General features: G+C 71.6%; 58 protein-coding genes (1 of these 58 running past the window's edge). 19 read left to right on the top strand and 39 right to left on the bottom strand.

Annotation, left to right across the window (positions count from 1 at the left end; genetic code table 11):
* Positions 1-919: 919 nt before the first annotated feature.
* The 8 genes from ACZ6S4_RS36110 to ruvC all read right to left on the bottom strand — a co-directional run bounded on the left by ACZ6S4_RS36110 (position 920) and on the right by ruvC (position 10193).
* Positions 920-3352 carry a RelA/SpoT family protein gene (locus ACZ6S4_RS36110; protein ID WP_433720047.1) on the bottom strand — a complete coding sequence of 811 codons (2433 nt, stop codon included), beginning with the start codon at positions 3350-3352 and terminating at the stop codon, positions 920-922.
* Between the two features lie 160 nt (positions 3353-3512).
* Positions 3513-4073: an adenine phosphoribosyltransferase gene (locus ACZ6S4_RS36115; protein ID WP_465479213.1), complete on the bottom strand. Its 561-nt coding sequence runs from the start codon at positions 4071-4073 to the stop codon at positions 3513-3515.
* Positions 4074-4142: 69 nt separating this feature from the next.
* Entirely contained in the window at positions 4143-5321 is a 1179-nt protein-coding gene (gene secF, locus ACZ6S4_RS36120; protein WP_465479214.1) for a protein translocase subunit SecF, read from the bottom strand.
* Position 5322: 1 nt separating this feature from the next.
* Entirely contained in the window at positions 5323-7221 is a 1899-nt protein-coding gene (secD, locus tag ACZ6S4_RS36125) for a protein translocase subunit SecD (protein ID WP_465479215.1), read from the bottom strand.
* A 222-nt stretch (positions 7222-7443) separates the two neighbouring features.
* On the bottom strand, positions 7444-7848 hold the full coding sequence (yajC, locus tag ACZ6S4_RS36130; RefSeq protein ID WP_465479216.1) for a preprotein translocase subunit YajC: 405 nt from the start codon (positions 7846-7848) through the stop codon (positions 7444-7446).
* A 142-nt stretch (positions 7849-7990) separates the two neighbouring features.
* Positions 7991-9058: a Holliday junction branch migration DNA helicase RuvB gene (gene ruvB, locus ACZ6S4_RS36135; protein ID WP_465479217.1), complete on the bottom strand. Its 1068-nt coding sequence runs from the start codon at positions 9056-9058 to the stop codon at positions 7991-7993.
* Complete coding sequence (ruvA, locus tag ACZ6S4_RS36140; RefSeq protein WP_465479218.1) at positions 9055-9657, bottom strand: Holliday junction branch migration protein RuvA; 603 nt, start codon at positions 9655-9657, stop codon at positions 9055-9057. The genes ruvB and ruvA overlap by 4 nt, the downstream gene beginning before the upstream one ends.
* Positions 9654-10193 carry a crossover junction endodeoxyribonuclease RuvC gene (gene ruvC / locus ACZ6S4_RS36145; RefSeq protein WP_360819574.1) on the bottom strand — a complete coding sequence of 180 codons (540 nt, stop codon included), beginning with the start codon at positions 10191-10193 and terminating at the stop codon, positions 9654-9656. The genes ruvA and ruvC overlap by 4 nt, the downstream gene beginning before the upstream one ends.
* A 282-nt stretch (positions 10194-10475) precedes the next feature.
* Here ruvC and ACZ6S4_RS36150 point away from each other — a divergent pair, with 282 nt between their 5' ends.
* Positions 10476-11063 (top strand): hypothetical protein, encoded by a 588-nt coding sequence (locus ACZ6S4_RS36150; protein WP_465479219.1) that lies wholly within the window; start codon positions 10476-10478, stop codon positions 11061-11063.
* Positions 11064-11081: 18 nt separating this feature from the next.
* Here the strand turns inward: ACZ6S4_RS36150 and ACZ6S4_RS36155 are convergent, their stop codons facing one another.
* The 10 genes from ACZ6S4_RS36155 to pgsA form a co-directional block, all read right to left on the bottom strand.
* Positions 11082-11498 carry a PIN domain-containing protein gene (locus ACZ6S4_RS36155; RefSeq protein WP_465479220.1) on the bottom strand — a complete coding sequence of 139 codons (417 nt, stop codon included), beginning with the start codon at positions 11496-11498 and terminating at the stop codon, positions 11082-11084.
* Positions 11495-11749: a type II toxin-antitoxin system VapB family antitoxin gene (locus ACZ6S4_RS36160; RefSeq protein WP_465479362.1), complete on the bottom strand. Its 255-nt coding sequence runs from the start codon at positions 11747-11749 to the stop codon at positions 11495-11497. Before ACZ6S4_RS36160 ends, ACZ6S4_RS36155 begins: the two co-directional genes overlap by 4 nt.
* A 38-nt stretch (positions 11750-11787) precedes the next feature.
* Complete coding sequence (locus tag ACZ6S4_RS36165) at positions 11788-12540, bottom strand: YebC/PmpR family DNA-binding transcriptional regulator (RefSeq protein WP_465479221.1); 753 nt, start codon at positions 12538-12540, stop codon at positions 11788-11790.
* Between the two features lie 63 nt (positions 12541-12603).
* Positions 12604-13206 carry a pyridoxal 5'-phosphate synthase glutaminase subunit PdxT gene (gene pdxT, locus ACZ6S4_RS36170; protein ID WP_465479222.1) on the bottom strand — a complete coding sequence of 201 codons (603 nt, stop codon included), beginning with the start codon at positions 13204-13206 and terminating at the stop codon, positions 12604-12606.
* A 160-nt stretch (positions 13207-13366) separates the two neighbouring features.
* A complete protein-coding gene (gene pdxS, locus ACZ6S4_RS36175; RefSeq protein WP_465479223.1) occupies positions 13367-14272 on the bottom strand; it encodes a pyridoxal 5'-phosphate synthase lyase subunit PdxS in 906 nt (301 codons plus the stop codon).
* 720 nt (positions 14273-14992) lie between these two features.
* Positions 14993-15262, bottom strand: coding sequence for a flagellar biosynthesis protein FliQ (gene fliQ / locus ACZ6S4_RS36180; protein ID WP_212990639.1), 270 nt, complete (start codon positions 15260-15262; stop codon positions 14993-14995).
* 85 nt (positions 15263-15347) lie between these two features.
* On the bottom strand, positions 15348-15884 hold the full coding sequence (locus tag ACZ6S4_RS36185; RefSeq protein ID WP_465479224.1) for a hypothetical protein: 537 nt from the start codon (positions 15882-15884) through the stop codon (positions 15348-15350).
* Positions 15885-15909: 25 nt separating this feature from the next.
* Positions 15910-17064 carry a glycosyltransferase family 4 protein gene (locus ACZ6S4_RS36190; RefSeq protein WP_465479225.1) on the bottom strand — a complete coding sequence of 385 codons (1155 nt, stop codon included), beginning with the start codon at positions 17062-17064 and terminating at the stop codon, positions 15910-15912.
* Positions 17065-17077: 13 nt separating this feature from the next.
* On the bottom strand, positions 17078-17983 hold the full coding sequence (locus ACZ6S4_RS36195) for a phosphatidylinositol mannoside acyltransferase (protein WP_465479226.1): 906 nt from the start codon (positions 17981-17983) through the stop codon (positions 17078-17080).
* Positions 17980-18702 (bottom strand): phosphatidylinositol phosphate synthase, encoded by a 723-nt coding sequence (gene pgsA, locus ACZ6S4_RS36200; protein ID WP_465479227.1) that lies wholly within the window; start codon positions 18700-18702, stop codon positions 17980-17982. The genes ACZ6S4_RS36195 and pgsA overlap by 4 nt, the downstream gene beginning before the upstream one ends.
* A 233-nt stretch (positions 18703-18935) precedes the next feature.
* Between pgsA and ACZ6S4_RS36205 the strand changes: the two genes are divergently transcribed.
* Positions 18936-21086: an elongation factor G-like protein EF-G2 gene (locus ACZ6S4_RS36205; RefSeq protein WP_465479228.1), complete on the top strand. Its 2151-nt coding sequence runs from the start codon at positions 18936-18938 to the stop codon at positions 21084-21086.
* A 6-nt stretch (positions 21087-21092) separates the two neighbouring features.
* Here ACZ6S4_RS36205 and ACZ6S4_RS36210 read toward each other — a convergent pair whose 3' ends face one another.
* A complete protein-coding gene (locus ACZ6S4_RS36210) occupies positions 21093-22283 on the bottom strand; it encodes an FAD-dependent monooxygenase (RefSeq protein WP_465479229.1) in 1191 nt (396 codons plus the stop codon).
* Positions 22284-22337: 54 nt separating this feature from the next.
* Here ACZ6S4_RS36210 and ACZ6S4_RS36215 point away from each other — a divergent pair, with 54 nt between their 5' ends.
* Positions 22338-22919, top strand: a complete 582-nt coding sequence (locus tag ACZ6S4_RS36215; protein WP_465479230.1) for a TetR/AcrR family transcriptional regulator — start codon at positions 22338-22340, stop codon at positions 22917-22919.
* On the opposite strand, the gene ACZ6S4_RS36220 is transcribed toward ACZ6S4_RS36215, so the two are convergent.
* Entirely contained in the window at positions 22890-23366 is a 477-nt protein-coding gene (locus ACZ6S4_RS36220; RefSeq protein WP_465479363.1) for an HIT family protein, read from the bottom strand. The two genes, ACZ6S4_RS36215 and ACZ6S4_RS36220, sit on opposite strands and share 30 nt — an antisense overlap.
* 150 nt (positions 23367-23516) lie before the next feature.
* Here ACZ6S4_RS36220 and ACZ6S4_RS36225 point away from each other — a divergent pair, with 150 nt between their 5' ends.
* A complete protein-coding gene (locus ACZ6S4_RS36225; RefSeq protein WP_465479231.1) occupies positions 23517-24494 on the top strand; it encodes a hypothetical protein in 978 nt (325 codons plus the stop codon).
* Positions 24495-24522: 28 nt separating this feature from the next.
* On the opposite strand, the gene thrS is transcribed toward ACZ6S4_RS36225, so the two are convergent.
* The gene (thrS, locus tag ACZ6S4_RS36230; protein WP_465479232.1) at positions 24523-26511 is read right to left on the bottom strand and encodes a threonine--tRNA ligase; all 1989 of its coding nucleotides are present in this window, start codon (positions 26509-26511) and stop codon (positions 24523-24525) included.
* Between the two features lie 57 nt (positions 26512-26568).
* Positions 26569-27492 (bottom strand): ADP-ribosylglycohydrolase family protein, encoded by a 924-nt coding sequence (locus ACZ6S4_RS36235; RefSeq protein ID WP_465479233.1) that lies wholly within the window; start codon positions 27490-27492, stop codon positions 26569-26571.
* Between the two features lie 108 nt (positions 27493-27600).
* Here ACZ6S4_RS36235 and ACZ6S4_RS36240 point away from each other — a divergent pair, with 108 nt between their 5' ends.
* From ACZ6S4_RS36240 to ACZ6S4_RS36255, 4 genes are all read left to right on the top strand, one after another.
* The gene (locus ACZ6S4_RS36240) at positions 27601-28290 is read left to right on the top strand and encodes a response regulator transcription factor (RefSeq protein ID WP_203766725.1); all 690 of its coding nucleotides are present in this window, start codon (positions 27601-27603) and stop codon (positions 28288-28290) included.
* A 104-nt stretch (positions 28291-28394) separates the two neighbouring features.
* Positions 28395-29708, top strand: a complete 1314-nt coding sequence (locus ACZ6S4_RS36245) for a HAMP domain-containing sensor histidine kinase (RefSeq protein ID WP_465479234.1) — start codon at positions 28395-28397, stop codon at positions 29706-29708.
* A 244-nt stretch (positions 29709-29952) separates the two neighbouring features.
* Positions 29953-32175 carry an RICIN domain-containing protein gene (locus ACZ6S4_RS36250; RefSeq protein ID WP_465479235.1) on the top strand — a complete coding sequence of 741 codons (2223 nt, stop codon included), beginning with the start codon at positions 29953-29955 and terminating at the stop codon, positions 32173-32175.
* 23 nt (positions 32176-32198) lie between these two features.
* Positions 32199-32372 (top strand): hypothetical protein, encoded by a 174-nt coding sequence (locus ACZ6S4_RS36255; RefSeq protein WP_465479236.1) that lies wholly within the window; start codon positions 32199-32201, stop codon positions 32370-32372.
* Here the strand turns inward: ACZ6S4_RS36255 and ACZ6S4_RS36260 are convergent.
* Together ACZ6S4_RS36260 and ACZ6S4_RS36265 are read right to left on the bottom strand one after the other, a co-directional pair.
* Positions 32366-33385 carry an adenosine deaminase gene (locus ACZ6S4_RS36260; RefSeq protein ID WP_465479237.1) on the bottom strand — a complete coding sequence of 340 codons (1020 nt, stop codon included), beginning with the start codon at positions 33383-33385 and terminating at the stop codon, positions 32366-32368. The two genes, ACZ6S4_RS36255 and ACZ6S4_RS36260, sit on opposite strands and share 7 nt — an antisense overlap.
* A 9-nt stretch (positions 33386-33394) precedes the next feature.
* Positions 33395-34165 carry a trans-aconitate 2-methyltransferase gene (locus tag ACZ6S4_RS36265; protein WP_465479238.1) on the bottom strand — a complete coding sequence of 257 codons (771 nt, stop codon included), beginning with the start codon at positions 34163-34165 and terminating at the stop codon, positions 33395-33397.
* A gap of 66 nt (positions 34166-34231) precedes the next feature.
* On the opposite strand from ACZ6S4_RS36265, the gene ACZ6S4_RS36270 reads away from it, so the two are divergent.
* Both ACZ6S4_RS36270 and ACZ6S4_RS36275 read left to right on the top strand, forming a co-directional pair.
* Positions 34232-35209, top strand: a complete 978-nt coding sequence (locus tag ACZ6S4_RS36270; protein ID WP_465479239.1) for an aldo/keto reductase — start codon at positions 34232-34234, stop codon at positions 35207-35209.
* Positions 35196-35426: a hypothetical protein gene (locus ACZ6S4_RS36275; protein ID WP_360557206.1), complete on the top strand. Its 231-nt coding sequence runs from the start codon at positions 35196-35198 to the stop codon at positions 35424-35426. The genes ACZ6S4_RS36270 and ACZ6S4_RS36275 overlap by 14 nt, the downstream gene beginning before the upstream one ends.
* Before the next feature lie 837 nt (positions 35427-36263).
* On the opposite strand, the gene ACZ6S4_RS36280 is transcribed toward ACZ6S4_RS36275, so the two are convergent.
* The 7 genes from ACZ6S4_RS36280 to ACZ6S4_RS36310 form a co-directional block, all read right to left on the bottom strand.
* Positions 36264-36467, bottom strand: coding sequence for a cold-shock protein (locus ACZ6S4_RS36280; protein ID WP_007458127.1), 204 nt, complete (start codon positions 36465-36467; stop codon positions 36264-36266).
* Between the two features lie 273 nt (positions 36468-36740).
* On the bottom strand, positions 36741-37013 hold the full coding sequence (locus tag ACZ6S4_RS36285) for a DUF4235 domain-containing protein (protein WP_360821605.1): 273 nt from the start codon (positions 37011-37013) through the stop codon (positions 36741-36743).
* On the bottom strand, positions 37010-37477 hold the full coding sequence (locus ACZ6S4_RS36290; RefSeq protein ID WP_451916198.1) for a DUF3618 domain-containing protein: 468 nt from the start codon (positions 37475-37477) through the stop codon (positions 37010-37012). Before ACZ6S4_RS36290 ends, ACZ6S4_RS36285 begins: the two co-directional genes overlap by 4 nt.
* Positions 37474-37908, bottom strand: a complete 435-nt coding sequence (locus ACZ6S4_RS36295; RefSeq protein ID WP_465479240.1) for a phage holin family protein — start codon at positions 37906-37908, stop codon at positions 37474-37476. The genes ACZ6S4_RS36290 and ACZ6S4_RS36295 overlap by 4 nt, the downstream gene beginning before the upstream one ends.
* A 74-nt stretch (positions 37909-37982) precedes the next feature.
* Positions 37983-39170: a mechanosensitive ion channel family protein gene (locus ACZ6S4_RS36300; RefSeq protein WP_465479241.1), complete on the bottom strand. Its 1188-nt coding sequence runs from the start codon at positions 39168-39170 to the stop codon at positions 37983-37985.
* Positions 39171-39272: 102 nt separating this feature from the next.
* The gene (locus ACZ6S4_RS36305; RefSeq protein ID WP_465479242.1) at positions 39273-40094 is read right to left on the bottom strand and encodes a DUF1206 domain-containing protein; all 822 of its coding nucleotides are present in this window, start codon (positions 40092-40094) and stop codon (positions 39273-39275) included.
* 61 nt (positions 40095-40155) lie between these two features.
* Entirely contained in the window at positions 40156-40479 is a 324-nt protein-coding gene (locus ACZ6S4_RS36310; RefSeq protein WP_465479364.1) for a hypothetical protein, read from the bottom strand.
* Between the two features lie 45 nt (positions 40480-40524).
* Between ACZ6S4_RS36310 and ACZ6S4_RS36315 the strand changes: the two genes are divergently transcribed.
* Positions 40525-40803, top strand: coding sequence for a GNAT family N-acetyltransferase (locus ACZ6S4_RS36315; protein ID WP_465479243.1), 279 nt, complete (start codon positions 40525-40527; stop codon positions 40801-40803).
* Between the two features lie 9 nt (positions 40804-40812).
* Here the strand turns inward: ACZ6S4_RS36315 and ACZ6S4_RS36320 are convergent, their stop codons facing one another.
* The gene (locus ACZ6S4_RS36320; protein ID WP_465479244.1) at positions 40813-42390 is read right to left on the bottom strand and encodes a glycoside hydrolase family 3 protein; all 1578 of its coding nucleotides are present in this window, start codon (positions 42388-42390) and stop codon (positions 40813-40815) included.
* A 188-nt stretch (positions 42391-42578) separates the two neighbouring features.
* On the opposite strand from ACZ6S4_RS36320, the gene ACZ6S4_RS36325 reads away from it, so the two are divergent.
* From ACZ6S4_RS36325 to ACZ6S4_RS36350, 6 genes are all read left to right on the top strand, one after another.
* A complete protein-coding gene (locus ACZ6S4_RS36325; RefSeq protein ID WP_433720108.1) occupies positions 42579-42719 on the top strand; it encodes a hypothetical protein in 141 nt (46 codons plus the stop codon).
* An 18-nt stretch (positions 42720-42737) separates the two neighbouring features.
* Positions 42738-43688, top strand: a complete 951-nt coding sequence (locus ACZ6S4_RS36330; protein ID WP_465479245.1) for a TIGR03557 family F420-dependent LLM class oxidoreductase — start codon at positions 42738-42740, stop codon at positions 43686-43688.
* Between the two features lie 39 nt (positions 43689-43727).
* Positions 43728-45374, top strand: coding sequence for a RecQ family ATP-dependent DNA helicase (locus ACZ6S4_RS36335; protein WP_465479246.1), 1647 nt, complete (start codon positions 43728-43730; stop codon positions 45372-45374).
* Positions 45375-45385: 11 nt separating this feature from the next.
* Positions 45386-45889 (top strand): hypothetical protein, encoded by a 504-nt coding sequence (locus ACZ6S4_RS36340; RefSeq protein WP_465479365.1) that lies wholly within the window; start codon positions 45386-45388, stop codon positions 45887-45889.
* An 81-nt stretch (positions 45890-45970) separates the two neighbouring features.
* Entirely contained in the window at positions 45971-46819 is an 849-nt protein-coding gene (locus ACZ6S4_RS36345; protein WP_465479247.1) for a helix-turn-helix domain-containing protein, read from the top strand.
* Positions 46812-47228 (top strand): VOC family protein, encoded by a 417-nt coding sequence (locus ACZ6S4_RS36350; protein WP_465479248.1) that lies wholly within the window; start codon positions 46812-46814, stop codon positions 47226-47228. The genes ACZ6S4_RS36345 and ACZ6S4_RS36350 overlap by 8 nt, the downstream gene beginning before the upstream one ends.
* On the opposite strand, the gene ACZ6S4_RS36355 is transcribed toward ACZ6S4_RS36350, so the two are convergent.
* The 6 genes from ACZ6S4_RS36355 to ACZ6S4_RS36380 form a co-directional block, all read right to left on the bottom strand.
* Positions 47198-47770, bottom strand: coding sequence for a dihydrofolate reductase family protein (locus ACZ6S4_RS36355; protein WP_465479249.1), 573 nt, complete (start codon positions 47768-47770; stop codon positions 47198-47200). The genes ACZ6S4_RS36350 and ACZ6S4_RS36355 overlap by 31 nt on opposite strands.
* Before the next feature lie 9 nt (positions 47771-47779).
* Complete coding sequence (locus ACZ6S4_RS36360; protein ID WP_465479250.1) at positions 47780-48412, bottom strand: response regulator; 633 nt, start codon at positions 48410-48412, stop codon at positions 47780-47782.
* Positions 48409-49680, bottom strand: a complete 1272-nt coding sequence (locus tag ACZ6S4_RS36365; protein WP_465479251.1) for a sensor histidine kinase — start codon at positions 49678-49680, stop codon at positions 48409-48411. The genes ACZ6S4_RS36360 and ACZ6S4_RS36365 overlap by 4 nt, the downstream gene beginning before the upstream one ends.
* A gap of 5 nt (positions 49681-49685) precedes the next feature.
* Positions 49686-50426, bottom strand: a complete 741-nt coding sequence (locus ACZ6S4_RS36370; protein ID WP_465479252.1) for an ABC transporter permease — start codon at positions 50424-50426, stop codon at positions 49686-49688.
* On the bottom strand, positions 50426-51337 hold the full coding sequence (locus ACZ6S4_RS36375; RefSeq protein WP_465479253.1) for an ABC transporter ATP-binding protein: 912 nt from the start codon (positions 51335-51337) through the stop codon (positions 50426-50428). The genes ACZ6S4_RS36370 and ACZ6S4_RS36375 overlap by 1 nt, the downstream gene beginning before the upstream one ends.
* A gap of 81 nt (positions 51338-51418) precedes the next feature.
* The gene (locus ACZ6S4_RS36380) at positions 51419-52621 is read right to left on the bottom strand and encodes a glycosyltransferase (RefSeq protein ID WP_465479254.1); all 1203 of its coding nucleotides are present in this window, start codon (positions 52619-52621) and stop codon (positions 51419-51421) included.
* A 119-nt stretch (positions 52622-52740) separates the two neighbouring features.
* On the opposite strand from ACZ6S4_RS36380, the gene ACZ6S4_RS36385 reads away from it, so the two are divergent.
* Together ACZ6S4_RS36385 and ACZ6S4_RS36390 are read left to right on the top strand one after the other, a co-directional pair.
* On the top strand, positions 52741-53196 hold the full coding sequence (locus ACZ6S4_RS36385) for an SRPBCC family protein (RefSeq protein ID WP_465479255.1): 456 nt from the start codon (positions 52741-52743) through the stop codon (positions 53194-53196).
* Positions 53193-54197, top strand: coding sequence for an SDR family oxidoreductase (locus ACZ6S4_RS36390; RefSeq protein WP_465479256.1), 1005 nt, complete (start codon positions 53193-53195; stop codon positions 54195-54197). Before ACZ6S4_RS36385 ends, ACZ6S4_RS36390 begins: the two co-directional genes overlap by 4 nt.
* Positions 54198-54200: 3 nt before the next feature.
* Here the strand turns inward: ACZ6S4_RS36390 and ACZ6S4_RS36395 are convergent, their stop codons facing one another.
* Positions 54201-55209 carry the 3' portion of a phytoene desaturase family protein gene (locus ACZ6S4_RS36395; protein ID WP_465479257.1) on the bottom strand. 581 nt of this gene lie beyond the right edge of the window, so only the last 1009 of its 1590 coding nucleotides appear in the window; its start codon lies beyond the right edge, outside the window; its stop codon occupies positions 54201-54203.

The following is a 55209-nucleotide window of genomic DNA, read 5'->3' on the forward strand; positions in this document are numbered from 1 at the left end:
AGCCCAGCGGGCATGACCAGCCCAGCGAGCATGGCTCAGCCCAGCGGGCGGGCATGGCTCAGCCCAGCGGGCGGGCATGGCTCAGCCCAGCGGGCGTGGCCAGCCCAGCGGGCATGACCAGCCCAGCGAGCATGGCTCAGCCCAGCGGGCGGGCATGGCTCAGCCCAGCGGGCGGGCATGGCTCAGCCCAGCGGGCGGCGCCAGGCAACAGCATCGCCTAGCCCAGCGACGCGGCCCAGCCACGACCAAACGGCCCGGCGCGGCCCAGCGGGCAGCGCAAGACAGCGGCTAGCCCAGCGGGCGGGCATGGCTCAGCCCAGCGGGCGGCGCCAGGCAACAGCATGGCCCAGCCCAGCGACGCGGCGCAACCACGACCGAACGGCCCGGCGCCGCCCAGTGGGCGCGCGACGCAGCGGCATGGCCCAGCCCAGCGACGCGGCCCAGCCACGACCAAACAGCCCGGCGCGCGCCAGCGAGCAACGCAAGGCAGCGGCATAGCCCAGCCCAGCGGGGCCCAGCCAGGGAGCATCGCCCAGCCCAGCGGGCGGCGCCAGGCAACAGCATGGCCCAGCCCAGCGACGCGGCCCTGCCACGACCAAACGGCCCGCGCGGCCCAGCGGGCCGCGCGAAGCAGCGGCATGACCCAGCCCAGCGAGCGGGACCGGCCCGGCGGGCGGCGCGAGGCAGCGGCATGGCCCGGGCCAGCGACGCGGCATGGCCCAGAGGGCACCGCGGGGCCACCGACCCCGCACGACCCTGCGGCGCGGCCCAGCGACGCAGCGCGCGGGAGTGCAAAGTTCACAGCGGCCGGGCGGCCAGAGTCCGTCATCGACGCCGCTGGCGGGGGCAGCACCCCTTCCAGCATTCCGCCACCCAGGCGCCCCCACGCCTCATGCTGCGAGGGCGTTCCCCGGGCTGGTTAGGCGCCTGAGGTTACGCGGTAGGCGTCGAAGACGCCGTCTACCTTGCGGACTGCTGCCACCAGGTGGCCCAGGTGCTTCGGGTCGGCCATTTCGAAGGTGAAACGGCTGACCGCCACCCGGTCGCGGGTTGTGGTCACCGTCGCGGACAGGATGTTGACGCGTTCCTCCGACAGCACCCGGGTCACGTCGGCCAGGAGCTTGTGCCGGTCGAGCGCCTCCACCTGGATGGCGACCAGGAACGTCGATGCGGATGTGGGCTTCCAGCTCACCTCGACCACGCGTTCGCTCTGGTCGCGCAGGTCTTCCGCGTTGGCGCAGTCCTCGCGGTGGACGCTGACGCCGCCGGAGCGGGTCACGAAGCCGAACACCGCGTCGCCCGGGACCGGGGTGCAGCAGCGGGCCAGTTTCACCCAGACGTCGCTGACGTCCTTGACGACCACGCCCGGGTCCTGGGCAGTGCTGCGGTTGCGGGGCGGGCGGGTCGCGACGGCCGTTTCGGCGATGTCCTCGACTGCGCCTTCCTCGCCGCCGAAGCCGGCGACCAGCTTCTGCACGACCGACTGGGCGGAGACCGTGTTCTCTCCCACGGCCGCGTACAGCGAGGCGACGTCGGCCAGGTGCAGGTCGCGGGCGATGGTCGTCAGGTTGTCGCTCGTCAGCATGCGCTGCAGGGGCAGGCCCTGCTTGCGCATCGCCTTGACGATCGCTTCCTTGCCGTCCTCGATCGCTTCTTCGCGGCGTTCCTTGTTGAAGTACTGGCGGATCTTGGTGCGGGCGCGCGGGCTCTTGACGAAGCCGAGCCAGTCCTGGGTCGGGCCGGCCGTGGCGGACTTCGAAGTGAATATTTCGATGACGTCGCCGTTGGACAGTGTCGACTCCAGCGGCACGAGCTTGCCGTTCACCCGGGCGCCGATGGTCTTGTGGCCGACCTCGGTGTGCACCGCGTACGCGAAGTCGACCGGGGTCGAACCCGTCGGCAGCGGGATGACGTCGCCCTTGGGGGTGAAGACGTACACCTCCTGGCTGGACAGGTCGAAGCGCAGCGCGTCCAGGAACTCGCTCGGGTCGCTGGCCTCGCGCTGCCAGTCCAGCAGCTGGCGCAGCCACGTCATCTCGTCGATGTGCGCGGGCGGGCCGACGATCGTCGCGCCCTTCTGCTCCTTGTACTTCCAGTGCGCGGCGATGCCGAACTCCGCCGTACGGTGCATGGCGAAGGTCCGGATCTGCATCTCGACCGGCTTGCCGGTCGGGCCGATGACCGTCGTGTGCAACGACTGGTACATGTTGAACTTCGGCATCGCGATGTAGTCCTTGAACCGGCCCGGCACCGGCTGCCAGTTCGCGTGGATGACGCCCAGCGCGGCGTAGCAGTCGCGGACCGTGTCGACCAGGATGCGCACGCCGACCAGGTCGTAGATGTCGTTGAAGTCGCGGCCCCGGACGATCATCTTCTGGTAGATCGAGTACAGGTGCTTGGGCCGGCCGGTGGTCTCCGCCTTGATCTTGGCCGACTTCAGGTCGAGCTGCACCCGCTGGGTGACCTGGCGCAGCAGCGCCTCCCGCTGCGGCTGGTGCTCGCCGATCAGGCGGTTGATCTCCTCGAAGCGCTTGGGGAACAGCGTGCCGAAGGCGAGGTCCTCCAGCTCCCACTTGATCGTGTTCATACCGAGGCGGTGGGCCAGCGGCGCGAGGATCTCCAGCGTCTCCTTGGCCTTCTGCTCCTGCTTGGGACGGGGCAGGAAGGTCAGGGTGCGCATGTTGTGCAGCCGGTCGGCCAGTTTGATCACCAGGACCCGCGGGTCCTTGGCCATCGCGACGACCATCTTGCGGATCGTCTCCGCCTTGGCCGCGTCGCCGAGCTTGACCCGGTCGAGCTTGGTGACGCCGTCGACCAGCAGCGCGACCTCGCCCCCGAAGTCGGCCTTCATCTGCTCCAGGCCGTAGTCGGTGTCCTCGATCGTGTCGTGCAGCAGGGCGGCGACCAGCGTCGTGGTGTCCATCCCGAGGTTGGCCAGGATGGTGGCAACCGCGAGCGGGTGCGTGATGTACGGGTCACCGGACTTGCGGTACTGCCCCGAGTGCCAGCGGGCGGCGACGTCGAAGGCACGCTGCAGCGCCCGCCCGTCCGCCTTGGGGTGGCTGGCCCGGTGGGTCGCGATCAGTGGCTCGAGCACCTCGCTGACCTGGGTGCTCTGCCACGGCGCGTTGAAGCGCGCCAGCCGGGCCCGGACCCGTCGCCCGGTGGGCGCACTGGCCAGCCCGAAGCTGCTGCTCGGCTCGTCGGCCGGGGACAGCGGCTGGGTGGACTCGAGGTCGTGCGTCTCCCCGGTGACCGGGGCCTCGGACTTCGGGGCTTGCTCAGCCTCGGGCGCCTTCGCGCCGGTCGGCTGCACCGTGCCCTCCGTCGGAGGGGCGACGTCGCTGGACACCGGCCTCCTCACACCATCGCCGGGACCACCGGTCGTCCTCGACCGGTCCGGTCCACCACCATTGCTCACCTAGCTGAGAACGTCATCCTACCCGCCCCCACTTCCCGGATGGCCCGGCCCGATCCGCCGAAACCGTGCCACCGCCGGGGGCAGATGCGGATCAAACGGTCAGCAGCGCATGGACCGTACGCGGGGCCAGCCGCTTGCGGCCGTCGAGAAAGCCCAGCTCCATCAGCACCGTGAAGCCGGAGACCGTGCCGCCGGCCCGTTCGACCAGCTCCAGCGCCGCGCCGGCCGTACCTCCGGTGGCCAGTACGTCGTCCACGACCAGCACGCGCTGCCCGGCCACGAAAGCGTCCTCGTGGACCTCGAGAGTCGCCTCGCCGTACTCCAGGGCGTACGAGGCGGAGTGGGTCTTGCGGGGCAGTTTGCCGGCTTTGCGAACCGGCACGACGCCCTTGCCGGTGGCGTAGGCGATGGCCGCGGCGACCACGAAGCCGCGCGCCTCCACGCCCGCCACCACGTCGAACGAGCCGACCCCGTGGTACGCCACGATCCCGTCGATCACCTGGCGGAACACCGGCCCGTCGGCGAACAGGGGCATCAGGTCCTTGAAGACGATGCCGGGCTTGGGGAAGTCCGGTACGTCCAGCACCCGGCTCGCCACCAGCTTTGCAACCTCGGGACCGCTGTCCCCGCGTACCTCGTCAGTCTGGGTCACGCCGGACAGCCTAGACAGGCCGACGGCCCGCCACCGAAGCGGTGGCGGGCCGTTCCTGGAACGTGGTGCTCAGCGGCGCTTCTGGCCACCGCTGGGCCGGTTGCCCGCGCCCCCGCCACGCGGGTTGTTGCGCTTGGCGGCGGGCCGCACGCCAGGCCGCGGCGTGGAAGAGCCGGCCAGGGCCGGAACCTCCTCGGCCGAGGTCGCGCCGGCCGGGCGGTTGCGCTCGCCGCGGGCCACGTCGCCGGAGCGGACCCCGGAACGGCGGGCCAGCACCCGGGCCGTGTGGGCCTTGATCCGCGGCTCCTGGTCCTTGAGGGCGGCCAGCGTCGGCGCCGCGAAGACGATCGAGGACACGACGCCGAGACCCATGCCGACGAACAGCACCAGGCCGAGGTCCTTGAGCGAACCCGCGCCCAGCAGACCGGCCCCGATGAACAGCAGACCGCCGACCGGCAGCAGCGCCACCAGACCGGTGTTGATCGAACGCATCAGGGTCTGGTTGACCGCGAGGTTGGTCGCCTCGCTGTACGTCTGGGTGCTGCCCGCGGTGATGCCGCGGGTGTTCTCCTGCACCTTGTCGAACACCACGACCACGTCGTAGAGCGAGAAACCGAGGATGGTCAGGAAGCCGATCACCGTGGACGGCGTGACCTCGAAGCCGACCAGCGAATAGACACCCGCCGTCAGCACCAGGTCGAGCAGCAGCGAGGCGACGGCCGCGACCGCCATCCGCCACTCGAACCGCACGATCAGATAACCGAGCACCAGCACCAGGAAGATGGCCAGACCGAGCAGCGCCTGCTGGGTCACCTGGGTGCCCCAGGCCGCGGAGACCCGGTTGTCGCTGATGTCCTCCGCCGGCACCTTGAGGTCGGCCACCAGCGCGTTCTTGACGGCGGTCGACTCCTCCTGGGTCAGCGCCTCGGTCCGGACCGTGTAGGTCGCGTCCGGGCCGTTGCCGACCTTCTGCGCGGTGCCGATGTCGGCCGCCTCGGCCACGCCGGCGGTCTCGACCGCGCGGGCCACGGCACTCTGCGCCTCGGGCTGGGTGCCGACGCTGGCCGGGATGACGAACTGGGTGCCGCCGGCGAACTCGATGCCGAGGTGGAAGCCCCGGATCAGGAAGCTGCCCAGGGCGATGAGCACCAGCGCGCCGGCGATCGCGAACCACATCTTGCGGCGACCGACGATGTTCAGGTTCGCCTCGCCACGGTAGAGGCGGTCGGCAAAACCCTTGCTGGCCATGTCAGGCCTCCTTGACGTCGGTCGGGGCGCGCTTGAGGGCGCGGCCGAGGCCGCTGACCCGCGGCGACATGAACGCCTTCGTGTTGGCGAACATCGTCATGATCGGGTGCCGGAAGAGGAACACCACGACCAGGTCGAGGATCGTGGACAGGCCCAGCGCGAAGGCGAAGCCCTTCACCGCGCCGATCGACACGATGTAGAGCACCACCGCGGCCATGATCGTGATGGTGTTCGCGGAGATGATGGTACGCCGCGCGCGGGCCCAGGCCCGGGGGACGGCGCTGCGCGCGCTGCGCCCCTCGTGGATCTCGTCCTTGAGTCTCTCGAAGTAGATGACGAACGAGTCCGCCGCCACACCGAGCGAGACGATGAAACCGGCTATGCCGGCCAGGGTGAGCGTGAAGCCCGTGGCCCGGCCCAGCACGACCAGCGCGCCGAAGGTGAGCAGACCCGACAGGATCAGGCTCAGGAAGATGACGGTGCCCAGCAACCGGTAGTAGAAGAACGAGTAGATCGCGACCAGGCCCATACCGATGGCGGCGGCCAGCAGACCGGCTTCGAGCTGCTGCTTGCCCAGCGTCGCGGAGACCGACTGGGTGGCGGCCGGCTCAAAGGTGACCGGCAGCGCGCCGTACTTGATCTGGTCGGCGAGCTCCTTGGCCGAGGCGGCGTCGAACTGGCCGGTGATCTGCGACTGGCCGGTCAGCACGCCCTGGATCTCGGGGGCGGAGATGACCGTCTTGTCGAGCACCACGGCGACGAGGCAGTGCGTCGCGCCGGTGGACAGCGCCTGCGCGGCGGCCACGCAGGTGTCGTTCGCGGCCGGCTGGAACGCCTCACGGGTGAGCGCGGTCCACTTGGCCTGGCCCGGGCCGGTGAAGTCCAGGGAGACGACCCACTGACCCTGCTGCTGGTCGAGCTGCGGGGTGGCGGTGTCGATGTCCGTGCCGATGACCTTGGCAACGTCGAGGTACATCTTCGCGCCGCTCTGGCAGGCGACGACCTTGGACTCGATCGCGTCGATCGCGCCGTTGGGCCGCTTGTCGAGCTGGTTCTCACAGCCGATCGTCGGGACGTTGAACTGCATCTCCGGGCTCAGCGCGTTGACTTCCTGGCCGGTGAGCGTGCCGAACGCCTTGAACTGCACGCCGGCCGTCGGGTCGGTGGACAGGTCCACCGGGTCGGTCAGCTTCTCGGCCGCGGCCCACGCCTTCGCGCCGACCTTCTTCTCGATGGCCGCGCGCTGGGTCTTGATGTCGGCCGACACCGGAGCCGGGGCCGCCGCCGAGGCGGACGGGGCCGGCGCGGGGGCCGAGGCGGACGGCGCCGGGGCACTCGGGCTCGGAGCCCGCTCGCCGCCGCCCTGACCGCCGGTGGACGCCGACGGCGCGGTGCTGCCGGTGACCTTCGGAGCCGTGCCGGCGCTCGCGCTGGGCGCGGCCCCGCTGGGCGCGGCGCTCGCGGACGGCGGGTTGGCCGCCACAGCCGCGTTGTCGCCGGTCGCCTTGAGCACCTTGCGGAAGCGCATCTGCGCGGCCTGGCCGACGTTCTTCAGCTGGTCGTCGGCCTCGCCGGCGACGGAGACCACGATGTTGCGGTTGCCCTCGACGACGACCTCGGCCTCGGCCACGCCGAGCGCGTTGACCCGCTGGTCGATGATCTTGCGGGCTTCCTCCATGCTGGTCTGCGGCGGCGGCTGCCCGTTGGACTGCAGCGACGCGACGTAGGTCGCCTGGGTGCCGCCGACGAGGTCGAGGCCGAGCTTGGGCTCGAGCCGCTCGCGCCAGTCACCCTTGGCGCCCGCGCCGAAGAAGACGAGGGCATAGAGGATGACGAAGAGGAGACCGAGCACGGCGAGCTGCCGCCCGGGATGACTCTGTCCCTGTGGTGGTCGTGCCACGACTGTCGATCTCCTCGTGCTTTTCGGCCGCGGCGGGAGCGCGCGGCGCTGGGGATGAATCGGGGGGCAGGCGGACGCCGGGCCGGTGGCCCGCCGCGCGGGCGGGTTTCCGGCCGATTTGCCCGGCGCCGATTATTCACAACAACGAGCCGTCCGGCTGCCCCGCCTCACGGCCTGTCGTACTTTTCCGGTGCGGCCCGCGGTGGGAACGGGCCGCAGCCGTCAGTCCTTGGTCTTGCGGGTCTCGACGACCGGGCTCTCGATCGGCGTCGTCGCGCCGGGCTCGGTGACCGGGTCGTCGGCGACCGGCTCGTCGGCGGGGACGACCTCGTCGACCGGCGTCTGCTTGACGACCTTGGCGATCGCCGGACGGGCGAAGCGGGCGTTCACCCCGGGCGAGATCTCCACGGTCACGACGTCGTCGGCCACGTCCACCACGGTCGCGTGCAGGCCGCCGATGGTCACGATCTCGTCGCCGGGACCGAGCGCGGACTGCATCTGCTGAGCCTCACGGCGCCGCTTCTGCTGCGGGCGGATCATCATGAAATACATGACGCCGAAGAGCAGGACGATCAGAAGCAATGGCGTGAAACTGCCACCGCCCTGCGCTTGAGCTGCGATAGACACGAAGACGACCTTCCAGACTGGCCCAGGGGCCCGCGGCGCGGCGTGGGGCACACGACGGGGCGATATACACATCCCGTTCGAACGGCGGCGAGTCTAATCCCTCTACCTGGGAAGTAAGTAAGCGGCACACGTCACGTTCACATTACGGAGAGCTTTCGGCGTCCCGGGCGAACAGGTCAGGTTGCTGCGGCATGGTGCCGCGCCCCTCCGGCGGCCGCTTGCCGAGGTGCTGCCAGCCCGCGTCGGTGGCGACCCGGCCCCGCGGCGTACGCGCGAGCAGCCCCGCCCGCACCAGGAACGGCTCGCACACCTCCTCGACGGTGTCGGACTGCTCCCCCACCGCCACGGCGAGGGTGGAGAGCCCGACCGGCCCACCCCGGAACGACTCGATGAGCGCGCGCAGCACAGCCCGGTCGAGCCGGTCCAGTCCGAGCTGGTCGACGTCGTACACGGTCAGCGCGGCCTTGGCGGTCGCTTCGTCGACGATGCCGTCGCCGCGCACCTCGGCGTAGTCGCGGACCCGGCGCAGCAGCCGGTTGGCGATGCGCGGGGTGCCGCGGGACCGTCCGGCGATCTCGGCCGCGCCCTCCGGGGTGATCGGCACGCCGAGGATGCGCGCAGACCGGTGCAGCAGCGCGTCGAGGTCGGCGGGTGAGTAGAAGTCCAGGTGGGCGACGAATCCGAACCGGTCGCGCATCGGCCCGGAGAGCAGCCCGGCCCGGGTGGTGGCGCCGACCAGCGTGAACGGCTCCACGTCGAGCGGGATGGCAGTGGCCCCGGGACCCTTGCCCACGACCACGTCGACCCGGAAGTCCTCCATGGCGCTGTAGAGCAGTTCCTCGGCGGGTTTGGCGATGCGGTGGATCTCGTCGATGAACAGCACGTCACCCTCGGCGAGTCCGGTGAGGATGGCCGCGAGGTCGCCGGAGCGTTCGATGACCGGGCCGCTGGTCGTCCGGATGCCGGTGCCCAGCTCGGCGGCCACGATGTTGGCCAGGGTGGTCTTGCCCAGGCCGGGCGGCCCGCTGAGCAGGATGTGATCGGGCGGGGTGCCGCGGCCCATCGCACCCTTGAGCAGCAGTTCGAGCTGGTCGCGGACGCGGTGCTGGGCGATGAAGTCGGCCAGCCGGCGCGGGCGGACGCTGGCCTCGGCGTCGAGCTCCTCGTCCTCGGCGAACGGCGAGACGAGGTCGCCGGGATCGTCGGTCATCGGGTGCGGCCCAGCAGCCGGATCGCCTGGCGCAGCAGCACCGGCACGGCCGGCACCTCACCGTCGATCGACTCGGCGACCGCCACGACGGCCTGGTCGGCCTGCTGCGCCGACCAGCCGAGCGCGATCACACCCTGGCGCACCTGCTCCTGCCAGCCGCCGCTGAGCGAGCCGGCCACCCCGTCGGGCCCGGTCGACACCGCGCCGATGCGGTCGCGCAGCTCCAGGACCAGGCGTTCGGCGCCTTTCTTGCCGATCCCCGGCACCCGGGTCAGGGTGGCGATGTCCCCACTGGACACCGCGCGGCGGACGACCTCGGGCTGGTGCACGGCGAGCACCGCCTGGGCCAGCCGCGGGCCGACCCCGCTGGCGGTCTGGAGCAGCTCGAACAGGTGCTTCTCGTCGTCGTCGGCGAAGCCGTACAGGGTGAGTGAGTCCTCCCGCACGACCATGCTGGTCGACAGCCGGGCCTCGGCGCCGGACTTGAGCCCGGCCAGGGTGGCGGGCGCGCACTGCACCTGCAGGCCGACACCGCCCACCTCGATCACGGCACTGTCGGTGGCGATCGCGGCCACCACGCCACGCACGCTGGCGATCATCGTCGGGGTCCTCCCCTGCGAGCGGAGGCGGCGGCCACGGCCGCGGCCTGGATGCGGGCGCGGGTGCCACCGCGCCAGATGTGACAGATCGCGAGGGCCAGGGCGTCGGCGGCGTCGGCCGGGCGCGGCGGGGCGTCCAGCCCGAGCAGCCGGGTGACCATGCTGGTGACCTGGGCCTTGCCGGCGGTGCCGGAGCCGGTGACGGCCGCCTTGACCTCGCTGGGCGTGTAGGTCTGGACGGGAAGCCCGGCCCGCGACCCGGCCAGGATGGCGACGGCGCTGGCCTGGGCGGTCCCCATCACGGTACGGACGTTGTGCTGGCTGAAGACCCGCTCGACGGCGACACTGTCGGGCTTGTGCTCGGCGACGAGCTCCCCGAGCGACTTGTCCAGATGCAGCAGCCGCAGCGCGATGTCCTCGTCGGGCTCGGAGTAGACGACGTAGTAGCCGATGAGCTTGCCCGGCCGGCCGGGCACACCCTCGACCACGCCGACGCCGCATCGGGTCAACCCCGGGTCGATGCCGAGCACCCGCACCAGAACTCCCCTCGGACGTGTGTTCGACACCCTATGGGATGGGCCGCGTCCGGCTGCGAGCGACACACACATCTCGATCAAGATCAGAGTCAAGGACATGTCGTGCCTGGTTGCCTGGCCCTGGCCGTCGCTCCCGCCGAGGTCGGGCGAGGGCGGCCAATCGCCTGGCGGCTCATGAACGGCCACCCTCGCCCTGCCGTCTGATTGCATGGCCAAGGTGGTCTTGGTGGTCGTCTTGCGCCGGCTCGGCGGTGCGCCGACCATGGGGGTCGGGAGGTCACCATGGCTTACCTGATCCCGCCGATGGAGGACGAGACACCGCCGGAGTTCATCGCCTTCGTGGCCGCGCGGCGCGACATGCTGCTGGACGAGGCGGCCCGGCTGGTCGGCGGCGACCGCTCGGCGCCGGAGCTGTGCATGCAGGTGCTGACCGACCTGGCCGGCCGGTGGCGCTGGCTGACCTGGATCAGCCGCCTCACCCACCGCGACGCCGCAGCCCAACACCTGGACCGCCGCCTGACAGCCCGCACGAAGCAGTGGCGCGAGGACCAGATCTACCCGGTCGAGGTGAACGTCCTCCGCGAGAACGCCCTGCCGGAGAGGGCCCTGGAGCCGGTCGGCGCCCCGGCGACAACCGCCCTGTATCAACGCCCGCCGAAGCCACCGGACGAGTCACTGGCCCAGCAACTGGCCTACTTCCTCCCGTCGACAGTCCGCGCCGGCTCGGAGGTGGTGGCGGACGCGGAAATCGCCTGGGTGCACGCCTACCGCCGCTACCTGTGGCACCGCTACCTCCGAATGGGCGGCGGCATGGTCCTGCTGGTCGGCGGCATGGTCCAGTTCATGTCCCAGTTCTCCGCCACCACCTGAGCACCCGCGCAGGCGCCGCTACCACGCCGCTTCGGGGCCGAGACTGATCCGGCGTTGGCGAAGCTGGGGCACGAACCGCCCGACCGTCTCGTAGTCGGCGTCCTCGTGCAGCACAGTCAACTTCAACTTGATCGCCGTGGCCGCCACGACGAGGTCCGCCACGGAGAGTCCTCGATGCGCACTACGCGGTGCGAGCTCGTGGCGGAGGGCAGCAGAGAGGTCCCACACGCCATCCGGGATGGTGACCGCGACGTAAGTGTCGGTCAGGGTGGTTTCGGTTTCGGCGTATTCCTTCGTGTCCGCGATTTGCAGCGTCTCGGCGAGCACCGGCTCACAGAGAGAAAGCAGGCCGCGCTGCACCAGCTCGTGCCAGACCGGATCCACCTGCCGTCGGATGATGCGCGTCAATGCACTGGAGTCGACGAGGTATCTCATTCTTCAGCAGCGTCCAGCTGGCTGTAGTCGAAGAGACCTTCGTCGTGCATCCGCTGGAGCCGCTCCAGCGCAGCGCGACGTTTTCCTCGCTCCTCTTCGACCAGGCGGCGGAGCGCCTCGTTGATCGCCGCATTCAGCGACGGCGCGGAGATCTGCCGTTGCGCCTCGGTGAGAAGCTCGGCGTCGATCTCTTCCTCGGTGATGGGGCTGGTCGCCAGGTCGGTCAAAGCGCCCTCCTGTGGATCGGTCACTTCCAACCCCCTCACCCTACTGGTCGCATGACTACCCGTCACGCGTCAATGGCTGCCATCACTTCGTCGCTCACGTCGAGGTTCGCGTAGATGTTCTGGACGTCGTCGCAGTCCTCGAGGACGTCGATGAGTTTGAAGCACTTGCGGGCCGCTTCCTCGTCCACCGGGACCGTCATGGTCGGGACCAGGGAGGATTCCGCCGAGTCGTACTCGATGCCGGCTTCCTGCAGTGCCGTGCGGACGGCCACCAGGTCGGTCGGCTCGCTGACCACCTCGAACGAGTCGCCCAGGTCGTTGATCTCCTCGGCGCCCGCGTCCAGGACCGCCAGCATGAGGTCGTCCTCGGACAGGCCGGCCTTCGGGACGATGATCACGCCCTTGCGGTTGAACAGGTACGACACGCTGCCGGCGTCGGCGAAGGTGCCGCCGTTGCGGGTCAGGGCCGTACGGACCTCGGTCGCCGCGCGGTTGCGGTTGTCGGTCAGGCACTCGATAAGCAGCGCCACGCCGTTGGGGCCGTACCCCTCGTACATGATGGTCTGCCAGTCGGCGCCGCCGGCTTCCAGGCCGGAGCCGCGCTTGACGGCGTTGTCGATGTTGTTGTTCGGGACCGAGCTCTTCTTGGCCTTCTGGATGGCGTCGTAGAGCGTCGGGTTGCCGGCCGGGTCACCACCGCCCGTGCGGGCCGCGACCTCGATGTTCTTGATCAGCTTGGCGAACATCTTGCCGCGCTTGGCGTCGATGACAGCTTTCTTGTGCTTCGTCGTCGCCCATTTGGAGTGGCCGGACATACAAAACCTCCGTGTTAACCGTGCGTCTTCGGCCTGCCCTTCCAACCGCCCCGCCGCCGCCCCTTAACGGGCTGAGGACTGACGAACGATCTCGACGAAGTACCGGTGGACGCGGAGGTCGCCGGTGAGCTCCGGGTGGAAAGCCGTGGCGAGCAGGTTGCCCTGCCGAACGGCGACAATCCTACCGGTGGCCGGCCCGGACGTGACGCGGCCCAGCACGCTGACTTCCGCGCCGACCTCCTCGACCCAGGGCGCCCGGATGAAAACGGCGTGGAAGTCGTCACCGGCAATGTCGTCGATGGCCACGTCGGCCTCGAACGAGTCCACCTGCCGCCCGAACGCGTTGCGCCGCACGGTCATGTCGATCCCGGCGAAGGACTCCTGGTCGGGCCGCCCGTCCAGCACGGTGGTGGCCAGCATGATCATGCCGGCGCAGGAGCCGTAGACGGGCATCCCGCCGGCGATGCGCTTGCGGATCGGCTCGAGCAGCCCGAACGTGATGGCCAGGTTGCTCATGGTGGTGGACTCGCCGCCGGGGATCACCAGGGCGTCGACCTGCTCGAGCTCCTCGGGCCGGCGGACCGGCCGGGCCAGGACGTCGCTCTCGGCCAGGGCGGACAGATGCTCCCGTACGTCGCCCTGGAGGGCGAGCACTCCGATGTTCATGTACCCCTCAAAAGGTTTTCGCCACTCACGCAGAAGGAAGGGCGCAGGGTCCTGTTCTGGAGCGACAGCTCCTCGGGGCCCTGCGCCCGGCCTCGGCGGGAGCGACGGTCAGCACCATGCACCCAGGCACGACACCTGTATTTGACCTTGGTTTGTGGTCCTACCAACCGCGCTCGGCGAGCCGGTGCGGCTGCGGGATCTCGTCGACGTTGATGCCGACCATGGCCTCACCCAGCCCGCGCGACACCTTGGCGATCACGTCGGGGTCGTCGTGGAAAGTGACGGCCTTGACGATCGCGGCGGCACGCTGGGCGGGATTGCCGGACTTGAAGATGCCGGAGCCGACGAAAACGCCCTCGGCACCGAGCTGCATCATCATCGCCGCGTCGGCCGGGGTGGCGATGCCGCCCGCGGTGAACATGACAACCGGCAGCTTGCCGGCCGCGGCGACCTCCTTGACCAGGTCATACGGCGCCTGCAACTCCTTGGCCGCGACGAACAGCTCATCCTCGGCCAGCGACGTCAGCCGGCGGATCTCACCGCGGATGGTGCGCATGTGCGTGGTGGCGTTCGAGACGTCGCCGGTGCCGGCCTCACCCTTGGAACGGATCATGGCCGCACCCTCGGTGATCCGCCGCAACGCCTCACCAAGATTGGTGGCGCCACAGACGAAAGGCACGGTGAAAGCCCACTTGTCGATGTGGTTGGCGTAGTCGGCGGGCGTCAGCACCTCTGACTCGTCGACGTAGTCGACCCCGAGTGACTGCAGCACCTGCGCCTCGACGAAATGCCCGATCCGCGCCTTGGCCATGACCGGGATGGAGACAGCGCTGATGATCCCGTCGATCATGTCGGGATCACTCATCCGCGAAACGCCACCCTGGGCCCGGATGTCCGCCGGCACCCGCTCCAGCGCCATGACCGCGACAGCACCGGCATCCTCAGCGATCTTGGCCTGCTCCGGCGTGACCACATCCATGATCACACCACCCTTGAGCATCTCGGCCATCCCCCGCTTCACGCGAGCGGTACCGGTGAGGGACGTGGGGCTCTCAGAGCTGGACACAGCGAAGACTCCTTAAAGGGGTTGATCTCGCTGCGATTTTACGGCGGTCGGGAGGTGCCACCGATGGCCAATCGACCCCTAGGTGGCCTGCTCCGGCCTTCCTTCCTCTTGCTTCATCTTTGCTTCATCTTTGCTCCCTCAAGATCAAATCCGTGGTCGTGGCTGGGTGGGGGGTGCTGACCGTCGCTCACGCCGAGGTCGGTCGCTTCGCTCCCTGCCTTGTGCGGGACCACTCGCTCTCGCCCACGCTGCGGGCAAACCCCGGCTTCGCCTCCAGGTCTGGTTGCGCTTCGCGCTGCTCGGGGCGGGTTTGGGTGGTGCGGAGCTTCATGCGCTGCCCCGGGGTGCGGGGCGGCGCGATTCGGCTGGCCGGGCCGGCTGCCGGGCCAGCCGAGCGGCTGGGTGGCTGGGTGGGCGGGTGGGCGGCGGAGCAGCTCAGGTGGCGGGGGAGCTCAGGTGGCGGGGGTGGCTCAGGTGGCGGGGGGCTCAGGTGGCGGGGGTGGCTCAGGTGGCGGGGTGGCCCGGCCACCCAGCGGGCGGGGTGATGGGCGGGCGCGGCGCGGGTCGGCTGAGAGATCTTGGTAAAAATTGGCCGCCATAGGGGCCAGTTTTACCTAGATCTACTGGCCACCACGAAAGCACGGGCCGGCGCAGGTTCTCCGACGAGGCAGGCGCGAAAAAGGGCCGCCCGGTGGGCGGCCCTTTGCGTTGCTCGGGAGGTCAGCCGACCAGGGTCGGGATCTTCTCGAACAGCTGCGTCGTGAAGGTCACCATCTCGTGCAACATCCAGTTCCCCGAGAACAGGATCGCCGCACCCACGCCCACCGCCTTCGGGACGAACGACAGCGTCGCCTCCTGGATCTGGGTCACCGACTGGAACAACGAGATCGCGAAACCGATCAGCAGCGCGGTCAACAGCACCGGCGCGCACATCTTCGCGGCGATGGTCATGGCCTGCAGCCCCAGCTCAACAATCTGCGTGTCCGTCATGCCATCCACTTCGGGACCCTGACGAAACCGGGGAGCGCAGAACGGGGGCGCCACGGTTGCCGTTCGGTTCAGGGGCCGAGAAAGCTCAAGTCGAGACCGGGACGGGCGGCTCCGGGGCCGGGCGCTGCGTCACCGTCAGTGGTTCCGGGAGGTGCGGCTCGACGATGTCGAAGTAGCGGGGGCGTTCGTAGTGCCGGGCCATCCGGAGCAGGCGCACCAGCGGTCGCCGGCGGGCAGTGAGCGCGTCGCGTACCAGGTCGGTGTGCACCTGCCGGGCCAGCACCACGCGGCGGCTCGTTGCCACCAGGGTGCGGGTTGCCGGGTCGGTGCCGGCCAGCCGGACGTCCTGCAACTGGCGGGTCAGGTCGTTCTCCGCTGCCTCGCGTTCGTCGGGCTCCGCGTCGAGGGCCAGGCGTGCGGCCGCGTACAGCTCGGCGAAGTCGGTGTTCTCCGCAACCACTGCTGCGGCGGCCGCTCGGCGGAGCAGGTGGGCGTCGAGGGCGCGGGTTGCTGAGGCGGCGCGGACGTGGACTCGTTCGACGCGGTGGGCCGTCCAGGCGAGGTACGCCGACAGCACAGCCGCCACCGCAAGCGCACCCATGACCCACCACATGCGGGGCATCGTAGTGCCGTTTTGTGTCGGAGAGTTACGTCCCGGAGCGTGGTTCGGCCCACTCTTCGTCAAAAACGCGACCGTCCGTAGCCTCGATCGCCGTCGCGTATACCTCCAGTACACGGTTGGCTACGCTGGGCCAGTCGAAGGTCTTCACCACTTCGCCGGCGCATTCGGCCAGCGTTGCCCGGCGTTGCGGGTCGTCCAGCAGTTCCGCCAGCACCGCGGTCAATGCCTCGGTGTCGCCGGTCGGGAAGAGGGCCCCGGCCCGGCCGCCGTCGAGGACCCGGCGGAACGCGTCGAGGTCACTGGCTGCGATCGTCGCGCCGGCCGCCATCGCCTCGGTGAGGATCATGCCGAAGGACTCGCCGCCGGTGTTGGGGGCCACGTAGATGTCCACGCTGCGCAGCATCCGGGCCTTGTCGGGCTCGCTGACCAGGCCCAGGAACTCGACCCGGGGGTGCAGGTCGGGCGGGATGTCGTCGTACAGGTCGCCGCGGTCACCGGGTCCGGCCACCAGCAGGCGCAGGCCGGGCCGTTGCCGGGCGAGCGTGACGAACGCCGTACGCAGCAGCTCGAAGCCCTTGCGCGACTCGGTGAAGCGGCCCAGGAAGCCCAGCGTGCCGCCCTCGCCCGGCCAGCCCGGCAGGGGCTGCGCGGTGGCGAACTTGGCCACCGCCACCCCGTTCGGGATCTCCACCGCGCCGCCACCGATGTGCTCGACCTGCACCTTGCGGGCCAGTTCGCTGACCGCGATGCGGGCGGTGATCTTCTCGACCACCGGCTGGAGGAAGCCCTGGGCCGCGGCCAGCGCGCGGGAGCGGACCATCGCCGTGTGGAAGGTGGCCACGACCGGGCCGCGCGCGGACAGCACGGCCAGCAGCGACAGGCTCAGCGTGAGCGGCTCGTGCACGTGCAGCACGTCGAACCGGCCGCGGGCCAGCCAGCGGCGGACCCGCGCGGTCGACACCGGGCCGAAGGCGATCCGGGCCACCGAGCCGTTGTACGGCAGCGGCATCGCCCGCCCCGCCGCCACCACGTACGGCGGTAGCTCCGCGTCCTCGTCCGCCGGCGCCAGCACGCTGACCTCGTGTCCCAGCGTGATCAGGGCCTCGGCGAGGTCGACGATGTGGTTCTGCACGCCGCCCGGCACGTCGAACGAGTACGGCGAGACGATCCCGATCCGCACGCTGCCCCGCCCCTCAGACCCGGGCGCTCTGGTCGAGCCACAGTTTCTGCAGCATGTGCCAGTCCTGCGGGTGCTCGGCGATGCCCAGCTCGAACGCGTCGGCCAGCCGCTGAGTCGTGATCTTGACGCGGACGTCGAGGGCGCCCTCGTGCGGTTCGGGCAGCTCGATGCGGCGGATCCGGCCCAGCGAGCCGGTCGGGGTGAACCACAGGTCGGCCGCGTACAGCGGGGCGCCGGTGCGCAGGGCCAGGATCGCGGGGCCGGCCGGCATCCGGGTGCGGCCGCCGAAGAACCGCACCTCGATGCCGCGGGCGGACAGGTCACGGTCGGCGAGCAGCGGTACCGCGTACCCCTGGGTGGCTTTTTCGGCGAGCACGTCCAGCGGTGGCCGTTGGCCGCCGGTGAGCGGGAGCACCTCCATGCCGAGCTTTTCGCGGTAGGCGATGAAGCGCTCGAACAGCCCCTCGGGCTTGAGCCGCTCCATGACCGTGATCATCCGGTAGTCGTGCGAGACGAGCCAGGCGGCGGCCGCGTCCCAGTTGGCCATGTGCGGCAGCGCCAGGATCGCACCCTTGCCCTCACCCAGCACGCGGTGGAACTCGTCGGCGTTGACCAGATCGAAGTCGCGCAGGAAGTCGGCCCGGCTCTGCGAGGGCAGCCGGAAGGCCTCCATCCAGTAGCGGGCGTACGAGCGCAGCCCGGCCCGGACCAGCTCGTCGAGCTCGGCCTCCGGCATGTCGGGGCCGACCACCATGCGCAGGTTGCGGCGCAGCCGCTGGGTGCCGGGCCCGTTGGCCTTGGCCGCACGGTCGGCGCCCCGGTCGAAAACGGCGCGGGCGGCGCGCAGCGGCAGCATCCGTGTCACCCGCCAGCCGGCGGCGTAACCCAGCTCGGTCAGCTGATCACGGCGAGAGGTCACGCCGGACCCTCCGGCTCCGCCGGCCCGGCGGCGGCAGCCGGCCCGGCCGGCGGAGGCCCGGCCGACGAGGGCCCGCCCGCAGCGGGCCCGGCCGACGTGGGCCCGGCCGGGACGACGTCGGACTTGGCCGCGTGGATCAGCCGCTGGAAGACCGTGATGATCGACAGCACCGAGAGCACCCAGAGCGCGGCCGGCAGGCCCCACTCCAGCCCGGCGGCGCCCAGCAGACCGCCGACACCCACGATGAGCAGGCGTTCGAGGCGCTCGGCGATGCCGACGTCGGCGTCCAGGCCGAGACTCTGCGCGCGGGCCTTGACGTAGGAGACGACCTGGCCGAAGGCGAGCGAGATCAGCGCGGCGACCATCCCGCCGTACGGATTGCCCTCGCCGGCCAGGTAGTAGGCGACGGCGCCGAAGACCGCGGCGTCGGCGATGCGGTCCATCGACGAGTCCAGCAGGGCACCGAACTTGCCCGACGGTCCGCGCAGGCGGGCCATCGTGCCGTCGAGAGCGTCGGTGAGGGCGCAGGCCGTGACGATCACGGTGCCCCAGAACAGCTCACCGCGGGCGCCGAAGCCCAGGGCGCCGATCAGGACGCCGACGGTGCCGGCGACGGTCACCGCGTTCGGGGTGACGCCGAGGCGCAGCAGGAGGCGGGCGGTCGGATGGAGGACGTACGACACGAGGGCGCGGGCGGGCACGCTGACGATCTTTGCCATGGCCGTCCCACCATAACGGCGACCGGGGAGAACCGGTACGGCGTGCGTCACGCGTCGCCGGATCGTCACAAAGGCCGGTTACTGACTACAAAGGGTTGCGGGGGCGACTGCGCCGGGTGTCAGATCCAAGGACGGGGGGCGTAACAGCCAGGAATGCCCGCCCGGGTCCCGCGGCAGCCGACGGGGTCGGGAGAATGGGCGCCGACCGCGGCTGCCGACAGGAGGGCGTCACCATGACGCAGAAGACCCAGGAGAAAGGGCTCACCGCACCGGTGGTGACCGAGCCCGGCAGAGTACGCAACGTGGTGCTGGTGGGCCACTCCGGCGCGGGCAAGACGACGCTGGTCGAGGCGCTGCTCGCGGCGACCGGCACCATCTCGCGTGCGGGCACGGTGGCGGACGGCACCACGGTGACCGACCACGACCCCGCGGCCGTACGCCAGCAGCGGTCCGTCTCCCTCTCGTGCGCCCCGCTGGTGCACGAGGGAGTGAAGATCAACCTGCTCGACACCCCCGGCTACGCCGACTTCGTGGGTGAGCTGCGCGCCGGCCTGCGGGCCGCGGACGCCGCCGTCTTCGTGGTCTCGGCGGTCGACGGCGTGGACGAGGCGACCGTCTCCCTCTGGGAGGAGTGCGCCGCGATCGGCATGCCCCGGGCCGTGACGATCACCCGGCTCGACCATCCGCGCGCCGACTACGAGGGCACCCTGCAGGAGTGCCAGGAGGCGTTCGGCGAGAACGTCATGCCGATCTACCAGCCCATGCTCGGTGACGACGGCTCCTCCATCGCCGGCCTGCTGGGCCTGGTCACGCTGAAGGTGCTGGACTACTCGGCCGGCTATCCGCCGCGGGCCGGCGAGGCCGAGCGCGAGCACCTGCTGCCCATCAAGGACGACCGTGACCTGCTCATCGAGGGGATCATCGCCGAGAGCGAGGACGAGACCCTGATGGACCGGTACGTCGCCGGCGAGCTGATCAGCACCGACACGCTGATCCCGGATCTGGAGAAGGCCGTGGCCCGCGGCACCTTCTACCCGGTCATCCCGGTCTGCGCCGCGACCGGGGTCGGCCTGGACGCCCTGCTCGACGGCCTGGTCAGCGCCGCGCCGTCGCCCCTGGAGCACGACCTGCCGGTGGTCACCGGGGTGGACGGCAGCCCCCGCCCGCCGCTGATCTGCGACCCGGACGGCCCGCTGGTGGCCGAGGTGGTCAAGACGACGATCGATCGGCACGTCGGCCGGGTCTCGCTGGTCCGGGTCTTCTCCGGCACGCTGCGCCCCGAGCTGACCGTGCACGTCTCCGGGCACGGCCTCACCGAGCGGGGGCACCCCGACCACGACGCCGACGAACGGATCGCGCACGTCTACTCCCCGCTGGGCGCGCAGCTGCGTGAGGTGAGCGCCTGCGTCGCCGGGGACATCTGCGCGATCACGAAGTCGGGCAGCGCCGAGACCGGTGACACCATCTCGGCCAAGGACCAGCCGCTGCTCATGGAGCCGTGGAGCATGCCGGAGCCGCTGCTGCCGATCGCGGTGGTCGCCAAGACCCGCTCCGACGAGGACGCGCTGGCCAAGAACCTGGCCCGGCTCGTCGCCGGCGACCCCACGCTGCGGCTGGAACGCAACCCCGACACCCACCAGCAGGTGCTGTGGTGCATGGGCGAGTCGCACGCCGACGTGGTCCTCGAACGGCTGCGCGCCGGTGGCGTGGAGCTGGACACCGAGCCGGTGAAGGTGTCCCTGCGCGAGACCTTCAGCGCCCCGGCGCAGGGTCACGGCCGGCACGTCAAGCAGTCCGGCGGCCACGGCCAGTACGCCGTCTGCTCGATCACGGTCGAGCCGCTGCCGCGCGGCAGCGGTTTCGAGTTCGTGGACAAGGTGGTGGGCGGCGCGGTGCCGCACAACTACATCCCGTCGGTGGAAAAAGGGGTACGCGCCCAGCTCGAACGGGGCATCGTGGCCGGTTACCCCGTGGTCGACCTGCGGGTGACGCTGGTGGACGGCAAGGCGCACAGCGTCGACTCCTCCGACGCCGCGTTCCAGACGGCCGGGGCGCTGGCCCTGCGGACCGCCGCCGAGCAGGGCCAGGTGACGCTGCTGGAGCCGGTCGACGAGATCGTGGTGCGGGTGCCGGACAGCTATGTCGGCGCGGTGATGAGTGACCTGTCCGGGCGCCGGGGCCGGCCGCTGGGCACCGAGGTGACCGAGGAGGGCGACCGCAGCCTGGTCCGGGCCGAGGTGCCGGCCACCGAGCTGGTTCGCTACGCGGTCGAGCTGCGCGCGCTCACCTCGGGCGCCGGCACCTTCAGCCGTACCTACGCCCGGCACGAGCCGATGCCCGCGCATCTGGCCGACGCCATCCGCAAGGAGCATGCGAGCAGATAGACACACTCACGCGACCGGCGCCATCGGGTAGGACGGCAGCTCGATGGCGTCGGCCGCGTCGTGCAGCGGCCGGGTCACGCGCTCGATGAGCTGCCGCTTGAGCGGGTGGTACTTCAGCGTGCGCATGCCGTAGTTGCGCACCGCCAGCGAGAGCCGGCCGCCCGGGACCATGTCGCCGGCCATCTTGACGCCGAAGGCCAGGTTGCGTTCCACGTACGGGCGCAGCCTGGCCTCGTACCGGTCGAAGGCGGCCCGGTGATCGCCGGCCGCCGCGGCCAGCTCGCCGGCCAGCAGGTAGGCCCCGACCAGGGCCATGCTGGTGCCCTGGCCGGCCGCCGGGGACGGGCAGTGCGCGGCGTCGCCGAGCAGCACGACCCGGCCGGCGGAGTAGCGCGGCAGCTCGACCTGGTTCAGCGCGTCGAAGTAGACGTCGTCGGTGGTGCGCAGCAGGTCGAGGAAGCGCGGCACCTGCCAGCCCAGGCCGGCGAAGCGGTCCGCCAGCACCTCCCGGCCCAGCGCCGGCTCTTCCGCGCCGAAGACCATGCCGACCTTGGCCGGTGCCGTGCCGCCGGTGCTGTAGGCGAAGACCATCCGGCCCGGCTCGGTGTAGAAGACCTCCTCGCGGTCCAGGCCCAGCTCGTTCGGCACGTCGAAGATCGCGATGTGCGCGCCCAGGTAGCGCAGCGGCACCTCCCCCATGGCCAGGCGCCGGGTGGCCGAGTGCACCCCGTCCGCGCCCACCACCAGGGCGAACCGGCGGGTGGCCCCGCTGACGAAGGTGACGTCGACGCCGTCGGGGCCGTCGGTCATCCTGGCGATCGCGTCGCCGAACACGTACTCCACGTCGGCGGCGGTGGCGTCGTACAGGATCCGGGTCAGGTCGGTGCGCATGACCTCGAGGTCGTCGCCGCGCCGGCCCATCAGCAGGTCGGCGTCGAGGCGGGCGATCTGCCGGCCGTCGCGGCGGACGTAGGTCACGTAGCGCATGCCGGTGTCCGCGGACCGGGCCGCCTGGTAGAGGCCCATGCGCTTGAGGACGTCGGTCGCGGCGCCGCGGATGTCGACCTTGTAGCCGCCGTCGCGCCGGGCCGGGGCCCGCTCGACGACCGTGGGACGGAAGCCGTACCGGTGCAGCTGGTGGGCCAGGGCGGGACCGGCGAGGCCGGCGCCGGAGATGAGTACGTCGCGCTGTGTCATGGCGGTTACTATACAAACGTCTTATACGTTTGTATAGAACTTAGGATGGCGGCCATGGGACACCGCGAGGAGTTGCTGGCCGGGGCGAAGCGCTGCCTCTTCGAGAAGGGCTATGCGCGGACCACCGCCCGGGACATCGTCGCGGCGTCGGGGACCAACCTCGGCTCGATCGGCTACCACTACGGCTCCACCCAGGCCCTGATGCAGGCGGCCATGCTCAGCGCGATCGAGGACTGGGGCGACGCGGTCGGGCTCGCGCTGGCCACCGCCACCGGCGACGAGTCGGCGGACCCGCTGGTGCGTTACTGGCAGCGGGTGATCGGCAGCATCCGCAGCCACCGCGAGCTGTGGCTCGCCAGCATCGAGGCGATGCTGCAGAGCGAGCACTCGGCCGAGCTCAAGGCCCAGCTCGCCGAGGGCATCGAGCAGGGCCGCCGCGGCCTGGCCGCGATGCTCACCGGCCGGGACGAGGAGACGATCGACGACCAGACGGTACGCACGATCGGCGCCGTCGCGATGGCCCTGATGTCGGGCGTGCTGACCCAGTGGCTGACCGACCCGGTCCGCGCGCCGTCCGCGGAGCAGATCGCCGCCGGGATCCGGGCCCTAAGCCTCGCCCCAGGCTTTCACCAGTAGCGCGCGGGTGTCGCCGAGCATCTGCGGCAGCACCTTGGTCCGGCCGATCACCGGCATGAAGTTGCCGTCGCCGCCCCACCGCGGCACCACGTGCTGATGCAGGTGCGCCGCGATCCCGGCGCCCGCCACGGCGCCCTGGTTCATCCCCAGGTTGAAGCCGTGCGGGCTGCTGACCTGCCGGATGACCCGCATCGCCCGCTGGGTGAACCCGGCCAGCTCGACGGTCTCGGCGTCGGTCAGCTCGGTGTAGTCGGCGACGTGCCGGTACGGGCAGACCAGCAGGTGGCCCGGGTTGTACGGATAGAGATTGAGCACCGCGAAGACCTGCTCACCGCGGGCCACCACGAGGCTGTCCCCCTCGTCGAGCCCGGGCGCCACGCAGAACGGGCAGCCGGCCGGTGCCTCATAACCGCCCTCGGGCCGGTCAGCCCCCGAGATGTACGCCATCCGGTGCGGCGTCCAGAGCCGGTCGAGACCGTCCCGCTCCCCTGCGTCACTCACGCTCCCACCCTAGTCAGCCGGGCCGGTGCCCGCCCGGTGCGCGCCGGACATCGACATCCGTCATAGAGTGTCGGCGATCGAGTGAGGTGGACGACCATGCGTGGGACGCATATCCGGCACCGTCGTGGTGTCCTGGTGAGCCTGATCGTGGCGGTACTGGTGATCGGCGTGACGGTGACGACCGTGGTCGCCCTGCGCACCGGCGACGACGAGCCGGCCGCACCGGGCCCCGCGCCGGCCGCCCTCGGCCGCCGCCCCTGGCAGGTCACCCTCGACGTGGACGAGACCTCCGGCTACGTGGTCACCGCCAGCGTCACCGACGGCGACCGGCAGACCCTCACCGTGCAGAACCTCGGGCTGGGCAGCCCCGACGGGACGTACGGCGGCGAGGTGACCGCCTTCTCGCCGGGCACGCTGGACGAGAGCCAGTTCCGCGGCGCCGAGCAGGTCGACGACTTCCGCTACCTGAAAGCGTTCTCCTTCGCCGGGCACACCGTCGAGGAGACCGAGCCGTGGCAGACCCCGGCGGTGGGCCGGCGGGACCCGTCCGGCACGTGGGTCGTGGTCTACGCCGACACCGCCCGGGCCAAGGACAAGATCACCCGTGCGGACCTGCTCCGGCTCGCCGCCGCGGTGACCCTCGGCTCGCCCCGCGATCTGCGGCTGCCGCTGCGCCTGGGCGTCCGGATGCCCAAGGGCCTGGAGCTGACCTACCTCCGGTCGCCGGACCACCGGATCGACCGGGGACAGACGGCGGTCGGTTTCAGCACCGGCTCCCGCGCGCCGTCGGGCGCAGCCGTCTACACCGGACTGCCGGGTGGCCTCGAGGTCGCCGTGCTGACCGCCGCCCGGGACTCGAACTGGGAGCGCGAGCGCGCGGCACTGACCGGCCGGACCCAGGTCGGCAAGCTGCCGGCCTGGTACGAGCCCCGCGGCCGGCTGATCGTGGAGGCCGAGCACTGCGTCGTCACGGTGGAGTCGCTCTTCCCCCGGCGCGAGCTGGACGCGCTGATCGGGGAGCTCACCATCGGCGACTGCGCCGACCCGGACTCCTGGATCCCGCCGCTGAGCTGACGCGGGACCCAGGAGGCGCGGGGGTGTCTCAGGCCGCGGACGGCCCGGTGTTGACCCGGCTGCGCACGATCTCGACCACGTGCGCGACCGCCTCGTCGAGCGGCACCCCGTTGCGCTGCGAGCCGTCGCGGTAGCGGAACGACACGGTCCCGCCGTTCACGTCGTCGTCGCCGGCGATCGCCATGAACGGGATCTTCTGCTGCTGGGCGGTGCGGATCTTCTTCTGCATGCGGTCGTCGGAGAAGTCGACCTCGGCCCGGATGCCCTCGGCCTTGAGCCGTCCCACGAACTCGGCCAGGTAGTCGGCGTGGTCGTCGCGGATCGGGATGCCGACCACCTGCACCGGCGCCAGCCAGGCCGGGAACGCGCCCGCGTAGTGCTCGGTCAGCACACCGAAGAAGCGCTCGATCGAGCCGAACAGCGCCCGGTGGATCATGATGGGCCGCTTACGGGTCCCGTCCGCCGCCGAATACTCCAGCTCGAAGCGCTCCGGCAGGTTGAAGTCGAGCTGGATGGTCGACATCTGCCAGGTGCGGCCGATGGCGTCCTTGGCCTGCACGCTGATCTTGGGGCCGTAGAACGCCGCGCCGCCCGGGTCCGGCACCAGATCCAGACCGGACTCCGTCGCCACCCGGCGCAGGGTCTCGGTGGCGCGCTCCCAGTTCTCGTCCGTGCCGACCGACTTCTCCGGGTTGCGAGTGGACAGCTCCAGGTAGAAGTCGTCCAGGCCGTAGTCCTTGAGCAGCTGGAGCACGAAGGTCAGCAGCGAGGTGAGCTCGGCCTCCATCTGCTCCTCGGCGCAGAAGATGTGCGCGTCGTCCTGGGTCATGCCGCGGACCCGGGTGAGGCCGTGGATCACGCCGGACTTCTCGTAGCGGTACACGGTGCCGAACTCGAACATGCGCAACGGCAGCTCGCGGTAGGACCGGCCCCGGGACCGGAAGATCAGGTTGTGGAACGGGCAGTTCATGGGCTTGAGGTAGTAGTTCGCGCCCTCCATCTCCATGGGCGGGAACATGCCGTCGGCGTACCAGTCGAGGTGCCCGGAGGTCTCGAACAGGTTGGCCTTGGTGATGTGCGGGGTGTTGACGAACGCGTACCCCGCCTCCTCGTGCTTGCCGCGTGAGTAGTTCTCCATCTCGCGCCGGATGATGCCGCCCTTGGGGTGGAACACCGGCAGGCCCGAGCCGAGCTCGTCCGGGAAGGAGAACAGGTCCAGGTCGGCGCCCAGCTTGCGGTGGTCGCGGCGGGCGGCCTCCTCCAGCAGCTTCAGGTACGCCTTCAGCTCGTCACGGGTCGGCCACGCGGTGCCGTAGACCCGCTGGAGCTGCGGGTTCTTCTCACTGCCGCGCCAGTACGCGGCGGCCGAGCGCATCAGCTTGAACGCGCCGATCAGCCGGGTCGACGGCAGATGCGGACCGCGGCACAGGTCACCCCAGACGCGCTTGCCGTCCTTGTCGATGTTGTCGTAGTGGGTGAGCTCGCCGGCGCCGACCTCCATGACCTCGTCGGCGTCCACCTCACCCTTGATGTCGACCAGCTCGAGCTTGTACGGCTCGTTCGCCAGCTCCACCTTGGCCTCGTCGAGCGAGCCGTACTCGCGGCGCCGGAACGTCTGGCCCGACTTGACGATCTCCTGCATCCGCTTCTCGAGCTTGGCCAGGTCGTCGGGCTGGAACGGCTTGGTCACGTCGAAGTCGTAGTAGAAGCCGTTCTCGATCGGCGGCCCGATGCCGAGCTTGGCCTCCGGGAAGACGTCCTGCACGGCCTGGGCCAGCACGTGCGCGGTCGAGTGCCGCAGCACGTTGAGCCCGTCCGGCGAGTCCAGCGGCACCGGGGTGACCTCGGTGTCCAGCTCGGGAGCCCAGTCCAGGTCGCGCAGCCGGCCGGCCGGGTCGCGCACGACCACGATCGCCTTCGGACCGGCGGCGGGCAGGCCGGCGGCGGCCACCGCGTCGGCCGCCGTCGTCCCGGCCGGGACGACCAGGCCCTCGGCGGGGGTACGGGGTGCGGACACGGTGGTTCTCCTTTGCGTGAAAACGGGGTCGAGCACGATGCTAGTAGGTCGCTTTGGTCATGCTTCGCGCGACGCGGTCACCCAGTCGGGCAGCTCCTCGCGCGCCGCCAGCCAGGCCGCCGGAATCCCGTCCACCCCGGTGTACGCGGCGACGACGCCCCCGGCCATCGCGGCGGTGGTGTCCACGTCCCCGCCCGCGGTGACGCAGGCGGTGATCGCGGCCGGATAGTCGCCGAGGTGCCGGGCGGCGACCCAGACGGCGAACGGCACCGAGTCCGGCGCCGTCGACCTCGATCCGGTGCCCAGCTCGTACGCGGCCTCCACGGGGTCGGTGAGGCGCCGGGCCCGTTCCAGACCGTCCCGCACGTGTCCCGGGGCGACCCAGCCCGCGACAGCCGCCAGGAACTGCGCCGGCTCGGGCCGGTGACCGTCGAGGCGGGCCGCCGCCGCGATGGCCGCCGCAACGGTGACCGCCACCCCGCCGGCGATGCCCTCGGGGTGGGCGTGGGTGACCTCGGCCGCCCGGGCGCCCTGGGCCGCGGCGTGGGCCAGCGAGTCGGCGTGCCAGGCACCGATCGGGGCGGCCCGCATCGCGGCGCCGTTGCCGGCGGAGCCCTGACCGTCGAAGGCGGCCGCGGCAGCGATCGGCCACGGGGTGCCCTCGCGGATCTGCCGGAGCATGACCACCGCGCCCGGCCCGTAGCCGCGGTAGGCGTCGAAATGCCGGCCGAGCAGGTCGGCGAAGTGGTCCCGGTCGAGGTTGAGCTCGTCACTGGCGGTCAGGGCGGCGACCAGGCAGCAGGCTTCCTCGGTGTCGTCGGTCCACGGCCACGGCGGGGTGGGCAGGTGGCCCCGGGAGAGGTCCGCGGCGTGGTGGCCGGGGACGAAATACTGGGCGCCGAGCGCGTCGCCGACCGAGAGACCGGCCAGGCTGTCGGCGGCGAGGGCAAGACGTGCGTCGGGAAAGAGTGTGAAGGCCATCGGTACGCGCCATCCTATAGCGTCCGGTTTCCGGTGACTCTGAGTGATCGATGGCTGCCTCTGGATGACGGATTCGGCGTGGCTTGCCAAGGGCAGTACCTTCTCTGCATGGCCACGGTGTTGCTCGTCGAAGACGATCACGTCGTGCGCGGCGCCATGCTCCGGTCGCTGGCCGATCGGGGGCACGCCGTGCACGCCGTCGGCACGGCCCTGGACGCCCTGCGCCGGGTGGCCGCCGAGACCCCCGATCTGGTGGTGCTCGACCTCGGCCTGCCCGACCTGGACGGCTCGGACGCGCTGCGCATGCTGCGCGGCATCACCGACGTCCCGATCATCATCGCCACCGCCCGTGACGACGAGCAGACCGTGGTGCGCCTGCTGCGCGCCGGGGCCGACGACTACATGGTCAAGCCGTTCACCGGTGCCCACCTCGACGCGCGGATCACCACGGTGCTGCGCCGCGTCGGCCGGGCCAGCCGGACCGCCCAGCCCGCCGTGCACGAGGTCGGCGAGCTGCGGGTGGACGTCGGCGAACGCAGCGCCAGCCTGGCCGACCAGCCACTGGCGCTGACCCGCAAGGAATTCGACCTGCTGGCGTACCTGGCCGCCCGCCCGGGCCGGGTCGTGTCGCGCCGTGAGCTGTTGGAGGAGGTATGGCGACAGCCGTCAGTCGGCGAGGACCAGACGATCGACGTGCATCTGTACTGGCTACGTCGGAAACTGGGCGAATCCGCGGCGAAGCCTCGCTACCTGCGCACCGTGCGGGGGGTCGGATTCCGGTTGGTGGCGCCGGACTGAGGGCGCGGCTGGCCTACGTCAGCGCCGCCACCACCGCCATCGCCGCACTCGCGTTCCTCGTCCCGCTGGGCTGGGAGCTGCGTGAGGACCACCGTGACCAGGCCATGTCCACGGCCGAGCAGCGCAGCGCGCTGGTCGCCGGCGCGATCGCCGCGGGAGCGAACAAGAAGAACGTCGACGCCGCGGTCAAGAGCGCCGGCGGCGGGCTGGTCGTGCACCCGCCGGACACCGTGAGCAACACCCGGGTCGGTGCCGACGACATCCTGGACGCCGCCAAGGGCACCGAGGCACTGATCATCGAGGCCGACGACGGTCTGGTCCGCCTGGAGCCGGTCCGCTCCGGCGACAAGACCTCGGTGGTCGAGGCCTTCGTCAGCGACGAGGAGCTCGGCGCGGGCACGGCCCGGGACTGGTGGATCCTGCTCGGCATCATGCTCGGGCTGGTGCTGGGCTCGGTGATCGTGGTCGACCGGCTGGCCCGCGGCGCGGTGGCCTCGGTGCGCAATCTGGTGCACGCGGCGATGGCCGTCGGTGGCGGTGACCTCGGCGTACGCATCCAGCCCTCCGGCCCGCGCGAGCTGGCCGAGGCCGGGTACGCGTTCAACCGCATGGCCGACCGCCTGGTCACCTCCCGCACCAGCGAGCGGGAGCTGGTCGCCGACCTGTCGCACCGGCTGCGCACCCCGCTGACCGTGCTGCGCCTGGACGCCGAGGCGCTCGACCCGGACGACACCCACATCGGTGAGTTCTCCGCGGCCGAGCTCGACCGCCGGCGCGGGATCCGGCGCATCCGGCAGGCCATCGTGACCCTCGAGGGCGAGGTCGACCAGCTGATCAACACCACCCGGCAAGCCGTCGCGGCCCAGGTCGCGGCGCCCGAGGAGGGGCTCTGCGACGCCAGCGAGGTGGTCCGCGACCGGATGGTCTTCTGGTCGGCGCTGGCCGGCGACCAGGACCGCCAGTACCGGGTGGTCGGCGCGCACCTGCGCATCCCGGTGCCGGTGGCCCGGGCGGAGCTGGCCGCGGCGCTGGACGCCGTACTCGGCAACGTCTTCCGCTACACCCCGCAGGGCACCGCCTTCGAGGTGGGCATCAGCCGCCGCGACGGCTGGGTCGCGCTGCGGGTCGACGACGCGGGACCGGGCATCGACGACCCGGAGAAGGCCCTGCGCCGCGGCGAGAGCGAGCAGGGCTCGACCGGCCTGGGCCTGGACATCGCGCGGCGGGCGGCCCAGGCCACCGGCGGCTCGGTGAGCCTGGACCGGGCCGCGATGGGCGGGGCCAGCGTCGTCATGCTGCTGGCCGACGCCGAGGCCGCACCGAAACAGGTGAACCGTTTCGGCCTGGTCGGCCGGCTGGCCCGGGAACGGGATCCGGTGAAGCGCAAGTGGCCGCATCAACGCACAGATGACGCGTAGAAAACGGCCTCATCGCACCGTGCCCCGCGAAACAACCCGGACGGTACAACGATTGCTTAGATCTGTATTAAAGGCGTTCCCCTGGCGCTCCCGGGCTGGCACGCTCTACCCCGATCCCATCCGGCCGGCCGGTCCGCAGCCCGACGCACGACCCCACACCACGGATCCGGCAGGCCACCTCGCGGTGGGAGGTGGTCACCCCATAACCCCCTCCCACCGCGCCCCCGCAGTACGAGGAGATGGTTTGTCCACCCACCGACGTCCCGCGCCGCGTGGGGAGGCGCCGTCCTCGCGCCGGCGGGCTCCCGCCGACCGCGGACGCCGGCGTGCCACTCCCCGCTCGCACCGGCTGCTGCCGGTGCTGCTGGGCGTCGCGATGCTCGGCATCGGCGGCGTGGTCGGACCGAGCGTGGTCGGCGGCGGCTGGACCGGTGACGGTGACGGCCAGGACGGCGAACGGATCACCTACGCCGCCAAGCCGGCCGACAACCCCGGCCTCGGCCTGGTCTACTTCGGGCTCAAGCCGGGCGGCGAGGACTCGCTCTGCGCGGGGGTGTACGAGCTCGACGAGGAGACCTGCACGCACGGTCCCGACCCGGCACCGGCCGGGCTGAAGGTGACCCGCGACGTCGCTCCGGTGACGGCGAAGGTGCCCGAGCCCGCCGACCCGGCCCGCGAGGCCGCGGTCGTGCCGCCGGACGCGGAGATCGTCCGTGACCACGGCGGCAGCTCGCTGTCGCCCGGCGCGCCCGCGCTGATCCCGGACGCGGCCCCCGGCGAGGCCGACTTCATCATGGGTACGCACGACGTGGCTTGCCAGGGCGAGGGGCGCGCCGGCAAGCGGGTCCAGGTGCTCTACCTGCACGAGTTCGGCACCCCGAGCCGCTACGCCGACTTCCTCGGCTCGATGCGCACGTGGTCGGCCGGCGTCGACCAGATCTTCGACGCGAGCGCGGCCGAGACCGGTGGCTCCCGGCACGTGCGCTTCGTGACCACCCCGCAGTGCCGGGTCGACGTCGCCGAGGTGCAGGTGCCCGAGGCCGCGCTGGAGTCGTTCACCGGCAACATCGACGCGCTGCAGACGCTGGGCTACAACCGCACCGACCGCAAGTATCTGATCTTCGCCGACACCAACGTGTACTGCGGCATCGGCACCTTCGTTGCCGACAAGCGGCCCGGGCTGGGCAACCGTAACAACGGCGGGCCGTCGTACGGGCGGGTCGACGCGGGCTGCTGGAGCTCGGTGGTCGCGGCGCGCGAGGTGACCCAGATGCTCGGCGCCCGGCTGCAAGACTCGCCGAACTCCACCGGCGCGGGCAGCTGCACCGACGACTACGACCTGATGTGCAACAAGGACCGCTCCGACACGGCGCTGCGCACGGTGTGCCCGAAGAAGCACGAGGACCGCCTCGACTGCGGTCACGACGACTACTTCAACACCAACCCGAAGCCGAAGAGCTACCTGGCGGAGAACTGGAACGTGGCGCAGAGCGAGTTCCTGCTGCGCAGCGACGGCGGCGACGACATCCCGGACGCGGTTGCGGCCGAGCCGGACGCGACCGCGCGGGCGACCCCGACCACGAAGGCGACCGAGGGACCGGCACCGGCGGCGCCCGCCCCGACCGCAACCGGCGGCGACGCCTCCGACGGCGGCGGCGACGCCCTGCCGCCCGGCGTCGAGCCCGGTGCGACAGCGCCCGGCGTCCCGGCACCGACCACCGGCGCTCCCGCGGCCGACCCGACCACGGCCGCCCCGACCGTCCCGGCGGCGCTCTCCACGACCCCGGCAGCGGCTCCGGCTGTGCAGGCGGTACTCGAGGTCCGCGAGCCCAACAGCACCTCCGTGCGGCTCACCTGGAGCGCTGCGGGCCCCAAGGCGAGCTACGACGTCGAGGTGGACGGGGTGAAGATCGCCACCACCGTGGCCACCCGCGCCCGGCTGATCGGCCTGCGCCCTGACGCCAAGTACCAGGTGGCGGTCCGCAGCAGGAACGGCTACCTGGCCAAGGGCACCGCCCAGTCGGCGCCCGCGGCCCGGCCCGCGGCGAACACATGGTTCGTCCTGACCAACTCGCTGACCGGCGGCGTGGCGGACCTGTACGCCGCACGCACCGCGAACGGCACCCCGGTGACGCTCGGCGGCCCGGACGGCGACTCGCAGCAGCAGTGGAAGCTGGTCCCCGCCGCGGCCGGCGGGTTCTCGCTGCAGTCCCGGGCGACCGGCAAGTGCGTGATTCCGCTGGAGGGCAACCCGGTGGCGGGTGCGCCGCTCGTGCAGGGCGACTGCACGTCGGCCGGCAGTGGCCGGTGGTCGCTGTTCGCCACCGACTACGGCTTCAGCCTGCGCACCACCGCCGGCGGCCTGGTCGCCGGCGTGGGCAGCCAGCGTTTCGGCGCGACCCGGCTGCTCGTCCTGCAACAGCCGGAGCAGGCCCGGCATCAGAGTTGGACGGCGGTTCCCGGCTGAGATCCGGGCGATTGGGAGTGACGATGCTGGACACCGACGTACGCACCGATCCGGAGCTGGAGCCGGACGAGGACCCGGGCCGGTTCAACCGGCGCCGGGTCGTCCGGATCGTGACGATCCTGGTGCTGGGGATCCTCGCCGTGCTGGCGTTCTGGCAGGAGCCGCTCTACGCGGGCTTCCACACCGGCGGCTACTGACCGGCGGCGTAGTCGTCGATCTCGGCCAGCAGCGCTGACTTGCCGGCCGGGGCCAGGAACGACGCGTGCACGGCCGCGCGGGCCAGGCCGGCCACCCCGGCGGCGTCGAGTTCGAGCAGCCGGGCGGCCACCGCGTACTCCTCCTCCAGGGTGGTGCCGAACATCGGCGGGTCGTCGGAGTTGATCGTGACCGGTACCCCGGCGGCGACCAGCACCGGCAGCGGGTGCTCGTCGATGCTCGCCACGGCCCGGGTCCGCACGTTGGAGGTCGGGCAGACCTCCAACGGGATCCCGTGCTCGGCCAGGTGGGCCATCAGCTGCGGGTCCCGGGCGGCGGCGATGCCGTGCCCGATCCGCTCCGCGCCGAGGTCGCGCAGCGCGTCCCAGATGGTCTCCGGCCCGGTGGTCTCGCCCGCGTGCGGCACGCTGTGCAGCCCGGCCGCGCGGGCCTTGTCGAAGTACGGCTTGAACTGCGGCCGCGGCACGCCCACCTCGGGACCGCCGAGGCCGAAGCTGATCAGGCCGGCGGGCTGCTCCTCCAGTGCGATCCGCAGCGTCTCCTCGGCGGCGGGCAGCCCGGCCTCCCCGGGGATGTCGAAGCACCAGCGCAGGTCGACGCCGAAGTCGGCGGCGGCGCCGGCCCGGGCGTCCTCGATGGCCGCGCAGAACGCCGGCGCCGGGATGCCGCGCCGCACGTGCGAGTACGGCGTCACGGTCAGCTCGGCGTAGCGGACCTGCTGGCGGGCGAGCTCGCGGGCCACCTCGTAGGTCAGCGTACGGACGTCCTGGTCGTCGCGGATCAGGTCGACCACGCTCAGGTAGATCTCGATGAAGTGGCCGAAGTCGCGGAAAGCGAAGTAGTCGGCGAGGGCGCCCGGGTCGGCCGGCACCGGGGTGTCCCCCTCGTGCCGGGCCGCCAGCTCGGCCACGATCCGCGGCGACGCCGAGCCGACGTGGTGCACGTGCAGCTCGGCCTTGGGCAGTCCGGCGATGAAGGCGGTCAGATCGGTCAACTTCTCCCCCTAGGCGATGGTCGCCACCGCGAAGATCCGGCGGAACGGGAACGCCACGTACCCGTTGCGGGCAGGGTATTCCGCCGTCAGCGTGGCACCGAGCGCGACCCGGAACTCGCGCCACGCCGGACCGTCCAGCGCGGCTTTGACCGGCCGCAGCGCGGTCCCCTCCATCCAGCGCAGCACCGGGTGCTCGGGCCCGGTGTCCGGGAGCAGGTGGACGTAGGTGGTCTCCCAGGCGTCCACGGTGGCCCCGGCGCCGATCAGCAGCGCGGCGTAGCCGACGGCGTCGTCCACCGGCGCCTCGCGGACGATCTCGCCGACGGTGTCCGCGTACGGGGCGCTGCGGGCCAGCGCACGCAGGGCGCGGTGCGAGGGGGCGTCGAAGTTGCCGGGCACCTGCATGGCGAACCAGGCGCCCGGCGGCAGTGCCCGGATCCACCGCTCGAGCAGCGCGCGGTGCTCCGGCACCCACTGCAGGACCGCGTTGGTGACGACCACATCGGTGTCCGGGCCGGGCTGCCAGTCGCCGACGTCGGCCACCGCGAACTCCACGCCGGCGTCCAGCGCGCGGGCCTTGCCGATCATCTCGGGCGACGAGTCCAGACCGGTGATCCGGGCGTCCGGCCAGCGCCGCGCGAGGCTCGCGGTGAGCTCGCCGGGGCCGCAGCCCAGGTCGGTGACGGCCCGCGGGTGCGGCGCGCCGATCCGGGCCACGAGGTCATGGAACGGGCGGGCGCGCTCGTCGCCGAAGCGGTGGTAGACGGTGGGATCCCACATGGCGATGCTCCAAACCGTACGTACGTCTTTTTTGCAGCGTACCATCGGCGGACTAGGCTCAGCGGCGTGGAAAATCGCAGCTTCGCCCGCATGGGGCGCACCGTCGGCGTGATCGGACTCGGCGCCTGGCAGCTCGGCGCCGACTGGGGCAGCGTGAGCGAGGACGACGCGCTCGCCACCCTCGGCGCGGCGGTCGACGCGGGCGTCACCTTCATCGACACCGCCGACGTCTACGGCGACGGCCGCAGCGAGCAGGTCATCGGCAAGTTCATCAAGGACAAGCCGCAGCTCACCGTGGCCACCAAGATGGGCCGCCGGGTCCCCCAGGAGCCGGCCAACTACACCCTCGACAATTTCCGGGCCTGGACCGACCGCTCCCGCACCAACCTGGGCGTCGACACCCTCGACCTGGTGCAGCTGCACTGCCCGCCCACCCCGGTGTTCTCCACCGACGCGGTCTACGACGCGCTGGACACCCTGGTGCAGGAGAAGCGCATCGCGGCGTACGGCGTCAGCGTGGAGAAGGTCGACGAGGCACTGGCGGCCATCGCCCGCCCGGGCACCGCGAGCGTCCAGATCATCCTGAACGCGCTGCGCCTCAAGCCGCTGGAGCAGGTGCTGCCCGCGGCCGCCGAAGCCGGCGTCGGCATCATCGCCCGGGTGCCGTTGGCCAGCGGCCTGCTGTCCGGCCGCTACGACGAGCACACCACCTTCAGCGAGGACGACCACCGCACGTACAACCGGCACGGCGAGGCCTTCGACGTCGGCGAGACCTTCTCCGGGGTCGACTTCGGCACCGGGCTCCAGGCCGTCCGGCGGCTCCTGCCGCACGTCCCCACGGGCGCGACCATGGCCCAGTTCGCGCTGCGCTGGATCATCGACCAGCCGGCGGTCACCGTCGTCATCCCCGGCGCCCGCAACGCGGAGCAGGCCCGGGCCAACGCCGCGGCGGCCGAGCTGGCGCCGCTGGGCGACGAGGCCCACGAGGTGGTCCGGTCGGTCTACGACGAGCTGATCCGCCCCCAGGTCCATGACCGCTGGTGAGGGCACGCCGATGAAGGGCTGGCCGTGGCTCACCGCGGGCCTGCTCGGCGTGGTGCTGGGCGTGCTGTGGACTGCCCAGGGCCTCGACCTGCTCGGCGGCAGCGTGATGAGCGGCGTGACGATCTGGGCGGTCATCGGGCCGATCGTCGCTGTGGCGGGGTTGGTGCTGATCGTCCTCGGGGTTCGGATCCGGGCCCGTAGCAAGTCCCAGCCCTAGGGATCTTTATTCCTGTCGTGCCTGGTTGCATGGTGCCGGCCGTCGCTCCCGCCGATTGCCGGGTGGTTGCATGGTGGGGCTTGGGGTCCGGCTTTCTGTTCCCCTGCCGGCTTTCGGGGCCAGGCGGAGATGCTTGCGCTCCGCGAGAGCCCGGCGTCGCCGGTCCATCCGGGAGCCCGCGGCTATCTCCGGCCGAGGCACGCCTCCTGGTCGCACGAGGGTCAGCCCGCAGCTCGCGAGGGCGAGGCCCGGCGCAGTCTGGCTCAGGCGGGACTCGCCCGGCCAGGCTGGCCCAAGGCGAACCTGGCCCAGGCGCGGCTCGCCCAGGCGCAGCTCGCAGGCAAGGCTGGCAGGCAAGGCTCGCAGGTGAGCTCGGCCAAGCACGCTCGCCCAACCACGGCTCGGACAGGCACGGCTCGGACAGGCACGGCGCGCCCGGCAATCGGTGTCGACAGGTTAGGGCACTGTCAGCGACCCGCCACGGCGCGACACCAGCCCCCAGCGGCAGACAAAGCTGCGAAGCAGCCCTCGGCCACGACCATCTCCGCATGTCAGGGAGCCGCAGCTTCATCCGTGAGGCGCTAAGCCGGCAGCTTGCCTCGATGGTCCGCACCCGGCGGCCCAGCCTCGTCGTTGTAGGAGCTTGCTGAGGCCGTTCAGTCAAAGTTGTGATGCCGCCGGCGAAGCAACCAGGGTGACCACAACGGGCCCAGCGCAACCACCCAAAAAAAGCAGAAGACAGAAAAACCCCGCATCCCTCGAAGAAGGGATGCGGGGTTACTCAGGCCGATCTCCGCCAGGCGATCGGCGGCCGGCGTCGCCGCCGGCAGGATGGTCTCAGAGCGGGCGAACCTGCTCCGCCTGAGGGCCCTTCTGGCCCTGGGCGATCTCGAACTCGACCCGCTGGTTCTCTTCCAGACTGCGGTAGCCGCTCGTCTGGATGGCCGAGAAGTGGACGAACACGTCAGCACCCCCGCCATCGACGGTGATAAAGCCGAAGCCCTTGTCTGCGTTGAACCACTTCACGGTTCCCTGCGCCATGCTGAACTCTCCTTCTGAAAATGCCGGCCCGGTGATGCGGGGCCGATGGTCGTTTCCGCGCAGCGGCCGCCGCGAGGGGCGGCGTTTCAGAAGGCCGAGCACTGCGGAGCCACCTGAACCACGTACACAAAAACTGGCCACACTGTACCCGAAGAACCAGCCCGAAAGCTGCCCCTCAGCCGAATCCCGTCGACTTGGACAGAACCGGAAAAGGCCTCCGGCGCCGCTTGAGCGGCGCCGAAGGCCTCGACGTACGTCTATGTAGGCGATCGATCAGTCGGGCCATTCCCCGGTGATCTTGCGAACGCCGGCCGCTCCGCCCCGGTCGACGAGTGCCTTGACGGTCGCGAAGATCGCGCCCTGCAGCGCGGCCGCGGCGATGATCTCGCCCCAGCCGCGGTCCTCGTCGGTGGCGTTCGGGGCGTCGTCGTCGCCGGAGGCGAACTTCCAGATCTCCTTGAAGACGAAGCCCGCGACCGCGCCGGCCCCGATGCCCAGCAACAGGCCGACCGGCTTGTACGCCACCTTTTGAAGCTTGTTGCTCACTTACGCCTCCCGCGCACGATGAGGATGATGCCGACCAGCGCCACCCCGGCCGCGAGCACGGCGGCGAAGGGGATGGGGTTGCGCTGCACCTGGACGCGCGCGTCCTGCGCCTTGTCCAGGACGCCCGACTCCTTGACCTTGTCCAGGGCGCCGGATTCCTTCACCTTGTCGCCGGCCAGGGCGACCTTGTCGCCGGCCTGCGCCTTGGCGGTGCGGACCTTCTCCGACGCGGCGCCGACCGCGGCAGCCGCGGCCTCGCGGACCTTGCCGGTCGTTTCGTGCACCTGCGCCTTGGCCCGCTGCTTGGTCTGCTCGACCTGCTCCTTGGCCCGGGCCTTGACGTCCGCCTTGGCCGCGAGGGCCTGGACCGTCTCACCGAGCTCGGCGCGGGTCTGCTTGATGTCCTCACGCAGGGCCGCCACGTCGGGCTTGCCTGCCGACGTGGACCCGTTCTTGTCACTCATGCCCGGCTCCTGCTCTTGATCGCGTGCTTCACTTCGTCGACGTCCGCCTTCGCGCTGGCGATGGCGTCCGAGGGCTCCGGCGGGACCGCCTGAGTGACCTGCTTCTTGCCGAGCAGCGCCAGCACGCCGGCCGAGGCGAAGAGCACCACGGTCACGATCAGTGCGGCCAGCCACAGCGGCAGGAACAGGTCGAGGACGATGATCAGCGTGGCGAACAGCGCGCCGACGCCGTACAGAGCCAGCACCCCTCCGCCGCCGAACAGACCCACACCGATGCCGGCGTGCTTACCCTTCTCGGTGAGCTCCGCCTTCGCGAGCGCGATCTCATCCTTCACCAGGCGAGAGATCTGCTCGCTCGCCTTCTGTACCAATTCCGAGGTGGACTGGTCGGTCCCCGGACGGGCCGGGCTACCGTTCAGGACATCGGCCATGGTGTCCTCCTTTCCCAATGGAGCCTCTATGCCCTGCGCAGGGCCTGATCAATCCTCGCCTGCCGGAGGCGAAATTACTGCCTGATACCGGACGTGGCGGCGGATGTCTGCTCTTCCGGACCACTGAAGGCCGCCGCACGCTCGTCACCGTCCCCGGCGCCGCTGAACACCCGGGCGTCGTCCCGGGTCGCGGTGTCGTCCGCCGGCGCCGCGACGGCGGGTGCGGGCACTGCCCGCTCACCCTGGGAGACGTCCGCGCGCAGCCGCGGCAGCGAGTCGCGCCGATGCTCGAAGACCCAGGTCACCAGGCGCTCGCGGACCAGGCAGCGCAGGTCCCACAGCGAGCCCGCGTCGTGCGCGCTGACCAGGGCGCGGAGCCGGATCATGCCGCCGGTCGCCTCGGTCACCTGCAGCACGCAGACCCGGCCGTCCCACAGCTCGCTGCCCTCGCAGACGGCGCGCAGCTCGGCCCGCATCGGCTCGACCGGCGCCGACCAGTCGACGTCGATCTCCGCGGTGCCGAGCACGGCGGAGCCGGTCCGGGTCCAGTTCTGGAACGGCTTGGTGGTGAAGTACGAGGTCGGCAGGATCAGCCGGCGGTCGTCCCAGATCTGCACCGCGACGTACGTCAGGGTCAGCTCCTCGATCCGGCCCCACTCCCCCTCGACGACCACCACGTCGTCGATGCGGACCGCGTCGCTGAAGGCGAGCTGCAGGCCGGCGATGAGGTTGCCCAGGGTGCTCTGCGCGGCGAGCGCGGCGATGACGCTGATCACGCCGGCCGAGGCGAGCACGCTGGCGCCCAGGGCCCGTACGTCCGGGAAGGTCATCAGCATGACGCCGATGGTCAGCACCACGATGGCGGCGATCGTGACCCGGCGCATTATCACGACCTGGGTCTTGACCCGGCGGGCCTTCATGTTGTCCGGGACGTCGACCCGCCAGCGGGCCAGGGCGACGTCCTCCAGCACGAGCAGCAGCGCGCCGACGAGCCAGGCGACCGAGGCGATCACCAGCAGGACGAGAGCGTGCAGCACCCCGTCGCGGCCGGCGAACTCACCGGCGGAGCTGCGGACGGCCTGCTGCACGGCGTACACGGTGACGCTGGCCAGGAACGGCTTGTGCGCCGTGGTGGCCAGGTCGTTGAGCAGGGTCGAGCGGCGCCCGAGCCGTTTGACGACCCAGTGCACCGCCTCGACCAGGACGATCGCCGCACCCGCCGCGATGACGACGGCGAGCAGGGCGGTGAGCACGCTGGTCACGGGTTCCCTCTCCAGAACTCAGGGGTCGTTGCCAGCGCTCTACCTTGCCCTGCCCGCCTGTGCGAAGACACGTCTTCCACCCGCTTCGAGCTTGGTTGTCCGTCACACCTTGCGGTAGCGAGCCTGCGAGAAGCAGTAGACGCCGAAGGCTGCGATGCCCAGCGCGACCAGGCCCAGCAGCCACGGGCCGTAGGACTGCTGCGCCAGCAGGCGCAGCGCCGCGTCCAGACCGCGGGCCTTCTCCGCGTCGTAGGTCACGGCCGCGGCCACGATCAGGCCACCGGCGATCGCGTAGGCGACGCCCTTGGCGGAGTAACCGGCGACGCCGAGGCGACGCGTGGTCTTGCGGACGGACGGGCTCATCTGCTGGGTGTTGAGGTGCTTCTCGAACTTCTTGGTGACGCCGTAGATCACCAGGCCGATGCCGACGCCGACCACCACGAGGCCGATCAGCCCGACCAGCCAGCGACCGCCCGAGTTGGCCATCAGGCTGGAGGCGCCCTTCTCCTGGCTGTCGCCGGTGGAGGCGTTCGCGCCCTGCAGCACCCGGATGGCGATCCAGGCGAACGACAGGTAGATCACCGCGCGGGCGCCGGAGACGACGCGCTCGGCGATCGCCTCCTTGTCCTGCGGGCCGCTCTCGCCGATGGCGGCCTCGAAGGCCTGCCAGAGAGCCATGGCGATCATGCCGATGACGGCGATGACCAGCATCGTCTTGCCGAACGGCTTGCCGGCCAGGCTCTGCAGCGCGCCGGACTGGTCACTTTCGCCCTTGGAGTCGCCCAGGGCGACCTGCAGGGCCAGCCAGGCGAAGAGCAGGTGGATGACGCCGTACACGATGAAGCCACCGCGGGCGAGATATTCGAGGGGCTTGCTGTCGGCAGCACGCGACGCGGTGCTCCGGGCTTGCTGGGTGGCAGACATGCTGCCCAGATTGACCTGGGGCAACATTTTTGAAACCTGTCACCCGTGCCACCCCGACGTGCTAGCGCGCCACCTGGAAGGTGATCTGGTCGGCGGTGATGCCGTCCAGCGACACCTGCAGGCCGCCGACGTCCACGGCCTGCTGTCCCTTGGTGAGCTGCACCTGCTCACCGGCCACCTCGAGGGTGACGGTGTTGGCGTCGGCGCTGACGAACTTGGCCTCCACGCCGAGCACGCTGGCACTCGCGCTGGTGCTGCGGTCGAGGGTCACGGTGCACTGGTCCAGGCCGCAGTCGACGTTGTCGCTGCTGCATCCGGCCAGCAGGGTCAGACCGAGGACGGCTGAGCTGAACAGGGCGGCGATGCGCGGTGCTGCGGTGTTCATCACCCGATCAAGAGTACGGGCCGCGAGCCACCCTAGGCTGGCGGCATGGACGTCACCGTGCAGGACAACCCGGCCCGCCACCGCTTCGAGATCCTGCTCGACGGCGAGGTCGGCGGGTTCGCCGACTACCGGGAGCGCGACGGTGCCGTGGTCGTCGTGCACAGCGAGGTGGACCCCGCGCACCGGGGCCAGGGCCTGGGCAGCGTGCTGGCCGCGCAGACCCTGGACAACCTGCGGGCCCGCGGGGCGAAGGTGGTCCCCGCCTGCCCGTTCTTCGCGCGCTACGTCGCGGACCACCCGGAGTACGACGACATCATCGGCTGAGCGGCCCTCTCAGGCGGCGAGGGCCTGCGACGCCAGCTGGGGCACCGAGGAGCCGGCGATGATCTCGGCCGCGGCCTGACCGCAGGCGCGGGTCGCACCGTAGGTCGCCAGGTGCACGCCGCCGCTCACCGCGACCGGCACACCCATCTCCACCACGATCGCGTCCGGGCGTACCGCCAGCGTGTCGCGCAGCGCGTCGGCGATCCACGGGTGCCGGTGCGCGTCGCGGACGACCAGGACCAGCGGGCGGCCGCCGGCTCCGGCCAGGACCGGGGCGGCCGGGTCGCTCACCCCGGCGAGGTCCTCGGCGCTGAGCCGGATCGAGGTGGTGCCGGGCAGCAGGTTGCCCAGTGGCGCCCCCACTCCCCACGGCGTCTCGGCGCCGATGGCGATGTTGCGGGTCGGCGCGAACTCGACCACATGCGGCGCGAGGCTCAGCGGCAGCTCCGGGGCGGCCGCGCCGGTGGTGACCTTGACGGCGCGCCGGGCGGCGGCCTGGCCGACGGCCGAGCCGCCGATGACGGCGACCTCGTGCGCGGTGGAGCCGGCGACCTCCGCGACGGCGCGGGCGCCGATCGCGGTCTGCGTCTCCAGCGTCCAGGTGGCGAGCTTGCGGACCCGGGCGGCGGCGTCGCGCAGGCGCTCCTCGCTCAGCTCACCGCTGCGTACAGCGGCGACGATGGCGTCCCGCAGGCGCACGGCGGTGTGCTCGTCGGCGTGGTCGCCGCCGACACAGATGGCGTCGGCCCCGGCGGCCAGCGCCCGCACGGTGGCGCCTTCGAGCCCGTAGGTGCGGCGTACGCCCTGCATCTCGATGCCGTCGGTGACGATCAGGCCCTGGAAGCCGAGCTCCTCGCGCAGCAGGCCGGTGAGGATGCGCCGGCTCAGCGTCGCGGGCAGCTCCGGGTCGTACGCGGGGACCAGCAGGTGCCCGGTCATGATCGACTGCACGCCGGCGGCGATCGCGGCCTTGAACGGCACCAGCTCCACCTCGGCGAGCCGCTCCCGGCTGCGGTCGATCAGCGGTACGGCGTGGTGCGAGTCGACGGCCGTGTCCCCGTGACCCGGGAAGTGCTTGGCGCAGGCGGCGACGCCGGCCTCCTGCAGGCCACTGATCCAGGCCGCGCCGTGGCGGGCCACGAGACCGGGCTCGGCGCCGAACGCGCGTACCCCGATGATCGGGTTGTCCGGGTTGCTGTTGACGTCGGTGTCCGGGGCGTAGTCGAGCGTGATGCCCGCGTGGGCCAGCTCGAGGCCCAGGTCCCGGGCGACGGCGTGGGTCAGCTCGGCATCGTCGATCGCACCCAGGCCCAGGTTGCCGGGGCGGGAGCTGCCGTGCCGCGACTCGAAGCGGGTGACGTCACCGGCCTCCTCGTCGATGGCCACGATGACGTCGGGGCGTTCCGCACGCAGCTGGGCGGTCAGGGCCGCGACCTGTGCGGGTGTCTCGACGTTGCGGGCGAACAGAGCGACGCCGCCCAGCCCGTCCGCGAGCCAGCGACGGACCCAGTCGGGCACAGCGGTGCCTTCGAACCCGGGCTGTAACACCGTCGCGGCGAGAACTGGCAAATCGCCATGATTCGGCATGTGTCCGCGTACCTCCGGTGACGACGAATACGCGCTCAGCGAGCACGTCCCCCAACGTGATCGACCGACAACCGTCATGGGCGCGGCGACGACCTATGGTCACCCACTTCAGCCCTTTAGTCAACAAACCTTTCTATTAAGCGAACTTAAAGTGTTTCGCCGCTTGCCCGGCTCGCTAAGCTTCCTGCGTGCGGACACAGTGGGCGACGCCCGTTCTGGCAGCCTCCGGCGTGGACTGGTCCGAGGTGCACGCGGTGCGCCTGCTCGGCGTCGCGCTCGGGGCCCTGATCCTGTTGTGGGCCATCCGCCGGATGTTCGGTGGCAAATAACCGGGGTATCCGCCCGGTATGCGAATCGGATACTTCCTGTCCAGCGAGGAATACACCCCCGCGGAGCTCATCGAGCAGGCCAAGGGCGCCGAGCGCGCCGGCTTCTCCGCCCTGTGGATCTCCGACCACTACCACCCGTGGGTCGACGCCCAGGGGCAGAGCGCGTTCGTCTGGTCCACCATCGGTGCCCTCAGCCAGGCCTGCTCCCTGCCCATCACCACCGCGGTCACCTGCCCGACCGTACGCATCCATCCCGCCGTGATCGCCCAGGCCGCCGCGACCAGCGCGGTGCTGACCGGCGGGAAGTTCCGGCTCGGCATCGGCACCGGCGAGGCCCTCAACGAGCACATCTTCGGCGACGCCTGGCCCGAGGCCGACGTGCGCCTGGAGATGCTGGAGGAGGCCGTCGAGATCATGCGCGAGCTGTGGAAGGGCGGCACGGTGTCGCACCGCGGCAAGCACTACACCGTGGAGAACGCGCGGGTCTACACGCTGCCGGAGAAGCCGGTCGAGATCCTCATGTCCGGCTTCGGCCCCAAGGCGACGTCGGTGGCGGCGCGGATCGCCGAGGGCTACATCAGCACGATGCCCGACGGCGACATGGTCCAGCAGTTCCGCAACGAGGGCGGCGGTGACCGCACCTGTCAGGCCGGTTTCAAGGCTGCGTTCGCCACCAGCGAGGAGGAAGGTGCGCGGATCGCGTACGAGAAGTGGCCGAACGCCGGCGTGCCCGGCGAGCTCTCCCAGGTCCTGCCCTCGCCCAAGCACTTCGAGCAGGCCTCGCAGCTCGTCACCCAGGACATGGTCAAGGAGGCCTTCGTCTGCGGCAACGACCCGGCGGCCCACCTGGAGATGATCGACAAGTACGCCCAGGCGGGCTTCGACGAGGTCTACGTGGCCAACACCGGCCCGCACTGGCAGGGCCTGTTCGATCTCTACGCCGAGCACATCCTGCCCAAGCACTCGTAGCGTTTGGGTGTCACACCCGTGGGGCACAATGGCCGCTCGATGAAGCTACCCATCTACGGCCCGCGCCTGCGCAAGGTCGCCCGCAAGCATTTCGGCTGGCCCGACCTGCGCCCCGGCCAGTTCAAGCCCATGCGGGCCGTGCTGCGCCGCCGCGACGCCCTCGTCGTCCTGCCCACCGGCGCCGGCAAGTCGGCGATCTACCAGATCCCGGCGGTCCTGCTGCCCGGGCCGACAGTGGTGATCTCACCGCTGCTGGCCCTGCAGCAGGACCAGATCGCCGCCCTCAACGAGCGGGACGACCCGGCCGTGCGCGCCGTGCGGGTCAGCTCGGCCGAGACCCCCCACCAGCAGCGCGAGGCGATCCGGGAGATTCAGGAGGGCCGCGCCGAGTTCCTCTTCATCACCCCGGAGCAGCTGGCCAACCCGGAACGGCTGGCCGAGGTCCGCGCCCTGCGCCCGGGCCTGGTCGCGATCGACGAGGCGCACTGCATCTCCGCCTGGGGCCACGACTTCCGCCCGGAATACCTCTCCCTCGGGCACCTGATCAAGGGCATCGGCCGGCCGCCGGTGCTCGCGCTGACCGCCACCGCCTCGCCGCCGGTCCGCGACGACATCATCGCCCGGCTGCACCTGAACAAGCCCGAGATCCACGTCTCCGGCCTGGACCGGCGCAACCTGTTCCTCGAGGTCGCGTACTGCCCGGACGAGGCCTACCGGTGGCGCCGGCTCACCACGCTGCTGGACGAGACCGAGCGGCCGGGGATCGTCTACGTCCCCACCCGGCGCGCCGCCGAGGAGCTCGCCGAGCGCCTGACCGAGGCCGGCTACAGCGCCACGTTCTATCACGGCGGGATGGCCGGTGGCGCCCGCGAGCAGGCCCACGAGGACTTCCTCGCCGACAAGGTCGACGTCATGGTGGCCACGTCGGCGTTCGGCATGGGCATCGACAAGCCCAACATCCGCTGGGTCGCGCACGTCGCCCTGCCCGACTCCCCGGACAGCTACTTCCAGGAGATCGGCCGGATGGGCCGCGACGGCGAGCCGAGCCGGGCGCTGCTGCTGTGGCGTTCCGAGGACGAGGCGATCCAGCGCTTCTTCACCGGCGGCTCGCCCGAGGTGGCCGAGATCCGCGAGCTGGCCGCCGCCCTGCGGGCCGGACCGGCCACCAAGACCGCGCTGAAGGACAAGACCGGCCTCGGCCCGCGCAAGCTGGGCCAGCTGCTGAGCCTGCTGGAGCAGGTCGGCGCGGCGGTCGCCGGCAGCGGCAACAAGTGGACGGTCCCGGTCTTCGCCCCGCTGCCGGCCGCGGCGGCCGAGGCCGCCCTCGCCGAGTACGAGCGCCAGCAGGTCGTGCAACGCTCCCGCACCGACATGATGCGCGGGTACGCGCAGAGCAACGCGTGTCGTTCCCAGACTCTGCTGGCCTACTTCGGCGAGGATCTCGCCGAGCGTTGCGGGCACTGCGACAACTGTGCCGACGGCGTGGCCGAGGAGACCGAGGAGGAGACCGGCGACGAGCCGTTCGCCGTGCACAGCACGGTGCGGCACGCCGAGTGGGGTCCCGGCATGGTGATGGGGTACGAGGAGGATCGCATGACCGTGCTCTTCGACGAGGTCGGCTACAAGACGCTCTCAGTGCCCGTCGTCCAGGAGCACGCGCTGCTGGTCGCTGAGAAGAAAAAGTGAGTGAGGATTCCGTGACCGACGAACCGTTGTACGCCACCTTCGGCTTCACCGACGCCGAGTGGGGGCTGCTGGTCGGCCTTCCGCAGTCGGTGCTGACCGCCGCCAGCGTGGCGACGCACGACAGCGCCCGCAAGACCCGGGCCGAGACGGCTGCCGGCCTCGACCAGATCTCCGACGCGCGGGGCTCGGCCAGCCGGCTGGTCACCGCGATCGCCACGGCGGTGCTGGACCAGACCGGCGACCCCGACCGGGGCGAGGAGCTGCCGGCCATCGAGCCGGCCGACCCGGTGGGCTACGGCCAGGACGTCGTGGGCCGCGCCGCCGAGGCGTCCGCCCTGCTGGCCGCCAAGGCCGATCCCGCGGACGCGGAGACGTACAAGCACTGGCTGGTGGAGATCGCCGAGAGCGTGGTCGGTGCGGCCTCGTCCGGTGGTGTGCTGGGCATCGGCGGGGACACCGTGACCGACAACGAGCGTGCCTTCCGGGACGCCCTGGCCAAGGCCCTGGCCGACTGATTCCCGGCCCGGGGCCGCGCCGGAGACCTGGTGACCGGCGGGGCCCTGGGCCGGCCCGCGTCCCGGTGGGATGCTCGGACCATGGTGGTGGACGAGTCCGCGCGGGCGCGACCGGCGGCGGCGCTGCGGCCGTACGTCGCGCACTACTCCGGCTGGCGGCAGTGCGGGGTGCCGCCGACGACCCACCGGGGGCTGCCCTCGCCGTACCTCACACTCGTGCTCACCCTCGACGATCCGCTCGTCGTGCACGCCCACCCGGACGGCCGCCAGGCCCCGGGCAGCTACGACGCCCTGCTCGGCGGCCTGCACCTGGCCCCGGCCCTGATCGCCCACGGTGGCCGGCAGTCCGGCGTCCAGGTGGCCGTGCACCCGCTCGGCTGCCGCACCCTGTTCGGCCTGCCCGCCGGTGAGCTGGCCGGCCTGGACCTCGACCTCGCCGACGTGCTCGGCGGCCTCGGCGTCGAGCGGCTGCGCGCCCGGCTGCTGGCCGCGCGGAGCTGGCCCGATCGCTTCGCGGCCGTGGACGCCGCCCTGCTGGCCCGGGCCCGGCGCCACGAGGCCGAGGTGCATCCCGACGTCTCGTACGCGTTCCGCCGGCTGCTGGCCACCGGCGGCCGGCTGCCGGTCCGCGACCTGGCCGGCGAGGTCGGCTGGAGCCCGCGCCACCTGACCGACCGGTTCCGGGTCGAGACCGGCCTCGGGCTCAAGGAGGCCGCCCGGGTGGTCCGCTTCGACCGGGCCCGGCGCCGGTTGACCCCGGGCACGCCGCTGGCCCGGCTCGCCGCCGACACCGGCTTCTACGATCAGGCGCACCTGGCCCGCGAGTTCCGGTCCCTGGCCGGCTGCTCACCGTCGCGGTGGCTCGCCGACGAGTTCACTTTCGTCCAAGACCATCCGCGGTCCGGCGCGCAGGATGAGGGTCATGACTGATCCGAGGACTCCGCCACCGCAGGTGTGGCCCACCCTGCGGGCCCGCGACGCCCGGGCCCTGATCCGTTTCCTCGTCGACGCTTTCGGCTTCGTGGAGGTCGCCGTCCACGGCGAGGGCGACCAGGTCGCGCACGCCGAGCTGGCCTGGCCCCCGGGCGGCGGCATCATGCTCGGCTCGCACCGCGACGATCCGGACGACCCGTGGGCACTGCGGCCGGGCACCTTCGGCGCGTACGTGGTCACCGACGACCCGGACGGCCTGCACGACCGGGCTGTGAAGGCCGGGGCGACCGTGACCCGCGAGCTGAACGTGACCGACTACGGCTCGCGGGAGTTCGCCGTCCGCGACCCGGAGGGCAACCTGTGGTCGTTCGGCACCTACCGCGGCGAACCGGTGCCGGCGGCGTAGCGCAGCACGACCGCGCCGCCGTCGAACGGCCTGCTCTCCACCAGTCGCAGCGCCCGCCCGGCGGTGGCGTGGTCGAACAACCCGGGGCCCTCCCCCAGCACGACCGGGTGCACCGCGAGCAGCAGCTCGTCGACGAGGCAGTCCGCGTCGAGCAGCGGGCCGAGCGTGGCGGGCCCGGCGGAGAGCACGATCCGGCCGTCCAGCGCGCGCAGGCCGGCGACCAGGTCACCGCTGAGGGCGCCGGGCCGGGACCGGGAGAAGACGACCTTGCGCATCCCGGCCAGCAGCCGCGCGAACTCGCGGTCGGCCGGTCCGAGCTCGGCCACGTCGTCGGGCAGCTCTCCGCGGGCCACGGTCTCCCACCAGGGCACGATCGCGTCGTACATGACCCGGCTCATCGCCCAGGTGCCGGCCTGCCGGAAGAAGCCGTTGAGGTAGGCGGACTCGGGTTCGCCCCACGGGAACGGCTCCCAGAACTGCCCGTCCGCCCCGGCGATGCGCCCGTCCAGCGTGGTCTGCATGTGCACGACGATGCTCCGCATCACCGCAGCCTAGGGCGTACCTCCGCCGAGCAGACCCCGGGCATAGGCCGCCGCGACCGCCGCCGCGCGGTCGCGGACGCCGAGCTTCGCGTACGCGTGCAGCAGATGCGTCTTCACCGTCGCCTCGCTGATGAACAGGCGGCTCGCGGTCTCCCGGTTGGAGCAGCCCTGCGCGATCAGGCCCAGCACCTCCAACTCGCGCTGGCTCAGCTCCTCGCGGGCCGGGGAGCGCAACTCGCCCATCAGCCGCCCGGCCACGGCCGGGGACAGCACCGACTCCCCGCGGTACGCCGCCGACACCGCCCGGAACAGCTCCTCCCGGGGTACGTCTTTGAGCAGGTAACCGGTCGCACCCGCCTTGATCGCCGGCAGGACGTCGCTGTCCGTGTCGTACGTGGTCAGCACCAGCACCCGGGCCGGCACACCCTGTTCGCGCAGCGCCCGGATGGCCGTCACGCCGTCCATCCCCGGCATCCGCAGGTCCATCAGCACGACGTCGGGCTGGACCGCCCGGGCCACCGCCAGCGCCTCGTTGCCGTCGGCCGCCTCGCCCAGCACCCGGAAGCGCTCATCACCGGCGAACATGCCGCGCAGGCCGTCGCGGACCACCGGGTGGTCGTCGACGATCAGCAGACCGATCATGCGGCGGCCGCCTCGTGCAGCGCCGGTACGCACGCCGAGATCGCTGTGCCCGCGCCCGGTTCCGACTCCACCTCCAGGGTGCCCGCGATCCGCCGTACCCGTTCCCGCATGGCCGTCAGGCCGTAGCCGCCGTCGTATCCCTGCGCGCGACCACGCGCCGGGTCGAAGCCGGTGCCGTCGTCGCGGACGTCCAGCGTCACCACGTCCTCCATGTAGGACAGGGTCAGCGCGACCCGTTTCGCGCCCGCGTGCCGGGCCACGTTGGCCAGCGCCTCCTGGGCGATGCGCAGCAGGGTCGCCTCGATCTCCGGCAGCAGGGGCCGCGCGGTGCCGGTGGTGATCAGCTGGGCGGCCACCCCGTGGCGGGCCGCCCAGCCGTCGACCACCTCGCCCAGCGCCTCCGGCAGAGCCGCCTGCGTGAGTGGCTGCGGACGCAACGCCTGCACCGAGCGGCGGGCCTCGGTCAGACTGTCGCGGGCCAGTTGCTTCGCGGTGTCCAGGTGCCGGCGCCGGTCGCTCTCCCGGCCGGCCGCCTGGTCGGCCGCCTCGAGCTGGGTGACGATGCCGGTCAGCCCCTGGGCCAGCACGTCGTGGATCTCCCCGGCCATCCGCTGGCGCTCGTCCAGGACGCCGGCCTCGCGGGCCTGCACCAGCAGCTGCTCGTGCAGTCCCGCGTTCTCGCTCAGCGCCCGGGCCAGCTTGTCGTTGGCCTCGGTGAGCCGGCGCAGCATCTCGGCCCGCTGGGCCGCGTGGTCGCTGTTCATGATGGACAGGTGGGTCATCGTCACCGCGATGCTGATGTTGAACGCCAGCAGGAAGGCGAACGCCACCCAGATGCGCGCCGTGGTGAGGTTGCCGAAGCCGCCGACCTGCGAGACCGCCGTGCAGCAGGCGACCGCGGCGGCGCCGGCCAGGCGCCACCGGCCGCGCAGGCTGGAGACCGCGTACAGGTAGCCGGTCCAGGCGAAGAAGCCGTAGATCGGGTGACACCACACCAGCAGCACGATGAGCACCAGCAGACCGGCGAAGAACACGGCCCCGGGACGGGTCCCGCTCTGCCACCCGGGATGCGGCGTGACCATCCAGAGCAGCCAGGCGACTGTGACCGCCACGACGGCGAAGGTGACCGGCAGTCCCTGCCGGGGCAGGCCGATGTCGCCGGCCACGACCACCAGCACGGTCGATCCCAGCAGCGCCGCGTACGGCATCAGCAGCATCCGCCGGTCGGCCCGGCGCTGCCGCATCTCCAGCCGCTTGACCTCGGACATCGTCTTCACTCCCAGCGGAACAGTCTGGCCGCCGCCAGCCCGAACACCAGCATGTACGCCACCAGCACGGTAAGCGATCCCCAGGCCGGCCACTGCCCGCTCATCGCGTCCTGCACCGCCCGCTCGCCCGCACCCAGCGGCGTCAGGTCCGCGATCCGCCGCAGCGCCTCGGGAAACACCTCGCGCGGCGTCCACAGCCCGGCGAAGAACATGAGCGGGAAGAACAGCAGCGTGCTGATGGTGTTGGCCGCCTTGCCCCCGGGCGCCACCGCGGCCACCAACAACCCGATGGCGAACGCGGCGCCGGCGGTGGCCAGGAAGGCGACCGCGAAACCGGCGACCTGCCGGGGCAGCGCCACGTCGAAGACCAGCCGGCCGACCAGCAGCAGCAGGACCACCGCGCCGATCGCGGTCAGCAGGCTCATCACCAGCTGGGCGCCGAGCAGCGCGACGGGCCGGGCCGGGGTGGTGGCGAGCCGGCGCAGGATCCCCCGCTCCCGGTACGTGGCCAGCACCATCGGCGCCACCTGCAACGCGAGCGAGGCCAGGGTCAGGATGATCGCGATGGCCACGTACAGGTCGACCACGCGCAGGCCGCCGAGGTCGGCGCTGGGCTCCCGGAACGGCGGTACGCAACCGAGGATGACCACCAGCAGCGACGGGAAGACGAAGATCCAGAACAGCTGCATCGGTTCGCGCAGCAGCAACCGGAACTCGGACCGGGTCAGTTTGGCGAAGACGTGCATCAGGACTGCTCCCCCGTGCCGGCGCGCCCGGTCAGCCGGACGAACGCGTCGTCCAGGCTGGCCCGCTCGACGCGCAGTTCGTTGGCGATGATCCGGTGCGCGGCCAGGGCCGCCGTGACGGCGTGCAGCACGTTGCCCTCGCCGATCACCTCGAGCCGGGTGCCGTGCCGGCGGACCTCGCGGACCTCGGCCAGGCCGGTGAGCACGCTGTCGTCCAGCGGTACGGACGGCCGGAAGCGGATCCGCTGCTCGGCCGAGACCCGGGCGACCAGCCCGGCGGGGGTGTCCAGGGCCACGACCGCGCCCGCGTCGATCAGGGCGACCCGGTCGCAGAGCCGCTCGGCCTCCTCCATGAAGTGGGTCACCAGCAGCACCGTGACCCCGCGGTCGCGGACGGACTCGACCAGCTCCCAGGTGTCCCGCCGGGCCTGCGGGTCCAGGCCGGTGGTGAGCTCGTCCAGGATCGCGACGGCCGGGTTGCCGATCAGGGCCAGGGCGATGGACAGGCGCTGCTTCTGCCCGCCGGAGAGCTTGCCGTAGCGGGTCGTCAGCTTGCTGCCGAGGCCGAGCTCGTCGGCGAGGCGGCGCCAGTCGGCGGGCTCGGGGTAGAACGCGGCGTACAGCTCCAGGGCCTCGCCCACGGTCATCTTCTCGGCGAGCCGGCTCTCCTGCAGCTGCACGCCGACCAGCCGGCGCAGCTCCGGGTCGCGGGGATCACGGTCCAGCACGGTGATCGTGCCGGCGTCCGGCGTACGCAGCCCGGCGATCGACTCGACGGTGGTGGTCTTGCCGGCACCGTTGGGGCCCAGGACGCCGAAGATCTCACCGCGCTCGACGGTGAACGACACGTCCCGGACCGCCACGGTGTCGCCGTAGCGTTTCTGCAGGTGGTCGACGGTGATGACTGTCATGAGCCCAGCGTCGCAGCGGACGCCGGGCGGCGGATCGACCAGCTCGCGAGTCCACCGGTCAACCGATCGGTGGACCCCGGGCTACACCGTCGCCTCGGCGCCCGTCTCGCTGGGCTTGCGGCCGGAGACCGCCGCGTAGACCGAGCCGACCTGCGCGGCGACCCGCTTCCACGAGTACGCCTGACGGGCCCGGTCCAGCGCCGCTGTCGCGTACGCGAACCGCCGCACCTTGTCGTTGACCAGCCGGCGCAGCGCGCCGCCCAGCGCCCGCGGGTCGCGGGCCGGGACCAGGTCGCCGGTGAGGCCGTCGACGACGGTCTCGTTGATGCCGCCGACCGAGGTGCCGATCACCGGCACGCCGCAGGCCATAGCCTCCAGCGGGGCCAGCTCGAACTGCTCCTGCCACGGCGCGGCGACCAGCAGGTCGGCCGAGCGGTACCAACGGGGCATGTCGGCGCTGGGCACGCCGCCGACCAGCCGCACCCGGTCGGCGACCTGGTAGTGCTCGGCCAGCGCACGCAGCTTCTTGGCCTGCGGATCGGTGGCGAGCTGGGCCGCGGACGGGCCGCCGACCACGACGTATTCGGCGCCGGGGAGGTAGCGCATGGCCTGGATGACGTCGCCGTAGCCCTTGCGCTCGACCAGTCGGCCGACGGACAGGATGCGGGGACGTTCCGGGTCGCGCTCGACCGTCGGGCCCTCCGGGGTGAACCGCTCGCTGTCGACGCCGGCGGGCACCACGGTCAGCTGGGTCCGCGGCACACCGATGCGCACGAGACCTCGTGCCTCGTTCTGGGTCTGGGCGACGACCCGGTCGACCGCCCGGCCCAGCGCGCGCTCGTAGCCGGCCCGGGTGGCTCCGCCGCCGGCCGGCCCGGCCTCACCGAGCTCGTGGAACGACTGGACGACCGGGATGCCGACCTGGCGGGCGGCGGTGACCGCGGCCAGGCCGCTGGTCCAGAAGTGGGCGTGGGCGACCTCGGGCAGCCAGTCGGTGTCGCGCCACTCGGTGCGCAGCCACTGGGCGAAATCGCCCATGTGGGACAGCAGCTGCTCGGGCGGCAGGGCCAGCGCGGGGCCGGCCGGCACGTGCACGACGTGCACGCCCTCGCTCATCTTCACGATGGCGGGCAGGTGCGGGTCGTCGCGACGGGTGTAGACCCGCACCTCATGGCCCTGCTCGGCCAGCGCGGCGGACAGCTCGGCTACGTGGCGCTGCTGGGCGCCGGTGGTGTCGCGGGTGGTCAGCGGGCTCGCGTGCTCGGAGATCATCGCGATACGCACGGGGTCCTCCTCCAACAGCTTGATTCCGGGAGAAAGACCGGAGTTGAGGCTGTGATACGCGGCGAGACATGCCCGTCACTCAAAAGCGTAAACATGCCAAGTGCGGGTACGTGTGCCTCGTGGCTATCGTCAAGCGTAACGTCCAGGCTTCCCCGGAGCGGGTCTTCGCCGTGCTGGCGGACGGGTGGACCTACAGCGACTGGGTTGTCGGCACGGTGCACATCAGAGACGTGGACGAGCACTGGCCCCAGGTGGGTGCCGAGCTGCACCACAAGGCCGGACCGTGGCCGCTGTCATTGCAGGACAGCTCGACGGTGCTGGCCATGGTGCCGGACCGGCTGCTGAAGCTGCGGGCAGGCCTCTGGCCGCTCGGCTCGGCCGTCGTGGAGATCGTGCTGGATCCGCTGGCCGAGGGCGGCACCCGGATCACCATGAAAGAGGACTTCGAGGCCGGGCCGCTGCTGTTCGTCCGCAACAAGCTCAACGACCTGGTGCTGCACCGGCGCAACATCGAGTCGCTGCGCCGGCTGAGCGACATTGTGCTGCGCTCGGCCAGCAAGGGGGCCGAGGCATGAGTCAGGTCGTGGTCATCGCCGGCGCGAGTGCCGGGGTCGGGCGGGCGGTCACCGCGGCGTACGCGGCCCGCGGCGCCAAGCTCGCCCTGATCGCCCGCGGCCGGGCCGGGCTCGAGGGCGCCTCGCTGGAGGCCCGCGCCGCCGGTGCCGCCGACGTACGGACGTTCCAGGTCGACGTGGCCGACGCCGAGGCGGTGCAGGAGGTCGCCGACGAGGTCGTGCGCGCCTGGGGCGGCATCGACGTCTGGGTCAACGACGCGATGGTCTCGGTCTTCGCCCCGGCCTGGGAGGTCACCCCGGCCGAGTACAAGCGGGTCACCGAGGTCAACTTTCTCGGCACGGTGCACGGCACGCTCGCGGCGCTGCGGCACATGCGCCCGGCCGGGCACGGTGCGATCGTGCAGATCGGCTCCGCGCTGGCCTACCGGGGCATCCCGCTGCAGGCGCCGTACTGCGCCACCAAGCACGCCATCCAGGGTTTCAACGACTCGCTGCGCGCCGAGCTGCTGCACGACGGCAACCGGGTGAAGCTGTCGATGGTCCAGCTGCCGGCGGTCAACACCCCGCAGTTCTCCTGGGTGCGGACCCGGCTGCCCCGGCACCCGCAGCCCGTGCCGCCGATCTACCAGCCGGAGGTGGTGGCCCGGGCGGTGCTCTGGGTGGCCGACCACGGCAAGCGCGAGATCAACGTCGGCGGCCCGACCCTGAAGACCCGGCTGGGCAACATCGTCGCGCCGGGTCTGCTCGACCGGTACCTGTCGCGCGACAAGCAGGGCTACGAGGGCCAGCAGACCGCCGACCCGATCGACCTGGCGACCTGGCAGGACAACGTCGACAAACCGGCCGACGAGGAACGCGACCACGGCGCCCACGGCGTCTTCGACGACCAGTCGCGGACCAGCTCGTTCGCCCTCTGGGCGGCGATGCACAAGCCGCTGGTCGCGGGCGTCGTCAGCGCGGGACTGGGTGCGGCCGCGGCGGCGCTGGTGCGCCGCCGCTGACCGTCAGCGGTAGATCGCTTTGTGGGCGGTGCTGATCGCGGCCTCGTAGAGCCGGCCGGTCAGCGCGCGGTCGCGGGCCAGCGCCGCCCGGGCCGCGTTCGCCCCCGGCGCCCCGTGCACGCCGCCGCCCGGGTGCGCCGAGGCACTGGCCAGGAACAGCCGGTCCACCGGGGTGTCCGGCCGGCCCAGCCCGGGGATCGGGCGCAGGAAGAGCTGCTGGAACGCGGCCGCCGTACCGCCGCCCAGGGCCCCGCCGACCAGTGACGGATCCTCCCGTTCCAGGTCGGCCGGGGAGAAGACGTTGCGCCCGACGACCAGCCGGCCGAAGCCGGGCGCCTGCGCCTCCAGCACGGCCTCCATGCGCTCGACGTGGGCGGCGATGTCCTCGGCGGCCCACTTCTTGCGGTGCGGCAGGTGGGTGTACGCCCACACCGACTCGGTGCCCTCCGGCGAGTGCGACGGGTCCGCGGTGGTCATCTGCCCCAGCAGCAGGAACGGGTCCGGCGGCATCTCGTCGACGGCCAGGTGGGCCGCGTACCGGGTCAGGCCGTTCAGGTCCGCACCCAGGTGCACCGTTCCCGAGCCGGCGGCGGCCGGGTTCTTCCAGGGGATCTTGCCGTTGACCGCCCAGTCGACCTTGACGGTGGCGCCGTCCCAGCGGAAGAACTCCAGGTCCTCCTGGAACCGCGAGGGCAGCCACCGCGAGCCGACCATGTCCAGGTACAGCGCCGGGGCCGGTACGTCGGCGAGCACGGCCCGGCGGGCGCGCCAGTTGCGGCCGTCCGCCGTGCGTACCCCCATCGCCTTGCCCCGCGCGACCAGGATGCGGGTCACCGGGGTGTCGTAGGTGATCCGCCCGCCGCGCGACTCCAGGCGCGCGACCAGCGCGGAGGTGATCTGCTGGGCGCCGCCGACCGGGACCGGCCAGCCGTACTCCTGGCCCAGCATGGCCAGCAGCCAGCCGTAGACGCCGCCGCCCGCGTCCTCCGGTGACAGGTCCGTGTGCAGGGCG

The organism is Actinoplanes sp. NPDC051405, assembly GCF_055586185.1.

Excerpts from the sequence above, each read along its gene's own strand:
- ACZ6S4_RS36305 (WP_465479242.1), bottom strand. The coding sequence starts at position 40,094 with ATGTCTGCCACCCAGCAAGCCCGGAGCACCGCGTCGCGTGCTGCCGAC.
- ACZ6S4_RS36185 (WP_465479224.1), bottom strand. The coding sequence starts at position 15,884 with ATGCCCCGCATGTGGTGGGTCATGGGTGCGCTTGCGGTGGCGGCTGTG.
- ACZ6S4_RS36310 (WP_465479364.1), bottom strand. The coding sequence starts at position 40,479 with ATGAACACCGCAGCACCGCGCATCGCCGCCCTGTTCAGCTCAGCCGTC.
- secF (WP_465479214.1), bottom strand. The coding sequence starts at position 5,321 with ATGGCCAGCAAGGGTTTTGCCGACCGCCTCTACCGTGGCGAGGCGAAC.
- ACZ6S4_RS36280 (WP_007458127.1), bottom strand. The coding sequence starts at position 36,467 with ATGGCGCAGGGAACCGTGAAGTGGTTCAACGCAGACAAGGGCTTCGGC.
- pgsA (WP_465479227.1), bottom strand. The coding sequence starts at position 18,702 with ATGGCAAAGATCGTCAGCGTGCCCGCCCGCGCCCTCGTGTCGTACGTC.
- ACZ6S4_RS36345 (WP_465479247.1), top strand. The coding sequence starts at position 45,971 with ATGGTGGTGGACGAGTCCGCGCGGGCGCGACCGGCGGCGGCGCTGCGG.
- ACZ6S4_RS36290 (WP_451916198.1), bottom strand. The coding sequence starts at position 37,477 with ATGAGTGACAAGAACGGGTCCACGTCGGCAGGCAAGCCCGACGTGGCG.
- ACZ6S4_RS36210 (WP_465479229.1), bottom strand. The coding sequence starts at position 22,283 with ATGACACAGCGCGACGTACTCATCTCCGGCGCCGGCCTCGCCGGTCCC.
- ACZ6S4_RS36155 (WP_465479220.1), bottom strand. The coding sequence starts at position 11,498 with ATGAGATACCTCGTCGACTCCAGTGCATTGACGCGCATCATCCGACGG.
- ruvB (WP_465479217.1), bottom strand. The coding sequence starts at position 9,058 with ATGACCGACGATCCCGGCGACCTCGTCTCGCCGTTCGCCGAGGACGAG.
- ACZ6S4_RS36355 (WP_465479249.1), bottom strand. The coding sequence starts at position 47,770 with ATGCGGAGCATCGTCGTGCACATGCAGACCACGCTGGACGGGCGCATC.
- ACZ6S4_RS36205 (WP_465479228.1), top strand. The coding sequence starts at position 18,936 with ATGACGCAGAAGACCCAGGAGAAAGGGCTCACCGCACCGGTGGTGACC.
- ACZ6S4_RS36235 (WP_465479233.1), bottom strand. The coding sequence starts at position 27,492 with ATGGCCTTCACACTCTTTCCCGACGCACGTCTTGCCCTCGCCGCCGAC.
- pdxT (WP_465479222.1), bottom strand. The coding sequence starts at position 13,206 with ATGAACATCGGAGTGCTCGCCCTCCAGGGCGACGTACGGGAGCATCTG.
- ACZ6S4_RS36370 (WP_465479252.1), bottom strand. The coding sequence starts at position 50,426 with ATGCACGTCTTCGCCAAACTGACCCGGTCCGAGTTCCGGTTGCTGCTG.
- ACZ6S4_RS36165 (WP_465479221.1), bottom strand. The coding sequence starts at position 12,540 with ATGTCCGGCCACTCCAAATGGGCGACGACGAAGCACAAGAAAGCTGTC.
- ACZ6S4_RS36240 (WP_203766725.1), top strand. The coding sequence starts at position 27,601 with ATGGCCACGGTGTTGCTCGTCGAAGACGATCACGTCGTGCGCGGCGCC.
- ACZ6S4_RS36215 (WP_465479230.1), top strand. The coding sequence starts at position 22,338 with ATGGGACACCGCGAGGAGTTGCTGGCCGGGGCGAAGCGCTGCCTCTTC.
- ACZ6S4_RS36360 (WP_465479250.1), bottom strand. The coding sequence starts at position 48,412 with ATGATCGGTCTGCTGATCGTCGACGACCACCCGGTGGTCCGCGACGGC.
- ACZ6S4_RS36315 (WP_465479243.1), top strand. The coding sequence starts at position 40,525 with ATGGACGTCACCGTGCAGGACAACCCGGCCCGCCACCGCTTCGAGATC.
- ACZ6S4_RS36350 (WP_465479248.1), top strand. The coding sequence starts at position 46,812 with ATGACTGATCCGAGGACTCCGCCACCGCAGGTGTGGCCCACCCTGCGG.
- ACZ6S4_RS36390 (WP_465479256.1), top strand. The coding sequence starts at position 53,193 with ATGAGTCAGGTCGTGGTCATCGCCGGCGCGAGTGCCGGGGTCGGGCGG.
- fliQ (WP_212990639.1), bottom strand. The coding sequence starts at position 15,262 with ATGACGGACACGCAGATTGTTGAGCTGGGGCTGCAGGCCATGACCATC.
- ACZ6S4_RS36245 (WP_465479234.1), top strand. The coding sequence starts at position 28,395 with ATGTCCACGGCCGAGCAGCGCAGCGCGCTGGTCGCCGGCGCGATCGCC.
- ACZ6S4_RS36220 (WP_465479363.1), bottom strand. The coding sequence starts at position 23,366 with ATGGCGTACATCTCGGGGGCTGACCGGCCCGAGGGCGGTTATGAGGCA.
- ACZ6S4_RS36255 (WP_465479236.1), top strand. The coding sequence starts at position 32,199 with ATGCTGGACACCGACGTACGCACCGATCCGGAGCTGGAGCCGGACGAG.
- ACZ6S4_RS36275 (WP_360557206.1), top strand. The coding sequence starts at position 35,196 with ATGACCGCTGGTGAGGGCACGCCGATGAAGGGCTGGCCGTGGCTCACC.
- ruvA (WP_465479218.1), bottom strand. The coding sequence starts at position 9,657 with ATGATCGCCAGCGTGCGTGGCGTGGTGGCCGCGATCGCCACCGACAGT.
- ACZ6S4_RS36225 (WP_465479231.1), top strand. The coding sequence starts at position 23,517 with ATGCGTGGGACGCATATCCGGCACCGTCGTGGTGTCCTGGTGAGCCTG.
- ACZ6S4_RS36265 (WP_465479238.1), bottom strand. The coding sequence starts at position 34,165 with ATGTGGGATCCCACCGTCTACCACCGCTTCGGCGACGAGCGCGCCCGC.
- ACZ6S4_RS36320 (WP_465479244.1), bottom strand. The coding sequence starts at position 42,390 with ATGCCGAATCATGGCGATTTGCCAGTTCTCGCCGCGACGGTGTTACAG.
- ACZ6S4_RS36150 (WP_465479219.1), top strand. The coding sequence starts at position 10,476 with ATGGCTTACCTGATCCCGCCGATGGAGGACGAGACACCGCCGGAGTTC.
- ACZ6S4_RS36335 (WP_465479246.1), top strand. The coding sequence starts at position 43,728 with ATGAAGCTACCCATCTACGGCCCGCGCCTGCGCAAGGTCGCCCGCAAG.
- ACZ6S4_RS36375 (WP_465479253.1), bottom strand. The coding sequence starts at position 51,337 with ATGACAGTCATCACCGTCGACCACCTGCAGAAACGCTACGGCGACACC.
- ACZ6S4_RS36295 (WP_465479240.1), bottom strand. The coding sequence starts at position 37,908 with ATGGCCGATGTCCTGAACGGTAGCCCGGCCCGTCCGGGGACCGACCAG.
- ACZ6S4_RS36330 (WP_465479245.1), top strand. The coding sequence starts at position 42,738 with ATGCGAATCGGATACTTCCTGTCCAGCGAGGAATACACCCCCGCGGAG.
- ACZ6S4_RS36365 (WP_465479251.1), bottom strand. The coding sequence starts at position 49,680 with ATGTCCGAGGTCAAGCGGCTGGAGATGCGGCAGCGCCGGGCCGACCGG.